The sequence below is a fragment of the Phaeobacter sp. genome, assembly GCF_022825805.1.
Classification (GTDB): Bacteria; Pseudomonadota; Alphaproteobacteria; order Rhodobacterales; family Rhodobacteraceae; genus Phaeobacter.
Genome location: NZ_JAJDWC010000122.1, coordinates 1 through 57,027, shown reverse-complemented (window position 1 = coordinate 57,027; position 57,027 = coordinate 1). Strand labels below are relative to the sequence as shown.

48 protein-coding genes and 1 pseudogene (1 of these 49 only partly in view) are annotated in these 57,027 nt (G+C 61.5%); 27 read left to right on the top strand and 22 right to left on the bottom strand.

Annotation, left to right across the window (positions count from 1 at the left end; translation table 11 throughout):
- The 4 genes from Q0C28_RS14300 to Q0C28_RS14285 all read left to right on the top strand — a co-directional run.
- A protein-coding gene (locus Q0C28_RS14300; RefSeq protein ID WP_293576810.1) for a TraR/DksA C4-type zinc finger protein crosses the window boundary here: on the top strand, positions 1-26 show its final stretch. 424 nt of this gene lie to the left of the window's left edge; the window shows 26 of its 450 coding nt (coding positions 425-450); the start codon falls outside the window, past its left edge; the stop codon is at positions 24-26.
- Positions 27-533: 507 nt separating this feature from the next.
- On the top strand, positions 534-1,187 hold the full coding sequence (locus Q0C28_RS14295; RefSeq protein WP_293576809.1) for a protein-L-isoaspartate O-methyltransferase: 654 nt from the start codon (positions 534-536) through the stop codon (positions 1,185-1,187).
- A 130-nt stretch (positions 1,188-1,317) separates the two neighbouring features.
- Positions 1,318-2,751, top strand: coding sequence for a TolC family outer membrane protein (locus Q0C28_RS14290; RefSeq protein ID WP_293576808.1), 1,434 nt, complete (start codon positions 1,318-1,320; stop codon positions 2,749-2,751).
- Positions 2,752-3,026: 275 nt separating this feature from the next.
- Complete coding sequence (locus Q0C28_RS14285; RefSeq protein ID WP_293576807.1) at positions 3,027-4,445, top strand: hypothetical protein; 1,419 nt, start codon at positions 3,027-3,029, stop codon at positions 4,443-4,445.
- A gap of 185 nt (positions 4,446-4,630) precedes the next feature.
- Here the strand turns inward: Q0C28_RS14285 and Q0C28_RS14280 are convergent, their stop codons facing one another.
- Complete coding sequence (locus tag Q0C28_RS14280; RefSeq protein ID WP_293576806.1) at positions 4,631-6,091, bottom strand: cobyric acid synthase; 1,461 nt, start codon at positions 6,089-6,091, stop codon at positions 4,631-4,633.
- 195 nt (positions 6,092-6,286) lie between these two features.
- Positions 6,287-6,604 (bottom strand): DUF6280 family protein, encoded by a 318-nt coding sequence (locus tag Q0C28_RS14275; RefSeq protein WP_008562897.1) that lies wholly within the window; start codon positions 6,602-6,604, stop codon positions 6,287-6,289.
- Positions 6,605-6,820: 216 nt separating this feature from the next.
- Here Q0C28_RS14275 and efp point away from each other — a divergent pair, with 216 nt between their 5' ends.
- The gene (efp, locus tag Q0C28_RS14270) at positions 6,821-7,384 is read left to right on the top strand and encodes an elongation factor P (RefSeq protein WP_293576805.1); all 564 of its coding nucleotides are present in this window, start codon (positions 6,821-6,823) and stop codon (positions 7,382-7,384) included.
- A 154-nt stretch (positions 7,385-7,538) separates the two neighbouring features.
- Here the strand turns inward: efp and Q0C28_RS14265 are convergent, their stop codons facing one another.
- The 4 genes from Q0C28_RS14265 to Q0C28_RS14250 all read right to left on the bottom strand — a co-directional run bounded on the left by Q0C28_RS14265 (position 7,539) and on the right by Q0C28_RS14250 (position 12,021).
- A complete protein-coding gene (locus Q0C28_RS14265) occupies positions 7,539-8,129 on the bottom strand; it encodes a hypothetical protein (protein ID WP_293576804.1) in 591 nt (196 codons plus the stop codon).
- A 169-nt stretch (positions 8,130-8,298) separates the two neighbouring features.
- Positions 8,299-9,039: a folate-binding protein gene (locus tag Q0C28_RS14260; RefSeq protein ID WP_293576803.1), complete on the bottom strand. Its 741-nt coding sequence runs from the start codon at positions 9,037-9,039 to the stop codon at positions 8,299-8,301.
- Positions 9,040-9,106: 67 nt separating this feature from the next.
- Positions 9,107-10,984 carry an ABC transporter ATP-binding protein gene (locus tag Q0C28_RS14255; RefSeq protein WP_293576802.1) on the bottom strand — a complete coding sequence of 626 codons (1,878 nt, stop codon included), beginning with the start codon at positions 10,982-10,984 and terminating at the stop codon, positions 9,107-9,109.
- A gap of 800 nt (positions 10,985-11,784) precedes the next feature.
- A complete protein-coding gene (locus Q0C28_RS14250) occupies positions 11,785-12,021 on the bottom strand; it encodes a DUF465 domain-containing protein (protein ID WP_293576801.1) in 237 nt (78 codons plus the stop codon).
- 225 nt (positions 12,022-12,246) lie between these two features.
- Between Q0C28_RS14250 and Q0C28_RS14245 the strand changes: the two genes are divergently transcribed.
- Entirely contained in the window at positions 12,247-13,170 is a 924-nt protein-coding gene (locus Q0C28_RS14245) for a hydrogen peroxide-inducible genes activator (RefSeq protein ID WP_293576800.1), read from the top strand.
- Between the two features lie 146 nt (positions 13,171-13,316).
- On the top strand, positions 13,317-14,627 hold the full coding sequence (locus Q0C28_RS14240) for an aminotransferase class V-fold PLP-dependent enzyme (RefSeq protein WP_293576799.1): 1,311 nt from the start codon (positions 13,317-13,319) through the stop codon (positions 14,625-14,627).
- A 65-nt stretch (positions 14,628-14,692) separates the two neighbouring features.
- On the opposite strand, the gene Q0C28_RS14235 is transcribed toward Q0C28_RS14240, so the two are convergent.
- A complete protein-coding gene (locus Q0C28_RS14235) occupies positions 14,693-15,805 on the bottom strand; it encodes a pyridoxal phosphate-dependent aminotransferase (RefSeq protein ID WP_293576798.1) in 1,113 nt (370 codons plus the stop codon).
- A 360-nt stretch (positions 15,806-16,165) separates the two neighbouring features.
- Between Q0C28_RS14235 and Q0C28_RS14230 the strand changes: the two genes are divergently transcribed.
- On the top strand, positions 16,166-16,948 hold the full coding sequence (locus Q0C28_RS14230) for a crotonase/enoyl-CoA hydratase family protein (RefSeq protein WP_293576797.1): 783 nt from the start codon (positions 16,166-16,168) through the stop codon (positions 16,946-16,948).
- A 101-nt stretch (positions 16,949-17,049) separates the two neighbouring features.
- On the opposite strand, the gene Q0C28_RS14225 is transcribed toward Q0C28_RS14230, so the two are convergent.
- From Q0C28_RS14225 to Q0C28_RS14215, 3 genes are all read right to left on the bottom strand, one after another.
- Positions 17,050-17,952, bottom strand: coding sequence for a fructose bisphosphate aldolase (locus Q0C28_RS14225; RefSeq protein ID WP_293576796.1), 903 nt, complete (start codon positions 17,950-17,952; stop codon positions 17,050-17,052).
- A gap of 294 nt (positions 17,953-18,246) precedes the next feature.
- The gene (locus Q0C28_RS14220) at positions 18,247-19,248 is read right to left on the bottom strand and encodes a sterol desaturase family protein (protein ID WP_293576795.1); all 1,002 of its coding nucleotides are present in this window, start codon (positions 19,246-19,248) and stop codon (positions 18,247-18,249) included.
- A complete protein-coding gene (locus Q0C28_RS14215; RefSeq protein ID WP_293576794.1) occupies positions 19,245-19,904 on the bottom strand; it encodes a peptidase in 660 nt (219 codons plus the stop codon). The genes Q0C28_RS14220 and Q0C28_RS14215 overlap by 4 nt, the downstream gene beginning before the upstream one ends.
- Before the next feature lie 102 nt (positions 19,905-20,006).
- Here Q0C28_RS14215 and Q0C28_RS14210 point away from each other — a divergent pair, with 102 nt between their 5' ends.
- On the top strand, positions 20,007-20,906 hold the full coding sequence (locus tag Q0C28_RS14210; protein ID WP_293576793.1) for a LysR family transcriptional regulator: 900 nt from the start codon (positions 20,007-20,009) through the stop codon (positions 20,904-20,906).
- 72 nt (positions 20,907-20,978) lie between these two features.
- On the opposite strand, the gene Q0C28_RS14205 is transcribed toward Q0C28_RS14210, so the two are convergent.
- Complete coding sequence (locus Q0C28_RS14205) at positions 20,979-22,622, bottom strand: CTP synthase (protein WP_293576833.1); 1,644 nt, start codon at positions 22,620-22,622, stop codon at positions 20,979-20,981.
- A 271-nt stretch (positions 22,623-22,893) separates the two neighbouring features.
- Entirely contained in the window at positions 22,894-23,256 is a 363-nt protein-coding gene (secG, locus tag Q0C28_RS14200; RefSeq protein WP_293576792.1) for a preprotein translocase subunit SecG, read from the bottom strand.
- Positions 23,257-23,690: 434 nt separating this feature from the next.
- Here secG and nthA point away from each other — a divergent pair, with 434 nt between their 5' ends.
- The 5 genes from nthA (at position 23,691) to Q0C28_RS14175 (ending at position 28,169) form a co-directional block, all read left to right on the top strand.
- Complete coding sequence (gene nthA / locus Q0C28_RS14195) at positions 23,691-24,317, top strand: nitrile hydratase subunit alpha (RefSeq protein ID WP_293576791.1); 627 nt, start codon at positions 23,691-23,693, stop codon at positions 24,315-24,317.
- Complete coding sequence (gene nthB / locus Q0C28_RS14190) at positions 24,314-25,057, top strand: nitrile hydratase subunit beta (RefSeq protein ID WP_293576789.1); 744 nt, start codon at positions 24,314-24,316, stop codon at positions 25,055-25,057. Before nthA ends, nthB begins: the two co-directional genes overlap by 4 nt.
- A gap of 93 nt (positions 25,058-25,150) precedes the next feature.
- Positions 25,151-25,522, top strand: a complete 372-nt coding sequence (locus Q0C28_RS14185; protein ID WP_293576832.1) for a nitrile hydratase accessory protein — start codon at positions 25,151-25,153, stop codon at positions 25,520-25,522.
- Between the two features lie 1,088 nt (positions 25,523-26,610).
- Positions 26,611-27,924 (top strand): adenylosuccinate synthase, encoded by a 1,314-nt coding sequence (locus Q0C28_RS14180; protein ID WP_293576788.1) that lies wholly within the window; start codon positions 26,611-26,613, stop codon positions 27,922-27,924.
- Positions 27,924-28,169, top strand: coding sequence for a DUF2842 domain-containing protein (locus Q0C28_RS14175; RefSeq protein ID WP_293576787.1), 246 nt, complete (start codon positions 27,924-27,926; stop codon positions 28,167-28,169). The genes Q0C28_RS14180 and Q0C28_RS14175 overlap by 1 nt, the downstream gene beginning before the upstream one ends.
- A gap of 466 nt (positions 28,170-28,635) precedes the next feature.
- Here the strand turns inward: Q0C28_RS14175 and Q0C28_RS14170 are convergent, their stop codons facing one another.
- On the bottom strand, positions 28,636-31,158 hold the full coding sequence (locus Q0C28_RS14170) for a chemotaxis protein CheA (protein ID WP_293576786.1): 2,523 nt from the start codon (positions 31,156-31,158) through the stop codon (positions 28,636-28,638).
- Positions 31,159-31,205: 47 nt separating this feature from the next.
- Here Q0C28_RS14170 and Q0C28_RS14165 point away from each other — a divergent pair, with 47 nt between their 5' ends.
- Complete coding sequence (locus Q0C28_RS14165; RefSeq protein WP_293576785.1) at positions 31,206-31,868, top strand: thiamine diphosphokinase; 663 nt, start codon at positions 31,206-31,208, stop codon at positions 31,866-31,868.
- A gap of 109 nt (positions 31,869-31,977) precedes the next feature.
- On the opposite strand, the gene Q0C28_RS14160 is transcribed toward Q0C28_RS14165, so the two are convergent.
- The 3 genes from Q0C28_RS14160 to Q0C28_RS14150 form a co-directional block, all read right to left on the bottom strand.
- Positions 31,978-32,967, bottom strand: coding sequence for a DMT family transporter (locus Q0C28_RS14160; RefSeq protein ID WP_293576784.1), 990 nt, complete (start codon positions 32,965-32,967; stop codon positions 31,978-31,980).
- Between the two features lie 134 nt (positions 32,968-33,101).
- The gene (locus Q0C28_RS14155; protein ID WP_293576783.1) at positions 33,102-34,475 is read right to left on the bottom strand and encodes an L-serine ammonia-lyase; all 1,374 of its coding nucleotides are present in this window, start codon (positions 34,473-34,475) and stop codon (positions 33,102-33,104) included.
- The gene (locus Q0C28_RS14150) at positions 34,475-35,296 is read right to left on the bottom strand and encodes a glutathione S-transferase N-terminal domain-containing protein (protein ID WP_293576781.1); all 822 of its coding nucleotides are present in this window, start codon (positions 35,294-35,296) and stop codon (positions 34,475-34,477) included. The genes Q0C28_RS14155 and Q0C28_RS14150 overlap by 1 nt, the downstream gene beginning before the upstream one ends.
- 273 nt (positions 35,297-35,569) lie before the next feature.
- Between Q0C28_RS14150 and rpiA the strand changes: the two genes are divergently transcribed.
- The gene (gene rpiA, locus Q0C28_RS14145) at positions 35,570-36,358 is read left to right on the top strand and encodes a ribose-5-phosphate isomerase RpiA (RefSeq protein WP_293576780.1); all 789 of its coding nucleotides are present in this window, start codon (positions 35,570-35,572) and stop codon (positions 36,356-36,358) included.
- A gap of 192 nt (positions 36,359-36,550) precedes the next feature.
- Here rpiA and Q0C28_RS14140 read toward each other — a convergent pair.
- Positions 36,551-36,976 (bottom strand): annotated as a pseudogene (locus Q0C28_RS14140) (PACE efflux transporter).
- A 354-nt stretch (positions 36,977-37,330) separates the two neighbouring features.
- Between Q0C28_RS14140 and gor the strand changes: the two are divergent.
- From gor to Q0C28_RS14120, 4 genes are all read left to right on the top strand, one after another.
- Positions 37,331-38,686, top strand: coding sequence for a glutathione-disulfide reductase (gene gor / locus Q0C28_RS14135; RefSeq protein WP_293576779.1), 1,356 nt, complete (start codon positions 37,331-37,333; stop codon positions 38,684-38,686).
- Between the two features lie 69 nt (positions 38,687-38,755).
- Positions 38,756-39,925 carry an FtsH protease activity modulator HflK gene (gene hflK, locus Q0C28_RS14130; RefSeq protein ID WP_293576778.1) on the top strand — a complete coding sequence of 390 codons (1,170 nt, stop codon included), beginning with the start codon at positions 38,756-38,758 and terminating at the stop codon, positions 39,923-39,925.
- The gene (locus tag Q0C28_RS14125) at positions 39,922-40,815 is read left to right on the top strand and encodes a protease modulator HflC (RefSeq protein WP_293576777.1); all 894 of its coding nucleotides are present in this window, start codon (positions 39,922-39,924) and stop codon (positions 40,813-40,815) included. Before hflK ends, Q0C28_RS14125 begins: the two co-directional genes overlap by 4 nt.
- Before the next feature lie 596 nt (positions 40,816-41,411).
- Positions 41,412-42,815 (top strand): Do family serine endopeptidase, encoded by a 1,404-nt coding sequence (locus tag Q0C28_RS14120; protein WP_293576831.1) that lies wholly within the window; start codon positions 41,412-41,414, stop codon positions 42,813-42,815.
- Between the two features lie 436 nt (positions 42,816-43,251).
- Here Q0C28_RS14120 and Q0C28_RS14115 read toward each other — a convergent pair whose 3' ends face one another.
- A complete protein-coding gene (locus Q0C28_RS14115; RefSeq protein WP_293576829.1) occupies positions 43,252-43,908 on the bottom strand; it encodes a Crp/Fnr family transcriptional regulator in 657 nt (218 codons plus the stop codon).
- A gap of 109 nt (positions 43,909-44,017) precedes the next feature.
- On the bottom strand, positions 44,018-44,614 hold the full coding sequence (locus Q0C28_RS14110) for a peptidoglycan-binding domain-containing protein (RefSeq protein WP_293576776.1): 597 nt from the start codon (positions 44,612-44,614) through the stop codon (positions 44,018-44,020).
- Positions 44,615-45,145: 531 nt separating this feature from the next.
- Between Q0C28_RS14110 and Q0C28_RS14105 the strand changes: the two genes are divergently transcribed.
- From Q0C28_RS14105 to Q0C28_RS14095, 3 genes are all read left to right on the top strand, one after another.
- Complete coding sequence (locus tag Q0C28_RS14105) at positions 45,146-45,469, top strand: 2Fe-2S iron-sulfur cluster-binding protein (RefSeq protein WP_293576775.1); 324 nt, start codon at positions 45,146-45,148, stop codon at positions 45,467-45,469.
- Between the two features lie 2 nt (positions 45,470-45,471).
- Positions 45,472-46,329, top strand: a complete 858-nt coding sequence (locus Q0C28_RS14100) for a VCBS repeat-containing protein (protein WP_293576774.1) — start codon at positions 45,472-45,474, stop codon at positions 46,327-46,329.
- Between the two features lie 212 nt (positions 46,330-46,541).
- Entirely contained in the window at positions 46,542-48,314 is a 1,773-nt protein-coding gene (locus Q0C28_RS14095) for a DUF1217 domain-containing protein (RefSeq protein WP_293576773.1), read from the top strand.
- A gap of 174 nt (positions 48,315-48,488) precedes the next feature.
- On the opposite strand, the gene Q0C28_RS14090 is transcribed toward Q0C28_RS14095, so the two are convergent.
- Positions 48,489-49,370 (bottom strand): bestrophin family protein, encoded by an 882-nt coding sequence (locus Q0C28_RS14090; protein ID WP_293576771.1) that lies wholly within the window; start codon positions 49,368-49,370, stop codon positions 48,489-48,491.
- Positions 49,371-49,757: 387 nt separating this feature from the next.
- The gene (purD, locus tag Q0C28_RS14085) at positions 49,758-51,023 is read right to left on the bottom strand and encodes a phosphoribosylamine--glycine ligase (RefSeq protein ID WP_293576770.1); all 1,266 of its coding nucleotides are present in this window, start codon (positions 51,021-51,023) and stop codon (positions 49,758-49,760) included.
- A 196-nt stretch (positions 51,024-51,219) separates the two neighbouring features.
- Here purD and xseA point away from each other — a divergent pair, with 196 nt between their 5' ends.
- Positions 51,220-52,866: an exodeoxyribonuclease VII large subunit gene (xseA, locus tag Q0C28_RS14080; RefSeq protein ID WP_293576769.1), complete on the top strand. Its 1,647-nt coding sequence runs from the start codon at positions 51,220-51,222 to the stop codon at positions 52,864-52,866.
- Between the two features lie 165 nt (positions 52,867-53,031).
- On the opposite strand, the gene Q0C28_RS14075 is transcribed toward xseA, so the two are convergent.
- Positions 53,032-53,469: a hypothetical protein gene (locus tag Q0C28_RS14075; protein WP_293576768.1), complete on the bottom strand. Its 438-nt coding sequence runs from the start codon at positions 53,467-53,469 to the stop codon at positions 53,032-53,034.
- 201 nt (positions 53,470-53,670) lie between these two features.
- On the opposite strand from Q0C28_RS14075, the gene ftsY reads away from it, so the two are divergent.
- From ftsY to Q0C28_RS14060, 3 genes are all read left to right on the top strand, one after another.
- Entirely contained in the window at positions 53,671-54,894 is a 1,224-nt protein-coding gene (gene ftsY, locus Q0C28_RS14070) for a signal recognition particle-docking protein FtsY (RefSeq protein ID WP_293576767.1), read from the top strand.
- Between the two features lie 118 nt (positions 54,895-55,012).
- A complete protein-coding gene (locus Q0C28_RS14065; RefSeq protein WP_293576766.1) occupies positions 55,013-55,915 on the top strand; it encodes a DMT family transporter in 903 nt (300 codons plus the stop codon).
- A 246-nt stretch (positions 55,916-56,161) separates the two neighbouring features.
- Positions 56,162-56,773 carry an inner membrane-spanning protein YciB gene (locus Q0C28_RS14060; protein ID WP_293576765.1) on the top strand — a complete coding sequence of 204 codons (612 nt, stop codon included), beginning with the start codon at positions 56,162-56,164 and terminating at the stop codon, positions 56,771-56,773.
- The last annotated feature ends 254 nt before the right edge of the window (positions 56,774-57,027 follow it).

Here is a 57,027-nt window from a genome sequence, read left to right as displayed (position 1 = left end):
TTTGCCGGTCCTGCGCGACGGGCTGATCGAAGGCACAGGAACGTCAGATCCCGGCTGTAACGTCAGAACAACCAGGGGCGTCAGAACCAGCAAACGATACCAATTGGCCCGTCTTTGCGGTGCCAAAACCGGGGCAGAGCGCGATGCCTGCGGGGCCGCTCCGTGGTACGGTCGACGCCACTGGACCTCGCCGCGCATCCATCGCAGATCATGACAGCAAGCCTGGCGTTCCCCACCGCCGCGCCGTGATCTGCAGGCTCTGCCCCGGACACAGATTTTGGTTAAGTCGGCCAAGTGTTGGCGAAATAGATCAGCTGTCAGCGGAATAGATCTGCCCCCGACTGAGCAAGCCGCAACGCAAGACACGGCAGCAGCGGCCCCGGCGACGCGCCCTCGCAGCGACAGGGGTGGCGCAACTGCCTCAGTCTGTGATCGAAGTCACAGTAACGCAGCCAGAAATGCGACCCGCACCGTTGCCGCCTTGCGGGTGATGTGGCACAAAGCTCTCAACCAAATGAACAGACGAGTTTCGCATGACTGACTTCTCCGAGCGCCGCCGAATGATGGTGGACACGCAGATCCGCCCGTCGGATGTCACGAAATTTCCCATCATTGAAGCGATGCTTGCTGTCCCGCGCGAGGCGTTCGTCGCGGACGCCCAGCGTGAAGCTGCGTATGCCGATGGCAATATCGATGTGGCAGAGGGGCGTGTGCTGCTGGAGCCGCGGACCCTGGCTAAGATGCTCGACGCGTTGGATGTGCGCCCCGATGAGCTGGTGCTCGATATCGGGTGTGGCATGGGCTATTCCAGCGCCATTGTGGCGCGGCTGGCGCAGCTGGTCATCGGCGTTGAAGAAAACGAAGATCTCGCCAGCGAAGCGCAGGATCAGCTCTCTGCCGTGTCTGCCGACAATGCGATTGTCCATGGTGGCGCGCTGGTGGATGGCGCAGCAGAACACGGCCCCTACGATGTCCTGATCGTGCAGGGCGGCGTCGAGGTGTTGCCGGACACGCTGCTGGACCAGTTGAAGGATGGTGGCCGCGCCATCGCGATCTTCATGACCGGTGCTCTGGGCGAGGTCCGCATCGGCTACAAGAGCCAGGGACAGATGTCCTGGCGTCTGGCATTCAATGCGGGCGCGCCTGTGTTGCCCGGATTTGCCAAGGGCAAGGAATTCGCGCTTTAAGCGCTGTCGCGTCTCCGGCCCGGTCGGGCCGAAGGAAAGTTGATCAGGTCGCCCACAGACCGGCCTGGAGTTTAGGCACCCCAAGGATGCCGGTGGTCTGCGGACCACAGCAGAGCAGAAGAGGCATAAGATGCGTAAAAAACGGACCGCACAGGTGCTGAAGGCCATTGTCTTTGCAGGCGGGGTCTTGGCGGGCGGGGTTGGCCTGACCACAACGACGTCCAAACCGGCCATGGCGGACAATTTGTCCGACGCGATGATTGGGGCGTACAAAAACAGCGGCCTTTTGGAACAGAACCGCGCCTTGCTGCGGGCCACCGACGAAAACGTGGCCGCCGCTGTGGCGCGCCTGCGCCCCGTGGTGGATTGGGTCGCGCGGGCAGAGCGCAACTACCTGCGCAACGGGTTCGCCAATGGCGCAGCCTCCAAACATGACACCACGATTTCGACAGGCCTGGATCTGTCCTGGCTGCTGTTTGACAACGGCGCGTCCAAGTTCAGCAAACTGGCGGCGCAGGAAACCGTGCTGTCCACCCGTCAGGCGCTGGTCGATCTGGAACAGCAGGTCCTGTTCGCCGCGGTGCAGGCCTATGTGAATGTGCTGTTGCAGCAGGACAATGTCTCCCTGCGTCGCAACAACCTGCGCCTGTTGCAGGAAGAACTGCGCGCCGCCAACGACCGGTTTGAAGTGGGCGAAGTGACCCGCACCGATGTCGCCCTGGCCGAAAGCCGGGTTGCCGCGGCGCAGGCCAGCCTCACCGAAAGCCGGGGCGCGCTGCAGGACGCACAAGCGGTTTATGTGGAAGCGGTCGGTCAGCAGCCGGGCACCATTGCGGGCCAGCCACCTTTGCCGCAGCGCGTGGCCTCTCTCGCAGCTGCCGAAGCGGTGGCGATGCGCAATCACCCCAGCCTCTTGGCGCAGCAGCACGCGGTCAAGGCCGCTGATCTCGCAGCGCAAAGCACCGCACGGACCCTGGGCCCAACCGTCACGCTGCGGGCCAATATCGCCCATGCGGAAAATGCCCGTGGCGCAGGCACCCGTGATTCGTCCGGGGCCAGCCTGACATTGGCGCAGCGGCTCTATGCTGGCGGTTCTGTCGCCTCGGCGCGTCGGGCCGGGATCGCACGTCTGCAGGCCGAACGGGGCGCGTTGATCACCACCCAGCGCGGTGTCGCTCAGGATGTGGCCGCTGCCTATGTGGCGCTGGACACCGCAGGTGCGAGCTTGCGGTCTTCCGAGGAACGCGTGCGTGCGGCGCAGGTCGCTTTTGATGGCATCCGCGAAGAAGCAACCTTGGGCGCCCGGACCACGCTGGACGTGCTGCAGGCCGAACAGGAATTGCTGGACGCCAAAACCGCCCGCGTTCAGGCCCGCGCCAACCAGGCGCTTGCCGCTTATGCTTTGTTGCAATCACAGGGCCTGTTGACCGCGGAACGCTTGGGCCTGGCGGTCGAGCTGTATGATCCGACGCTCTACTACAACCTTGTCGAGGATGCGCCAGCCTATGTCAGCAAGCGCAGCAAAGACCTGGATCGCGTGATGCGCGCATTGGGCAAAAACTGATCTGGTTCACCTTTGAATTTGAACCGAAACGGCCTGCGCACCGCGCGGGCCGTTTGTGTTTTCAGCGCCCAGATAGATGCCATGTTGGCCCTGCGATCATCATGACACAGACCAAAGGTCGCGGGTCGACTGTCATGCTCTAACTCTATGGGCGCGTTAACCATTTCGCCGGATATTTCGTCTGTCATGATGATTAATATTGTGTTGATCCAAACGGTTGTCTGGACCGATGCCACCCGCTACACTCCAACGCAGAGGCGAGAGTGATAGGCAAAATGTCCGACCCGGTGACCCAGAACGAAATCGAAGACGTACTGTCCTCTATTCGCCGTTTGGTGAGCGAAGACACCCGTGGCGCACTGGCCACCTCCGGCAAGGCGCAACGCCATGCTGCGCAGGATGCACCACTGCATCTGGGAAATCCGCTTGCGCAGCCCATCAGACCTGCGCAGCCCGTAAAACCTGTGCAGCCCATACAGTCCGTGAAACCCGTGCCATCCGCACCTGCCGGGACCTGCACAAACATGCCTGGTGGTACGGTCGCCAAAGACACAACAGACACAACAGAGCGGCAGAAGGGCAAAGCGCCCGTCACCCGTCTTGTGCTGACACCCGCGCTGCGCGTGCCCGAAGATCGGCTGACACCGGCTGATACGCCGAATACCCAAGTTGAGGCGGTAGAGGCAGATCCAACCGCGCCATGGGATCTCTCCGCGCTGCATGACCGGGATGCCGAGAATCAGGATCTCGTGTTTTTCAACCAGCTGACCGCCGCCGCCGCTCGGGATGAGGCAGAAGAAACGCTCGCCGAAGCTGCCCCGGCAGATGACTTTCCCGCGACTGGCGCCATTGAGGCGCAGACAGAGGTTGCTGAAACAGAACCCGTAGAAACAGACCCTTTGCAGGCCGAACCTGCGGCCGTATACACAGATACAAACACAGGCACTGTCGCTGAGGAGCAGCCCGCCGAAATCCTTGACCCGGACGCGCCCTGGACCAGCCCAGGCGCAACTCTGTTTCAGGCCGCAGGCGTCTCCACCGGTGCGACCACCAGCCCCACGACCCCGCCGCAGCAGGCGACAGCGCTCAATCCCAAAGTGGGCGCTGTGGTCCAAAAACTGGCCGAGATGGAGGCCGCCAATGTGACCCGCCCGGTGCTCTGGGAGCCCGACGGCAGCCGCGACACGCCTTATGCCGGCACGGATCTGGAGGCGATGGACTGGCCCGATGGCGACAGTGATATGGACGGCGATCGCGACGGTGACGGCTCTGCACCGGCAGCAGGCGCCGATCACCAAAACGGCCCGGATGCTGTCGCTGAACCAACCACTGATCAGATGGCTACTGATACAAACGCTGAGCGGTCCCCTGAACCTGCTTCAGCACTTGCTTCAGCACCGGCCGCAGCGCCAACGCCGCAGGCTGATCAGGATGAAACAGTAGCTGCAGAGCCTGCCGCCACCGGTTTGGCAGAGGCGCTGAGCGAACAGGTGACGGATCATATCGCCTCGCAGGTGGTGGACGCGGCAGAGGCGGGTGAAACCGTCCTTGACGAGGACGGCCTGCGCGCCTTGGTGGTCGATATCGTGCGCGCCGAACTGCAGGGTGCCCTGGGCGAGCGGATCACCCGCAACGTTCGCAAACTGGTGCGCCGCGAAATCAAACGCGCGCTCGCCGCACAAGACCTCCTGTAAACACCACCTTGGCACAGACCGCAGCATAGCTGGCCCACGCATGACTGGACCAAGCGTGACCGGTCCATCTGGGGCTCTTGGCGCAGATGGCGCAAATCATGGGGCTGCAGCGGTCCGCCGCTGAGACTGGCCAGCCAGTTGGGGTGTGACTTGTAGGGTGACCTGCCTCCCAATGTCAGGCGTGCTCAGCGCCGGGTGACGGGGTCGGCCAGCGCCAGCACCTGATCCAGATCCATATAGGCCTCCAGATGATCGGCCAGCGCATCCAGCGTGGCCTCAACCCCATCGTCATAGCCTGCCACGCTGTCGGTGCCGAGATCGGCCAGGAATTGCGCCCGGAACGCATCAGCTGAAAACAAACCGTGCAGATAGGATCCGCGCACGCGACCATCGGCAGAGGCTGCGCCTTCGGGTCGGCCTGCGATATCCAGCCAGGCGCGCGCGCAATCGCCACCATCCGTTCGGCCCATGTGGATTTCATAGCCTTGCACCGGCAGACCGCCATTGCGCGTGGTGGCATCGGTCAGCGTGACCCGTTTCTCTCCGGCCATGACTGTTTGCACATCCAGCAGGCCCAGCCCATCAACCCGGCCCGGACGGCCATCGACCCCGTCAGGGTCGTCAATCGATGTGCCCAGCATCTGATAGCCGCCGCACAGCCCCATGACATGGCCGCCACGCCGGTAATGCGCCAGGATGTCGACATCCCAACCCTGCGCCCGCAGGTAGGCCAGATCGCCGATGGTGGATTTGCTGCCGGGGATCAAAACCAGATCCGCATCGCCGGGCAGGGCGCGACCGGGGGGGATGATGTCGACAGTCACATTGGGTTCCGCCGCCAGCGGGTCCAGATCGTCGAAATTGGCCATCCGCTCCAGTTGCGGGACCACGATCTTGCAGGCGCCTCCGGGTCGCGAGGCGATGTCCATCATATCCTCGGCCGGCAGTTTCCAGGCATCCCAGAACCACGGCACCACCCCGATCGAGGGCCAGCCGGTGCGCGCCGCAATATCATCGCGTCCGCCATCAAACAGGCTGCGGTCACCACGAAACCGGTTCACGGCAAAGCCTTTGATCCGCTCCAGATCCTGATCGTCCAGAACCGCATGGGTGCCCACGATCTGGGCGATCACCCCGCCGCGGTGGATATCACCCACCAGGATCACCGACACCTGCGCCGCACAGGCAAAGCCCATATTGGCAATGTCGTTCTTGCGCAGGTTGGTTTCTGCAGGTGAGCCTGCGCCTTCGATCAGCACCAGATCCACATCCTCGGCCAACCGGTTGAAACTCTCGAGCGCGGCCTCCAGCAGGCCGGATTTGTCGCGCATGAAGGATCCGGCTGCCTGGGTGCCGCGCCGCTTGCCCTGCACAATCACCTGTGCGCCCGTATCCGTTTCGGGCTTCAGCAACACAGGGTTCATGTCGGTGTGCGGCGGGCGCATGCATGCACGCGCCTGCAACGCCTGCGCGCGGCCAATTTCGCCGCCCTCAGGGGTGACCGCAGCATTGTTGGACATGTTCTGCGGCTTGAACGGAGCCACCCGCAGACCGCGGCGCACAAAGGCACGGGCCATACCAGCCACAAGCATGGATTTGCCGACATTGCTGCCGGTGCCCTGGATCATGATGGCGCGTGCGGTCATGGGATCAGTCCTGCGGTTGTCATTGCCCTAGAGCTGGCAGCCATGGCGGATTTTTCAAGCGCTGAAAACCCCGCCAAGCGGCGTATCCCGTTGAAAACCGTCATCCCAAAAAGAAAGAACGCGCCCCAGGGCACGTTCTTTTCGACAGATTGGCAGCAGTCAGACTGGCAGCAGTCAGATTGGCAGGTCTGTGGCTCAGGCCGCTTCGGCCTGCGCTGCGTTGCGGCGTTCGCTTTCTTCGCGCGACAAGGCAACAGAGGTGCGCACACCACGGCCGACAAATTCCATCAGGCCACTGACAACGCGCTCATTGGGGTCGATACCCGCACAGCTCAGCACTTCGCGGCCATCGCGCGACCGCGCCCAGCGGGCGATCTGCTCTGGACCGTTTCCATATTTTTTATCATCGGCGATCGCATCATCCAGCGCAGCCAGTACAACTGCCGCGAAGAGTTTGCGTGCCCGATTGCCTTGCTCATTGTTGTATGCGGTGCCGTCAACGAAATCTCGCATCTCGCTTCCTTTTTGTTCTTGCTATTGCAATTTCGGCGTGACGCTCCTTATGGCGGAAATGTGACGATTCGGGTAGCCCGCATATGCATATCTTTTATGCACAATTTGCATAGCTCTATCCCCTCGCACACGACATATCGTTGTCTTGCCAGCCGAGTCCCTGCCAGATATAGGGGCGGTTAACAGTTCATCAACCACCCGAGAGGGATTTTTGACATGCCCAAAATCAATGGTAACGAGATCCGCCCCGGCAATGTTCTGGAGCACAACGGCGGGCTCTGGGCCGCCGTCAAAGTCGACCACGTCAAACCCGGCAAAGGCGGTGCGTTCGCCCAGGTCGAACTGCGCAATCTGCGCAACGGCTCCAAGCTGAACGAGCGGTTCCGCTCCGCTGACAAGGTCGAGCGCGTGCGCCTGGAACAGAAAGACCAGCAGTTCCTTTATGAAAGCGACGGCATGTTGGTGTTCATGGATGCTGAAACCTACGAGCAGATCGAACTGCCCGCAGATCTGCTGGGCGACCGCCGCCCGTTTCTGCAGGACGGCATGACCATCGTGGTTGAATTCTACGAAGCCGAAGCGCTGAACGCGACCGTGCCACAGAAAGTCACCTGCAAGATCGTTGAGACCGAGCCAGTGGTCAAAGGTCAGACCGCGGCAAACTCCTTCAAGCCTGCGATCCTCGACAATGGCGTCAAGGTCATGGTGCCGCCGTTTGTGGGCCAGGACGAAATGATCGTCGTCAACACCGAGACCATGGAGTATTCCGAACGCGCCTAAGCCGTCGGGAAACATCCAATAAGATCAGCCCCCTGCGTATTTGCGCCGGGGGTTTTTTCATGCGTACTGTGTGGTCGGAGCAGGCTGGGACCGAGGGTGGGATTTAGGGTGCAACCGCCCTTGCAAGGCCCATCAGGCCACCATCAAACACCGATCAGTTGTAGTCGATTTCCAACTCGCGCAGCTCCAGCGAAAACCCACAAGCGTCCATCATCTTGCCATAGGCGGCGGTGAACCCGGCCAAAGACGCCCGCAATGCGGTTTCACCACCGTCATAGGGACGCACGATATGGACATCCAGCGTCGTTCCCGCCTGCATCCAGCGGATCAGGTTCAGCGCGTCGTTCCAGCGTGCCAGCGCCGACACTTCGGCCAGCCCTTCGTCATTTATGTCGCCATCCGCTATGGCGTAGAACACCGCCTGATTATCGATGATGAACCCGATGGCCTGCCCATGCACCACATGGGTGGGATAGCCGCGCGGGGCAATCTCGCGGTAGTGCAGCTGCGGGTAGCTCTCTGGCGGGCCGATGTCGTCTTGGGTCACTTCGAGCCGAACAATTGGGTCTCCGTCGCCGCCGGTCCAGGCGCTGCAATCGCGCCAATCGTGTTCCTCGGTGATGCGGTCTTCCACCGCGACGGACCAATCCTGATACTCCCAATAGTCACTCGCAAGGGCAGGAGCAGCCCCACATGCAAGCCCTCCTGTCAGTGCGGCACCGAAGAGTTTTGATAGCACGGTCATGGGCAGATCCTCACGTTACGCTTGCGCCAGTGTGCGCAGAGTAGGGCAGAGGTCTTGCAATGACGTTACGTCATAACACCGCCAGTGGAGGCGAACGGGGACAGGGCGGCAGCGGGTGAGTGCTGCGCCGCGCAGTGATACCACAAATTCAACGTTGGCGTTTGGCGCCTCAGCCGTCTTTCGACCAGCGCACCGTTGCACTGTCTGCCTGCATATCCTCGCCCGCGCGGTCATAGCGTAGGTAGGCGATTCCCTTGCCGCCCGCCTGGGTGAACAGGGTGCCGACAGGTTTCTCCGCGCGCCGGATCTCGGTGCCAGTTGGGGCCGCGCCTTCAACAGCGACGGTCACCAACCCCTTGCGCAGCTCGGTCTTGTGTTTCATCCGCGCGGTCACTTCCTGACCCACATAGCAGCCTTTGCGGAAATCAACGCCGTTCAACCGCTCAAACCCAGCTTCCAGGATATAGCTGTCGGATCCCAGCTCGATGCCGGTTTCCGGGATGCCATGGGCCACGCGGATCGCATCCCAATCACTGCCATCCTCGCCGCCTTCAGCGCCGTAAAGCCGCCAGCCCAGATCGCCATGACGCGGATCCGCCAGCGCGCCCTCAGGCGCAGGGCCGGTGCCGCGGCGCACCAGAAGATCGCAGGCCTCGATACGCACATCCGCCCGCAGGCGATACATGTTCAACCGTTTCTGCAAACCATCGGCCAGATTTTCGTCCACATCGATCAGCAGATCATCGCCATCGGCCAGCACAAAGAAATCGGCGAGATATTTGCCCTGCGGTGTCAGCAGCGCAGCATAAACCAGCCCCTCGCGCACCTTTTGAACATCATTGGTGATCAGCCCCTGCAGAAAGGCATGGGCGTCGGTTCCGGTCACGCGCAGGATACGGCGGTTGGACATGTCATCTGCTCCTTCTTGACTGTGGCTCATTGCAGATATGGCGCGCAGGTTGCGGGGCGCAATGGCATCACCCAAAGATCCGTCGCGCCAGACGGCGGAACCAGGGCGATTGGACCTTCTCACCGCCCATCGCCTTATCATCGGTCAATTGCGCGGCCATGCCTTCGGTGTCGACCAGGGTTTTGCCATCTTGGAATTGCAAACGATAGAGATCCGCATAGATCCCGCCGCGCTCCAGCAGCTCTTCGTGGCTGCCCTGATCCATCACCTGGCCGCGTTCCATCACCACGATCTTATCGGCATTGCGGATGGTGGACAGGCGGTGCGCAATTACCAGCGTGGTGCGACCGCCGGACAGTTTCTCCAACGCCTGTTGCACCACTTTTTCCGATTGGGCATCCAACGCGGAGGTGGCCTCGTCCAGCAGCAGGATCGGCGTGTCCCGCAACAACGCGCGCGCAATCACCACCCGCTGGCGTTGCCCGCCGGACAGGGCAGAGCCGCGCGGCCCCACCAATGTGTCCAACCCATCAGCGAGTTTGGGCAGGAAATCCGAAACATGGGAGGCGTCCAGCACCTCCTGCAGCTGCTGTGGGCTCACATCCGTGCGGCCCAGCAGGATGTTCTCGCGCAGGGTTTCATCAAACAGCAGCGCTTCTTGGGTTACGACCGAAAACAGCCCGCGCAGATCGCCGATGTCCATCTCGTTGACGCCGATACCACCAACCTGAACGCGGCCCTCTTGCGGATCGACCAGTCGGGTCAGCAGGTTGAAAATGGTGGATTTCCCGGCTCCAGATGCTCCAACCAGAGCCGTGGTTTTGCCCGCTTCGGCGACCAGTGACAGGTTGCGCAGCACATCGGCGTCGCCGTAACGCAGGGTGACGTCCCGCAATGCAACCTCCGGCAGGCCTTTGGGGGCAGGTTTGGGCTCTGGCGGAGAGGTCAGCTGGATGGGCGTATCCATCAGCTCCTTGATCCGCTCCATCGCCGCGGCCGCCGCCTGCCATGTGCCGCTGATCGAGGCAAGCCGACGCATCGGATCAAAGGCCAGGCCAATCGCGGTGAAAAAGCTCATGAACTCCCCCACCGTTTTTTCGCCCTCGATGATTTCGGCCCCGCCATAAAGCACGACGCCCATCACGCCGAGGCCCGCCATGATGTCGATCATCCCGGTGCTGGAGGCCACACCAAAGGACGCGCGCACCTCAGAGCGGACAAATTGATCCATATGGCCGCCAAACCGCTCGCTCTGATAGTCTTCGAGATTGTTCAGCTTGATCGGGACAATACCGTGAAAGATCTCGTCCAGGCGGGTCGACAGCGACGCGCCCAGATCGCGCGCCTGCGATGCTTTGCGCCGCACATACCGCTGCACCGCCGCCAGGGGCAGCAGCAGCATCGGCAGGCCGATCAGCATAATCACGGTCCAGCGCCAATCCACGCTGATCGCAACCCCCAACACGGCCACCAACTGGGTCACATCGCGGCCCGCGCCGGTGATGATCGCCTGCCAGACCGAATTGATCGCCATGACATCGCTTTGCACCCGCTGGATCAGAAATCCGGGCGGGTTGACCTGGTGAAAGGCCGGATCCTGCTGGATCAGTCGCGCCAGCATATCCTTGCGCATATGGGCGGCGGAGGTCTGGGAAATCTTGCTCAGGATCACCTTCTGGCAGACGCTGGCGATGCCGCGGACCGAAAAGATGATCAGAAAGGCCAGGCTGACCCAGAACAATGCCGTGGTGTTGCCCTCGACAAAGACCAGATCAAACATCGGCTGCATCATGTAGCTCAGGCCGCCAACGGTGCCGCCTTCGATCAGCATGAAGACCACGGCCAGCCCCAACAGCCCCATGTAGTGCCGCAGGTATCCCCGCCACAACCAGGCCAGCAATTCCCGCGAGGACATATGCGCCGCAGGCTCTTTCGGCGCCGTCATCTTGGCGCTGGTGGTGGCCGTGCTGTCTGCTGGCGCTGGTTCATTCGATGGATCTTCGCCCGATGTCTTTACTTCCGCAGGATTTGCACCGGCGAATTTGCCCTCAGCTGAGCTGGAGCCAGAAGAATTGGAATCGGTAGAATTGGAGCCAGAAGAATTCGGTCCGGCGGAGTTTGAGTCAGTCTGGGACAAGGCTTGCAACCGTTATTGTCATTCCGATGCTGACGCAGACGCCAGAGTAGCGCCATTTAAGCAGCTGGAGACAAAGGTGCAAGCGCGGCCACCGTTTGCGGCGCTCTCGTGCGGATCGCTGGTGCGCATCTGCTGGGGGGCGTTTAGCAGTATGAGGAAGAGTTGGCTGTGGTGCGGCGGGCGCGACACGCCAGGCTGGACGGGTAGAGCATTGGGGCTGGGTAACCTGGGGCCCGGTAACTTGGATATGGCAACTTAGAGCAGCGTAATTTGGGGCAGGGCATTGGGGCGCAGCACCTGCGCAGGGCCCTTTGGCTGCCTCCTCACTTCGGGAAAGGAGGAGGCAGCCGCATCCGCTCCGCCAGCGTGGGCCTACGCCGGGAGCAGACGTCTGACCTCTGACAGGCGCAGTCTCAGAGGTCGCGACGACCGACGGGCGCATATGGCCGCATCTGCACCAGGGCAGGGCAGCCTCCATCGGGGCCGTCATCATCTTCAAATTCAAAATCGCCAGGATCCGGGAGCGGATATGTCCAGGACTGACTTACGGGCGTCGAACGCGTCACAGCGGGGCTGTTTGGGGGGCAAAACATCTGGCTGGACCTCGATCAGTTGGGGCGCTGCGCCGCTGCAGGCTGCGCAATCTGGCGCAGACCTGACAGGCATTCGACCATCTCATGCCGGATGCCGAGGCGCTGTTGTTTCAGCCCGTGCAACTGGCTGTCGCAGGGGGCACCGCGGTTCAGCTCGGTCGCAATCTTGGCCTTGATCTTGCGGTGTTTCAGCCGCAGCTTGGCCAGACGTATCTGCAGGGTGAAGGCCTTTACCTTCGGGTTGGGTTTCATGCGGGTCTCCATTCTGTGTCACCAAATTACGATCAGGGTACATCGTATGGTTGAACAAATGGGTACCTGCGGACGAAAAAGAAGCCAATGTAACGGTGAAATAGGATAGGTTTTTCCTATCTTATAAAGAAGCAGCCGCGATCAAGAGCCAGGCTATTCATTGGACAGGATGGGCCGCGACACACAGCGGGTCATCACAACGTGTCACCAGCAAAGGGGCAGCGGATGGCAGATATCACCTTGCGGCAATTGCGCTACTTCGCAGTGCTGAGCCGCGCCCTGCAATATCGCACTGCGGCCCGGCAGCTGGGGATCAGCCAGCCCTCGCTCAGCCTGCAGATTGCAGCGCTGGAAACCCATCTTGGTGCGCCACTGGTGGAACGGCGCCGCAGCGGGCTCATCCTGACGGCGGTTGGCCGCGAAACCGCGCAACGCGCCGAGGAGATCCTGCGCAGCGTTGACGCGCTGGGCCAGCTGGCCGGATCGGCGCAGGAGCAGCTGGTCGGCACCCTGCGGCTTGGCTCGTCCCCCACCATTGGCCCCTATCTGTTGCCACGGGTGCTGCGCGGGCTGCCTGCGGCCTTTCCCGATGTCAAACTGATCATCCGCGACGGGCCGCCGCGTATGCTGACAGAGGATCTGATGGCGGGGCAGCATGATTTGATCCTGACGCAGCTGCCCGTGCCGCGCGATGACATCCGCCATGAGTTTCTGTTTCGCGAACCTCTGCTGCTTGCGGTGTCCCAGCGCCATCCGCTTGCCGGTCAGGCCAAAATCTCCAGAACCGCCCTTGAGGGCGAAAGCATGCTGGGGCTGAATGCGTCCTATTCCTTGGGGCGTCAAACCAGCGATCTGGCTGCGGCCAGTGGTGCCATGCTGCGGCAGGATCTCGAAGGCACCAGTCTGGACGCGCTGCGCCAGATGGTTTCGCTGGATATGGGCGTGACGGTGCTGCCCGCGCTCTATGTCGAAAGCGAAGTGCGCGGCGGCGGCGGTGATGTGGACGTTCTGGCGCTGCGCCCCGAACCCTATCGCCACGTGGGTCTCGCCTGGCGCAGCAGCAGCGGCAATCCGGCCAGCTATCAGCGGCTGGCAAGCTACATCCGCGAGGTGCTGGCGCGGGAGTTTGCGGGCACAATCCGGCTGTAGCGCAGCAGTGTGGCTTGTCCTGCGCAGCGCCATATCTGCGGTCAGTCCCAAGCGATAGGAGCCCTGCCATGCGTCCCCAAAATTGGGGGCTTGCAGACGCCGCCGCACCGCGCCACAGTCGGCCGCATCCAAACAGGGAGCGTAGAATGACAGCGGATGTCTCACTTGCCGCAGGGCGTGGCTATCTGGCAATTCCCGGGCCGTCGGTGATCCCTGATACGGTTCTGCAGGCGATGCATCGGCCATCGCCCAACATCTATGCCGGTGAGCTGATCGACCTGACCGCAACGCTGATCCCCGATCTCAAGCGGGTGGCCCGCACCCAGCATGATGCGGCGATCTACATCTCCAACGGCCATGGTGCCTGGGAAGCTGCGCTGATGAACACATTGGCGTCGGGCGACAAGGTGCTGGTGCCTGCCTCGGGTCAGTTTGCGATCGGCTGGGCCGAAATGGCGGAGGCGCTGGGGATTGAGGTCGAACTCCTTGATTTCGGCACCCATGCTGCATGGGATATGAACCGGATTGCCGAGGCGCTGGCCGCGGACAAAACTCACCGCATCAAGGCGGTGCTGGCTGTGCATGTGGATACCTCCAGCTCGATCCGAAACGATGTGGCCGCACTGCGCAGCTGTCTGGATGCGGCGCAGCATCCGGCGCTGTTGATGGCGGATTGCATCGCATCGCTGGGCTGTGACCGGTTCGAGATGGACGACTGGGGCGTCGATGTGATGGTTGCAGGCTGCCAAAAGGGGCTGATGGTGCCCGCTGGCGTATCCTTCGTGTTCTTTGGACCCAAGGCGGCAGAGGCACGCGGCTGTCTGCCACGGGTCAGCCGCTATTGGGATTGGGTGCCGCGCGCCAATCCGGGCGCGTATTACCAGTATTTTGGCGGCACCGCCCCGACCCATCATCTCTACGGGCTGCGCGCCGCGCTTGATCTCATTCATGGCGAAGGGATGGAACAGGTTTGGGCGCGCCATCATCTGCTGGCCCAGGCGATCTGGGCCGCTTGCGCGCGGTGGGGGGCGGATGGCCCGTTGCAGATGAATGTGTCTGATGTGGCGTTGCGCTCCAACGCGGTGACATCGCTGCACATCGGCCCCGAACACGGCACCCGGCTGCGCATGTGGCTGGAGCAAACGCTGGGTCTGACCCTGGGCATCGGTCTGGGGATGGCAGCGCCGGACAGCACCGCATGGCACGGCTATCTGCGCTTTGGCCATATGGGCCATGTGAATGGTCAGATGATCATGGGGCTGCTGGGCGGCGTTGATACAGGGCTGAAGGCGCTGGATATTCCCCATGGCTCCGGCGCGGTTGAGGCCGCCGCCACAGTGCTCGCCCAGGCCACAGGGGCAAAACAGGCCACAGGTGCCAAGCAGGCGACAGCTGCAAAACAGGCGTCAGCTGCAACAGGCGATACCGCCGCCGCGTCAGAGAGCTGCTGCGGCTGACCCCCGATCTTGATCAGTGTCGCGATCAGGGTGTGGATCAACTTCTGGATCAGCGCAGGCGGGCGTCAGGCCTTGGCCTGCGCCTCCTTCAGTGCTTCGGGTAGCGCCGCGGCGAAGGCCTGCAGCTGATCCTCAGGCCCACAGCTGACCCGGATGCAGCGGTTTTGTGGCGCCGCAAAAGGCATGCGCACAAAGATCCCCCGCGCAACCAGCGCCTTTAGGACCTCAGCCGCAAAGGCCCCGTCACGGCCGCAATCAATGGCGACGAAATTGGTGGCAGAGGGCAGGGGGCTCAACCCGTTGTCGCAGGCGATCTGGGCAATCCGCGCGCGTGCGGTGTCGATCTGCGCCACCACCTGCGCCAGCCAATCCTGATCCTCCAGCGCGGCACAGGCTCCGATCTGCGCGCTGCGGTTCATACCAAAATGGTTGCGCACCTTGTTGAAGGCGGAAATCAGATCCGCCGCTCCCAGCACATACCCCACCCGCGCCCCGGCCAGCCCATAGGCTTTGGAAAAGGTGCGGGTGCGGATCACGCGCGGGTCGTTGATGTCGATGGGCAGGGCGGTGCCTGCAGGCGCGCAGTCGATATAGGCCTCATCCAGCACCAACAGACAGCCTGCGGGCAGATGATCCAAAGCCGCCAGCAGATCCGCGCCGCTGTGCCAGCTGCCCATCGGATTGTCCGGATTGGCCAGATAGACCAGCTTGGCATCAACCTCGCGGGCCTTTGCAAACAGGGCGGCAGGGTCTTCGTGATCGTCGCGGTAGGGCACGGTGTGCAGCACGCCGCCAAACCCCGTCACGTGATAGTTGAAGGTCGGATAGGCCCCAAGCGAGGTCACCACCGCATCCCCAGGTCCCACCAGCAGCCGCACGAGATAGCCCAGCAATCCGTCGATGCCTTCGCCCACCAGAACATTGTCCATCGAAATCTGGTGATGGGCCGCCAGCGCCTGACGCAGATCGTGGCTTTCGGGATCACCATAGCGCCAGATATCCCCCAGCGAGGCCTGCATCGCGGCGATGGCCTTGGGCGAGGGGCCAAAGATGCTCTCATTCGCGCCAAGGCGGGCCTCAAACGGGGCGCGGCGCTGGCGTTCCTGCGTTTCGGGCCCGACGAAGGGCACAGAGGCGGGCAGCGTTTCGGCGAGCGGGGTATAGCGTGGCTGTGTCATGGCCGCAGATAACGTGATGGTGCCGCCCCAGGCAAGGCCCTCACCGGGTTTCTGAACGCTCGCTGACCTGACAGGCACTTGGCGGGCACTTGGCTGGCACCTGCCTGATTGCCCTCTGTGAACCTTCTCCGAGTAGCCCAGGAATGGTCTGCGCCTCACCACGGATGCACCCCCGCCCCCCCCTGATCGCCACGTGTGCTGAGGCTGTTCTGCCGATCTTCCCTTGCGTCAGGCTGGCATGGTGTGCCGATCGCGGGCAGTCTCTTGGTATTTGGAGGGCAGCGAAAGAACCGCCCCCGGCCCATGCAGGCGGCCCCAACGCCATCAGTCATGGGCGCACCTCAAGGGAAGGACCATCAAATGGCACGTGTTTCAGTAACCATCGAAAACCATATCGCCCATGTGACGTTGACCCGCGGCGACAAGATGAACGCGCTGGATCCGGAGATGGTCGACGAGATCATCGCCGCCGGTCACAGCCTGCTGGACAGCCCGGCCCGCGCCGTGGTGCTGTCGGGCGAGGGTAAATCCTTTTGCGCCGGGCTTGATGTGGCCAGCTTTGCCCAGATGGGTCTGCAGGACCCCACCGACTGGCTGATGACGCGCAGCCATCAGGACGCCAATGAAATGCAGGAAATGGCGCTGGTCTGGCGTCGCTTGCCGATGCCTGTGATCGCGGCCCTTCACGGTGTGGCCTTTGGCGGCGGGCTGCAGCTGGCTCTGGCGGCGGATATGCGGATCTGCGCGCCGGATGCGCGGCTGTCGATCATGGAGATGAAATGGGGCCTGCTGCCGGATATGGGCGGCATGGTGCTGCTGCCGCGCTTGCTGCGGTCGGATGTTCTGCGACGGCTCACCTATACCGCCGAAGAGATCTCTGCGCTGCAGGCCCTGGACTGGGGGCTGGTGACGGAACTGGATGACGACCCGCTGGAGCGGGCGCAGGCGCTGGCCACCAAAATTGCCGGACAAAGCCCGCGCGCCATCCGCGCCGCCAAAGCGCTGATTGAGCGGGCCGAAACCGCAGGACGAGAAGAGGTGCTGATCGAAGAATCCCGTCTGCAGGCCAGTTTGCTGGGCAAGCCCGAGCAGATGGAGGTGGTCGCCGCACAGATGCAAAAACGCGCCCCAAAGTTCGACTGAGGCCGGCGTCAGCCACCCCTGCAATGAAAAAAGCCGCGCCGGGACCTGACCGACGCGGCTCTTTTTCATGTCTCTCACCCAGCTTTGCGGGCAGGCGGGCCTCAGATAGAGGCGCGATAGATCTTGTCGATGTTGGCGCCCAGAGCGGCGTTATATTCATCGTTGCTCATGGAGACCGACAGACCTTCGGTCAGCGCGCGGCTGAAAGAGGCGATCATGGTGGTGTTCTCGGTCAGCTTGGCGCAAGCATCATCGGTGGTGTAGCCGCCAGACAGCGCCACAACCCGCACGACGTTGTCATGAGCGGCCAGCGCATCATAAAGACCAGCCTCAGTCGGGATGGTCAGTTTCAGCGCCACTTTGGTGTCCGCAGGCAGCGCATCAAGCTGCGCCAGGATCTCGGCCTTCAGCAGAGCTTCGGCCTCAGCCTTGCTGGCGGAGTGGATGTCGACCTCTGGTTCGATGATCGGCAACAGGCCCGCTGCAGCGATCTGGCGACCCACGGCAAACTGCTGATCCACCACCGCTTTGATCCCGGCTGCATTGGCGGCCTTCACGACAGAGCGCATTTTGGTGCCAAAGATCCCGGCAGTCGCAGCGCGTGACAGCAGCGCGTCCAGATCTGGCATCGGCTTCATCATCTGGGCGTCATCGGCTTCATCTGCCAGCCCTTTGTCCACCTTCAGGAACGGCACAACCCCACATTTGTCCCACAGATACGCAGGCACAGGCGTACCCTCGATGGCCGCATCCATGGTTTTCTCAAACAGGATCGCGCCGAGGATCTTGTCGCTGCTGAAATCCGGTGCGGTGATGATGCGGGCGCGCATCTTCTGGATTTCGCCAAACATCTCGTCATCATTGCTGTAGGCGTCCTCGGTCACGCCATAAAGCGCCAGCGCCTTCGGGGTCGAACCGCCGGATTGATCCAGCGCAGCGATGAAGCCTTTGCCATTTGCGATACGGTCGAACTGTGCGGTCTGTGTCGAGGTGTTTTGCGCCATGAGGTCGGGTCTCCGCTGGATGGGAATAACGTTCTGACCCCGTCTATACTGTCCGCTCGCAAGGACACAACTCTCCACACCCATGGTTGCGCTAACGTCTCTCGGAAAACCAGAAATTTATGCGCGGCGGATTTCAGCAGCCCAATGCAAGGTGTTTGTGTAGGGCCTTCCTTCGCGTCTCTGGTGTAAGTCGCTGGGGGCTAGGGGCCTGGTGTAACGTGCCGGGGTGTGCAAAGGGCGGTGTTGGTCGCCCTTTGCTGGGCAGCGTTGTGCTGCGCCTTTTGTCAGGCGGGCTTACTTGCTCTGCCAGATCTTGCGGCGGCGTTCTTTGACGAGGTCGTTGCCTGCGGCGGTGCCGTCGTGGAAGGTGCCAAACCACGTGTCCCAGGGCGTCTCGAACGTGCCGTAGTTGCAATCGAAAAACCGGTGATGCAGTTGGTGGAAGAAATCGCCCACCTCGACACCGCCCAATTTGCCCACCTTCACCTGTTCAAACCCGGCATGGGATGTCGGCGCGCCGATGCCGTGATGGAACAGCAGGAAAATCACATGGATCGGATGGGCAGGCACCAGCAGAAACAGCAGCGTGTCGGTCATCAGGATGAAGCTCTCGACCGGATGCATCGCAAGGCCCGACCAGGGGCCGGTGTTGATATTGCGGTGGTGCCAGGAATGGACGTGTTTGTAGAGAAACCCCATGTGCAGCAGGCGGTGATGGGTGTAGAAATAGAACCCCGCCCAGATCGGGATCAACACGATCAAGGTGACAAACCAGATGGGGTTGCTGTCAAAGGTGATCATGGTGGCATAGCCGTTGGCATAGGCATACCACATGGCGCATTCCCAGAAGGTCCAGAACTGCATCGCCACAAAGGACCACAGCATATTGTCCCAGACCTGCACGTTGAAGGTAAAGGCCCGCGCGCCCGTCATCATGGGTCGCATGTCATAGCGGGTGTCATCGCCCTGCACCTTCAGGCGCCACAACAGCAGATGCAGCCCGCCCGCGACAGTGAACAGGATGATGAAATTGCGCAGCCAGACCTCTGCGATCCAATCCAGTGCCAGGGTTTCGGCGCGGCTGATGTCGGGGGTGAAAAACGCCCAGGTGATGGCCGCGGCCAGCAGAAACAGACAGCGCATGCCAACCGGGTTCCAACTGCGCAGCAGGTAGAGCAGGGAGGCCAGCGGTTTCAGCGGCCAATCCCAATAGGGTGCGACCTGAAGCGGCAGGCTGGGGGTGAAATTCCACACCTTGCGGGGTGGGCGCGGGGGCAGCAGGGGTTGATCGCTCATCGAGGGGCCTCTGTATCGCTCTGGGATTGAGCCTGCGCTTTGGCGCGCGCGGCGGCCACATCGGCGTTCTGCAGCGGTTGGTCCGCCGCCTGCGTCACCGCCGGATCATAGGGCGTGCGGGCAAAGACCTCTGCCACCATCGGCGCAAAGAACGACAGGGGCAGGGTGTCGTAATTCGGGTCAAAGCTGGCCTGATCCCACCGCTCGCAGAAGGTGGCGCAATCGTCGAAATACCGGTGCCCGCGGTGGCGGTCACGCTTGTTCTGGTCAAACCCTTCCAGGTGGTGGCCGTAATACAGCATCTGGAAATCGCCATGGATTTCCACGCACCAGCGGCATTGTTCGCGCACAAAGGGTTTCAGGATGGTGGCGGCATATTCATCGTGATTGTAGGGCGCAAAGATATCGCCGATGTCATGCAGCAGGGCCGCAACGACCCAGTCGATGTCGGCCCCGTCGCGCCAGGCGCGTGTGGCGGATTGCACCGAATGGCCCATGCGGGTGATCTGGTAGCCCGACAGCCCCTCGTCCAGATGCTCCAGCGCATGCAGCAGCCGGTCGGCAGTGCCTTTGGTGTATTCGATTTCATGGGCGGTCAGGAATTCATACTCTTCCTTGGTGCCGTCTTTCATCTGGGTAAATTTAACCTGGTCCATGATGGCCTCCTCTGTTGGTCGAAACTCTGCCTGTCCCGGGGCTTTACCGCGACGGCAAATAGTGGAATGCTTTCATAACTTTTCTGTATGAAAGGCGCTGTCATGGCCCGCCGCAAACTGCCGCCGATGAATGCATTGATCGCGTTTGAAGCGGCCGCCAGATATGGCAGTTTCACCCGCGCTGCCGAGACCTTGTCGGTGGCTCAGCCTGCGGTCACCCGCCATATCGCCCGGCTGGAGGATTGGGTGGGGGCCCGGCTGTTTCTGCGCCGGGGCAATCAGATCCAATTGACCGCCGAGGGTGAGACACTGGCCACATTGGCGACCACCGTGCTCGACCGGTTGGAGGTTGGGCTGCAGGATGTTGTGGCCAGCAAGGATGATGAGCTGCGCATTGGCGCCTCGTTTGGCATCACCCATCTGTGGTTGATGCCCCGGATCGGGGCGATGCGGGCGGCCGCGAATGCCACCATCAATTTTGTCACCGCCGATGACTACCGCAGCTTTGATGATCGAAGCATCGATCTTTCCATTCGATTTGGGAATGGAGACTTCCCAGGCTACAGCCAGGATCTGCTGTTCACGGAGACCTGCCAGATGGTGGCAAGCCCCGCGTTTCTGGCGCGCCACCCGGAGTTCGATCCGGAGGCACCGCTGGCGACGCTAGATCCGTCTTGCCTGTTTGATCATGGCGATCCGTATCACGCGGGCTGGATCACCTGGGCGCGGTTTTTTGACCGCGAAGGGCGCAGTCTTGCGCCCGGTCAGCGGCTGAAGACGGTGACCAGCTATCCCGCGATGTTGGACATGATCTGCGCGGGCGAAGGCATCGGGCTCGGCTACTGGGGGCTTGAGGATCAGATGGTGCTGGAGGGCCGGCTGCAGCGCGTGGGCCCGGCTCTGTCGCGACCGGACTACGGCTATTATCTTGTCTACCGGCCCGAGATGGCGAAAAACCCCGCATTGCAACGCTTGCGCAGCTATCTGATCGGCGCGGCCTGAGACCCGCGCCCAAACCGCAAAAAAGGCAGACCCGATGGCCTGCCTTTTGAAATGACTAAATCGATCCGCAGATCACACCAGACGCGAGGCGTCCTTGGCGGCGCGGACGAAATCCTTGAACAGCGGATGCGGATCAAAGGGTTTGGATTTCAGTTCGGGGTGGAACTGCACACCGATGAACCACGGGTGGTCTTTCCACTCGACGATTTCAGGCAAACGCCCATCTGGCGACATGCCGGAGAACTGGAGGCCGCATTTCTCCAGCTGATCGCGGTATTTGGTGTCCACCTCATAGCGGTGGCGATGACGCTCTTCGATCTGGGTGGTGCCATAGATCCGCGCCACGGCGGAGCCTTCGGTCAGGGTGGCGTTATACGCGCCCAGACGCATGGTGCCGCCTTTGTCGTCACCAACGGTGCGCGCCACGGTGTGGTTGCCCTGCACCCATTCCTTCAGGTGGTAGACCACCGGCTCGAAGCGTTTTTTGCCCGCTTCATGGTCGAATTCTTCCGAGCCCGCTTCGGTGATGCCCGCAACATTGCGCGCCGCTTCGATCACGGCCATCTGCATGCCCAGGCAAATCCCGAGATAGGGCAGACCCTGTTCGCGGGCGTATTGCGCTGCCTTGATCTTGCCTTCGGTGCCGCGTTCGCCAAAGCCGCCGGGCACCAGAATGGCGTTGTAGCCCTGCAGGTAGGGGGCGGCGTCCTCTTTGTCGAACAGCTCCGCATCGACCCATTCGATCCGCACCTTCACCCGGTTGGCCATGCCCCCATGGGTCAGCGCCTCGGCGATGGATTTATAGGCATCTTCCAGCTGGGTGTATTTGCCGACAATGGCAACTTTGACTTCGCCTTCGGGGTTGTAGATCCCATCGGCCACATCTTCCCAGCGCTTCAGCTTGGGTTTGGGCGCAGGGGTGATGCCAAAGGCATCAAGCACGGCCTGGTCCAGACCTTCACGGTGATACGCCAGAGGGGCCTCATAGATGGATTTCAGATCCTGCGCCGCAATCACGCTGTCTGCACGCACGTTGCAGAACAGGGCCAGTTTTTCGCGCTCTTTCGCGGGGATCGGACCTTCGGAGCGGCACACAAGGATGTCGGGCGCCAGACCGATGGAGCGCAGTTCCTTCACGGAGTGCTGGGTCGGCTTGGTCTTCAACTCGCCCGAGGCCTTGATGTAGGGCAGCAGCGTCAGATGCATGAACAGGCAATCGCCACGCGGCTTGTCGTTGGCGAACTGGCGGATCGCTTCAAAGAAGGGCAGACCCTCGATGTCGCCGACGGTGCCGCCGATCTCGCAGAGCATGAAATCCACCTCATCTTCGCCGATGGAGATGAAGTCTTTGATTTCATTGGTCACATGCGGGATCACCTGGATTGTCTTGCCGAGGTAGTCGCCGCGACGTTCCTTTTCCAGCACGTTGGAATAGATCCGACCAGAGGACACAGAATCGGTTTTGCGGGCCGCCACGCCGGTGAAGCGCTCGTAGTGGCCCAGGTCCAGGTCGGTCTCGGCCCCGTCATCGGTGACAAAGACTTCGCCGTGTTCAAACGGGCTCATCGTGCCCGGATCGACGTTGAGATAAGGGTCCAGTTTGCGCAGGCGGACCGAATAGCCGCGCGCCTGCAAAAGTGCCCCGAGAGCGGCAGACGCCAGCCCTTTGCCCAGAGATGAAACCACACCGCCAGTAATGAAGATGAAACGCGCCATATGTGTCGGCTGCCCCCGTGAGAAGTCAGAATTCAGCTGCCCGGCGGTCGCAGAAAACCGCTGCATCACGGGACTTAAGGTATAAGAGATTCGCACAAAATGCGCAAGCAAGCCGCAAGATGCTGTTACGGCTGGCTTTGTTATTTCTAAGTCTGGTGGATCCTTGCGAATCCGTCACTCAGGCAGTCTGCGCCTGAGCGGCGTTTGGATATCGGTTCGCGCCACGATCCGGGCCATCTGTGCGGCCCGGTATCCTGCGCTGGTGCGCGCCTTAGTCCAGGCTGGGCACCAAAGGTGCGTTGTCGCCCTGCGCCGGTGGCAGCAGATCGCTGCCCAGCGGGGAGGTCGGCGTGGCCCCATCCGATCCGCTGGACGGAACGCCAAGCTGATCAACCACCGACGCGCCAGAGGATTTCTGAGCGGCCAGAATGGTCAAAGTGATCGAAGTCGCGATAAAGGCGATCGCCAGCAGCCAGGTCAGTTTGGTGATGGCTGTCGCGGCAGAACGGCCCGACATGGCACCACCGCCGCCGCCGCCCATGCCCAGACCGCCCCCTTCGGAGCGCTGCAGAAGAACAACTGCGATCAGCCCCAGGGCCAGAAGAAGATGGATGATGAGAACAACGTTTTCCATTAGGACCCTGCGGCGAGTGGCTAAGTATCGGGCGGTAAATAGGCAAGATTGAGCCGGGGGGCAAGGGCTCAGTTTCGCTTGGGCAGGCCAATCTCCGCCGCTGCGTGTCCCAGATACCATGATCGCTTGGCAATCCCGGCGATTTGCTGCTCTGACCTGCTGGAAGGCGTGAAATTTACGCAATTTTGCAACTGTTTCACGCAGATCGACGCCAGTGTTTTATACCAGTGTTTTATGCCAGTATTTTGCGCCAGCATTTTACGCCTGCGTATTCAGCCTGTGTTTCAGCCCGCCGCGCAAGTCCGTAGCGCGCGCCGACCTCCTGCGGTCCTTTCTCCTGCAACGCCCTCGCTACCGGGTTGCGAGAGACATCTGCCTGGCGGGCTCGCGGAGTTATCACTGGACAGCGCCATCACGGGCGGCCAGCATGAGGCATGCCACATGATCACCTCGACCACCCGCATAGTCTTTTGCCGCCCGTGCCTGCGCTGCGTGTCAAAGCCCTCGAAACGATTCTCACCAACAAAGGCCTGATTGATCCAGCTGCATTGGATGAGATCATCGACACCTATCAAAACCGGGTGGGTCCGGCCAATGGTGCGCGGGTGGTGGCCCGCGCCTGGTCTGATCCTGCGTTCAAGGCGCAGCTGCTCGCGGATGCGGGTCCGCTGTTGGATGATCTGGGGTTTTCCGGCCGGCAGGGGGAACATGTGGTGGTGGTCGAAAACACACCCGAGCTGCACAATATGGTCGTTTGCACCCTGTGCAGTTGTTATCCCTGGCCGCTGCTGGGCTTGCCGCCTGCGTGGTACAAATCGGATGCCTACCGGGCCCGCGCGGTGCGCGAGCCGCGCAAGGTGCTGGCTGATTTCGGCGTTTCGCTGCCGCAGGACACGGCGGTGCGGGTGTGGGATTCCACCGCAGAGCTGCGCTATCTCGTGCTGCCGATGCGACCTGAGGGCACGGAGGGCCTGTCCGAAGATCAGCTTGCCGCTTTGGTCAGTCGCGACAGCATGATCGGAACCGCTGTCCTGTCACCCCCGGCGGAGGTCGCGCCATGAGCCGGGTGCATGACATGGGGGGGCGATTCGGCGATGGCCCGGTGCAGCCCGCTGCCGAAGATGCGCCGGTGTTTTCCCAGGATTGGCAGGGGCGCGCGCTGGCGGTGACCCTTGCGGCAGGGGCATTGGGGCAGTGGAATATCGACACCTCGCGCCATGCCCGCGAACGTCTGTCACCAGAGGATTACACGCGGTTTTCCTACTACGAGAAATGGATGGCCGGTCTGGCGATGCTGTTGGTGGAGACCGGTGTTCTGACGCCGGAAGATCTGGCAACTGAAGATCTGGCAACGGGGGATGCTGCGGCGCATGATGGCGCAGGCACGGGCGCAGGTGATCCGGCTCCGCATCCGCTGGCTGCCCGTGCGCTGAAGGCATCGGATGTGGCCGCAACCCTGGCCAAAGGCGGACCAGCGGCGCGCGACAGTGGTGTGCCCGTGGCCTTTGCCCCTGGCGATGTGGTGCGGTGCCAGCGCCCGGCGGGCAACAGGTTTGTGGATGGCGGTCACACCCGGCTGCCAGCTTATGCCGTTGGCGCAACTGGCCGGATCCTGCGGGTGCACGGCACCTATGTTTTGCCTGACAGCGCGGCCCATGGGCTGGGGGAGGCGCCAGAGCCGCTCTATGCGGTGGCGTTCGCCGCATCAGAGCTGTGGGCGGCACCGGAACATCCGGGTGATGAGGTCGTGTTGGATCTGTGGCAGGGCTATCTGGAGCCTGTTCGAATAGATGCGGGTTGATTGAATGGGGACGGGATGATGACGGCCGCGGAGACCACATCGCTGGCAGAGCAGGCGGTGGATCAAACACAGACCGACCAGAGCGGCGCGGATCTGGCAGCCCGGCCAGAACCCGTGTTCGAGCAGCCCTGGCATGCGCAGCTGTTTGCCCTGACCGTGCATCTGAACGAAAGCGGTGCCGTTTCCTGGTCCGACTGGGTGGCACGGTTTTCGGCGCAACTGCGCCATCATGGTCTGGCAAAAGAGTTGAACGGGGGAGAGGATTATTTTCTCGCCTGGTTGGAAACGCTGGAAACGCTTTTGGCGGATCAGGGCCGTGTTGCTGCGCAGGATGCCAAGGACATGACCGCCCATTGGGCGGCCGCCTATCTGGCAACGCCCCATGGCGCGCAAGTGCATCTGCCCGCTGATCTGGTCGCGGCCTCTGCCGCCACATCCGTCGGTGCATCGCACGAAGCGGAGTGATCCGGTCGGCACCGCCGCGCGGGTGCAATTGCGCGCGTTAGGGCGCACCCAACGGATGGAGCTGGGGTAAGGACGCCTGTCCGGATTTCTTTTTGGTGCCCGACGATCTGCGATCATCGGTGGGTTGTGATTGCCCGCTCTGGATTGGGTGCCCAGTCTGAGACGGACTAGTTTGAAACGGGCCAGCGCGAGGCGGATAAGTCACCGGCAAAAGCCAGCGGCGCCGCTGTTAGCAAAGAGGTACAGATCCGCGCGGGATCTGCGCCATCAGGATATCCCGATATGCCCCACCCATTTTTGTGACCTCTTTTAATGACCTCGTTGGTCCAGCTGTGGACCTCTTTCTGGGTCAATCGGTGACCTTATTCTATCACTTGTTCTGTCACCTGGGTCGTTCAGTGACCTGGGATCATAGCGATCCGGTCGGGTGGGCCTATCGTCGTGCCGTAGTCTTTTGATGAGCCTGTCCGGGTTAAGTGGCCCGGACCTGCGGTCGTGAGATCGATCTTTGGACAGAATGACAGAATTTTCTAAGCGCGCGGTGAAGGATGCGCACGGTTGCGTGCAACGGGGCAAAGTGTTTGTTTTCTATGGGTTTCGTAAGTGCCAGTGCAGTTGCATGACCAACATCGCCTGCGTCATCTGATCCCCGTTTGTCCCTGTGTTTATCCCTGTGTTCGTCTCTGTGTTTGTTCCTGTATCTGTCCCTGTATCACCCTGTGTCTGGCCCCAATATGCAATCTGAGTCGTCAGAGCCCTCTGCGCGGTTGTCGTGGGTGTCCAGGGTGTCAGCATTGGCGGCAGTGGTGTTTTGCGTGGCGTAGAAACAGTGGTACCCGACTTGGGACGCCAGCCACTCGGTGACCAACCTAGGCTTTTGACGGGCCTTTGACGAGCCTTTGACGGGCTTTTGAGGAGGCTGTGCGCCTCTTGCAGGGATTTGCGCGTGTTGCGGAGCTATATGCGCGAGAAAACAGGCCCCCTGCACAGGGTGCGGCGAAAAATCGGTTCCACTGTCGCCAGAGCCTCGTTATACGGGGCTCTGGTTTTATCCAAACACATTCAAACCAGCATGCAAAGGACCTGAGATGGCCAATGTCGTGGTAGTCGGCGCCCAATGGGGTGACGAAGGTAAAGGGAAAATCGTGGACTGGCTCAGCGAGCGTGCTGATGTCATCGCCCGATTCCAGGGCGGCCATAATGCCGGCCATACATTGGTGATCGACAGCAAGGTCTACAAGCTGCATGCGTTGCCCTCTGGCGTGGTGCGCGGTGGCAAACTGTCCGTGATCGGCAATGGCGTGGTGCTGGATCCCTGGCATCTGGTGAAAGAAATCGAAACCGTGCGCGCGCAAGGCGTGGAGATTTCCCCGCAGACTCTGATGATTGCAGAAAACACGCCGCTGATCCTGCCGCTGCACGGCGAGCTGGACCGCGCCCGCGAGGAAGCCGCATCCAAAGGCACCAAGATCGGCACCACCGGCCGTGGCATTGGCCCAGCCTATGAGGACAAAGTCGGCCGTCGCGCGATCCGCGTGGCAGACCTGGCGGATGAGGCGACCCTGGTGGCGCGTGTCGATCGTGCGCTGCAGCACCATGATCCGCTGCGCAAGGGTCTGGGCATCGAAGCAGTTGATCGCGACGCGCTGATCGCGCAGCTGCAGGACATTGCCAAAGAGATCCTGCCTTTTGCCGCGCCGGTTTGGAAAGTACTCAACGAAAAGCGCAAAGCGGGCAAACGGATCCTGTTCGAAGGCGCGCAGGGCGCTCTGCTGGATATCGATTTCGGCACCTATCCCTTTGTCACCTCGTCCAATGTGATCGCCGGTCAGGCGGCGACGGGTGTTGGCATTGGTCCGGGCTCCATCGACTATGTGCTGGGCATCGTCAAAGCCTATACCACCCGTGTGGGTGAGGGCCCGTTCCCGACCGAGTTGTTGAACGCAGACGGCACGCCGGATGCGGATGGCGAACGTCTGGGCACCCGCGGCCATGAGTTTGGCACCACCACTGGCCGTCAGCGTCGCTGTGGCTGGTTTGACGCCTGCCTGGTGCGCCAGACCTGTGCGACCTCCGGCATCACCGGCATTTCGTTGACCAAGCTGGACGTTCTGGACGGGTTTGAAACCCTGAAGATCTGCGTCGGCTATGATCTGGATGGCGAGCGGCTGGATTACCTGCCGACGGCTGCCGACGCGCAGGCGCGCTGCACCCCGATCTACGAAGAGATGCCGGGTTGGAGCGAAAGCACCGAGGGCGCGCGCAGCTGGAACGACCTGCCGGCCAATGCCATTAAATATGTCAAACGCGTCGAAGAGCTGATCGAATGCCAGGTCGCGCTGTTGTCGACAAGCCCGGAGCGGGACGACACCATTCTGGTGACCGACCCGTTTGCTGACTGATGGCTGAGCGTCCACAGATGAGCTACAAGGCCCGGCGGCGCTGGGCTCTTGTGATCCTGCTGATCGGCATGCCCGCCTATGTCGTGTTGGCGGTGAATGTGATCAGCTGGCTGGATCGCCCCTCCCTGTTGGTGGAGCTGGTTGTCTACGTGCTGCTTGGCGTGTTGTGGATCGTGCCGTTCAAATTTGTCTTCCGCGGTGTGGGCAAGGCAGATCCCGATGATCCGGACGCAGGGCAGGGCTGATTTGTTCTGCCGTCAAGGCCTTACGAGTGATTTGGCCTTGGGGTTGATCTGCGGGATTAAGCTGGGGTCTGATGATCTGTCATGTTGATCAGACGTGGTGGGAGGGGCGCTGCCCCTCTTGACCCAAGGGTCAATTCACCCCGGAGTATTTTGGGAAAGATGACAGGCCCGTCAGGCTGAACCATGGGTTTTGTGTGTCCATGGGTTTTGCGGGTCCAGACTACAAAGCAGCGCGATCCAGACTGATGTGATCCAGAGCGACATGATGATGCGATAGAGGGCACCGGGGTAGGTGCCCTTTTTCGTTTTTGTGCTTACGCTATTTTTGGGTAAGCGAAACAAGAGCTTGTGCGCCGAAGCTCTGACATGACAAATGCCCCACTCGTTCGCACGAGGGGTGTCAGGCTTGCCAAGCGCGTTGCAGTGCCGGGTGGGCGGCGATGCGCCCGCTGATATGCGTGGTGCGTCAGCCTGCTGCGCGATCTCCGGGTTGGAAACCGATCTGGCCGGAGGCGGTAAAGCGGCCATTGTCGGCGCGCTCGATCTTGCCGTCGCGCAGCAATTGGCCAAAGCTGCGCAGACCGTCCTCGCGGTTGAAATCCGTGCCATCCACGCCGCGCACCTTGTTCATCAGCTGTGGCCGCGAGAAGTGATCGCGCCCTTCCACAAAGCTCATATAGGCGGCCGCGGCCTCCAGCAGTTCGGCCAGTTCCACTGCACCACTGTCGGCGGCATAGGCGGCAAAGCCACCATCATTGCCACCGGCCTGTGGTGCCGCATCCTCCAGCAGCGCGGCAGACACCCGGCGGGGGCGAACCGGTGCCGAGGCTGCAGCGGCCGAATCCGCAGGCGCGTCATCATTGATCCGCTGTTCCTGCACCAGTTTCAATGGCGCGGGGCGGGAGATACGGGGGGCGTCCGCTGCGCGGGCTGTGGGCTCTGGGCGGCGGCTGGTTTCTTTGGCGCCGCTCGGGCGGCGGGGCCGCACAACACTGGCGAGATCATCGCGATACACCTGGGAGGCGTCTTCCTGTTCCATCGAGCCACCGGCGGATTTTTCCGCAGAGGCGGCCGCCATCACGGCGCGCAGCTGGCTGTAGGTTTCCCGCTGGCTGCTGGTTTCGGGGTCTTCCAGTTTGGCGTCGGTGGCGGCCATCAAACGGGCGATATCACTGTCGGCGGTGTCGCTGACCTGAGCCTGTTTCTTCTGGGCCTGTGATTTGCGCGCGCTGCGGTCTGTGGTCTGCTGCGATGGTGCATCTGCGTCCGCTGCGGGGTCGGCGTCCACGCGGGTTGCCACGGCGCCGAGGTCCAGCGGAGCGGCGGGCCGCTCTGGTGTTTTGTCGGTCAGATCGGTGTTCAGAATGGCGTCGATATCGGTGGTGAGATCATCCTGCGCATCGCTGTCGCCCAGATCCATCGCGCCCAGATCCATCTCGTCCAGATCAATGTCGTGCTGGTCCGCATCTCCGGCAGTGATGTCATCAAGGCCGTCGGTCTCGCCATCTGTGCCCAGCAACTCGGCCTCGACCGCGGCCAGTTCTGCGAGCAGGTCGGCTTCGTCCTCCTCGGAGAGGCTGCTGTTGTTGTCGGGCTCCAGCCCTGCGTGTTTGGCCTCTGCGCGTTTGGCGGCAGCGGGACGCGCGCGATCAGACTGCGGTGCTTCGGCGACCTCGGCTGCGGTGGCTTCGGTGTCGTCACTGGCGTCTGTTACGATTGCATCGGCCGCGATGGGGTCTGGTGTTTCGACCTCTTCCAGGGTGCCGCTGGCCAGCGCCGCTTCGAGATCGCGGCGTTTGACCCGGGCGATGCGCGCAGTGCGGCGGGGGGCTGGGGCGGCTTCGGTGCCGCCGATAGAGTCATCGGCGACGTCATCGCTGTCGCCTGCATCGATCTCACTGTCCACACTATCGCTGTGTGCAAAGAACGCCTCGGCCTCTGCTGGGGTGTTCATGCTCGCTGTGATTGCTGCGGGGTCCTGTGCTGCCGGTTCGCCCTGGTCAACCTGCTCAACCTGGTCAACCTGGGCGTCGATGCGGTCCAGAGCATCCGCGATGGCGTCATCGGTTTCATCCAGGATGTCGCCGGTCAGATCATCATGTTCCAGTGCTTCTCCCGCCAGATCCGGGGCATCGGCGGCAACCGCGTCATCTGCGGCGAGCGCGGATTGAATATCAGCGATGGCGCTGTCCACTGTCAGGTTGTCAACTGTGGTGCCGTCCACAGGTGCCGCTTCTACAGGGGCTGTGTCTGTTGTTGCAGCATTGGCGGTTTGGCGCAGCGCGTCGGCGTGCTGATCTTCGGTGAATTCCTCTGCCGGGGTCTGCGCCACGACTGCGCGAATGCGGCGCAGTTTGGCGGCGATGCTGTCGGCGCTGACGGCAGGTTTTGTGTTCTGAACCACTGCGTCTTGCGCCGCGGTATCCTGGGTGGTGACATCCTCGGCCTGCGTGATGTCGGCCTTGATGGGCTCGGCCTTGATGATTTCAGGCTGCGGCGCTGATGGCGTGGCGGCGGGAGCAGGATCTGCTTCGAGCACGGGGTCTGCGGCAGGTACGGGCTCTGCTGCGGGCGTCTGAACAGCTGCGGGCGCGTCGGCGGTCGTATCCATCGCAGCGGCAGCGGGTTGCGGCGCGGGCAGGGTGGTGGCAGCGCGCAGATGTATGCCTTCATCACTGGTGCGGGCCTCAACCTGGCGGGCGATTTCCTTTTGCGCGATGCGCGCCAACATATCGGCGTCCGGCTGTGGCGGTTCCGCGCCAAAATAGCGATCATCCGAGGCGAGATCGCGAAAATACTCCGCAATGGCCTTCATCGTGCCGAACGAATCGTCGAACCCTTCCAACGTGCAGGAGAAAGTCCCGTAGGAAACTGTCAAAACCTTGTTGTTCTGTACCATCGGATAGGTGTCCTTGCCAAAGTCGGTCCCGCCACCCTCGGGCGGTAGAGGGTCAAATTCTGCCCGAATCCGTGCAATAGATCGTATCATTTTGTGTCCAGATTGTGGTCTGTTTCCTTTTCTGCGAGTAATTCGCCATGACAAACGTGATTGTTGAACGGGATTCCCCTGTGACGCTGGTGGGGGCGGGTGCGCTCTCTGCCGGGGATTTTGCGGCGGCCCGGGCGGTTGCCCCGTCTCTTGTGGCGGCGGATGGCGGTGCGGCGCATGCGCTGGCGGCGGGTCATATGCCGGATGCGGTGATTGGCGATCTGGATTCGCTGGAGGCCTCGGTGCGGGCGCAGTTGCCTGCGGAGCAGCTGCATCATCTGCGCGAACAGACCACCACCGATTTCGACAAGGCGCTGCGGATGATCCGGGCACCGGTGGTGGTGGGCATCGGGTTTCTGGGCGCGCGGTTGGACCATCAGCTTGCGGCGCTGTCGATTCTGATGCAGCGCCATCCCAGCCCCTGCGTGTTGTTGGGGGCAAACGAGGTGGTGTTTCATGTGCCGGAAACGCTCAGCCTGCCGCTGACGGCGGGTGAGATTGTTTCGCTGTTTCCGATGCAGCGGGTGCGCGGGCGATCTGTCGGGTTGGAATGGCCCATTGATGGGCTGGAGCTGGATCCTTTGGGTCGTATCGGCACATCGAACCGGGCGCTTGGCCCGCTGCGGTTGGAGATGGAGGGACCGGGGCTTTTGGCGATGGTGCCGCGGGCGCGTCTGGAGCAGGTGGTCGCGGCGCTCTGGTCGCAGTAAGTTTGATACGGTGAACTTGATACAGTAGATCTGATGCGGCGAAGCTGACTGACGATTTCCTCGCGGCAATCTGCACCCGCGGTCGTGTGCTGTGGCTCGGGTAAGGGCCTCAGAGGGCTTGGCGCTCCGCCTCGGTCGGGGCTGGGCGCGCGAGATCTGGATCAGCGAGGGGCGTGCTGACGGGCGCAGGCATCGCCTTTTGCTGGCGGTGTTCGCGCAGGATCACAAACAGCCCTGCCGCCACGGTGATCACGATCCCCAGTGCGGCCAGCGCGTTGGGCAGATCGCCAAAGATCCACCAGCCGATGATCGCCGCAATCGGAATCTCCAGATATTGCATGGAGGCCAGAGTTGCGGCTGGCGCAAAACGCAGGCTCCAGGTCATCAGCAGATGAGCGGCGGTGCCCAGCAGGCCGATGGCTGCCAGCAGCATCCATTGCGTGGCCGTTGGGGTGACCAGATCAAAGATCGGGCTGTGCAACCCGTCTCCCGGCTGCCAATTCCCCAACAGGATCAGCGGCAATAGGACCGCGCAGGCCATGGTGCCGGACACGGCCTGAAGGGAGACGGGATCGGTTTCCTTGGCGATCTGCCGGGTGACCAGCATGAACAGGGCAAAGACAACCGCCACCACCAGCGGCCACAGCGCGGGCCAGCCGACGGCCACAAAACTGGGTTGGATCACCAGCAGGGTGCCCGCAAAGCCCACCACACAGGCCATGAGCCGCCGCAGGCCGACCTCTTCTGCGAGCACATATTTGCCCATCAACAGCATGATGAAGGGCATCACAAAGGCGATGGCCACCGCATCGGCCAGGGGCAGGTATTTCAGCCCGGTGAACATGGCCGCAATGCCGATCACATGCAGCAGCGTGCGCACCATGGTGAGGCGCAGGACCCGGCCCCTCATGCGCCAGATGCGGCCGGTAGCGAAAATGAGCGGGGCCAACAGCAGGACCTGCGCCGCAAAACGCACTAACAGCAGTTGTCCAAGCGGGATATGCGCCCCCAGGAGCTTTGCCACCGCATCCCCCATGGGCGCGGTGATGCAGAAGCCCAGCATCAGGAGAATGCCGAGAGAGGGGCGGTCATGTGTCATCCCGCCACGCTAGAGTCGCGGCGGCGGTGATGCAAGCGGGCGTTGCGGTGGCCGCGGCGTTAGAACCGCGGCTGCCACGAGAGGGCTGCCGCACCGTTCTGCGGCACGGCCCGAGAGAGACGCGAGAGCTGCGTTCAGCAGTTCGGGACGTTGACCGCGAGGCCGCCCAGCGAGGTCTCTTTGTATTTGTCGTGCATGTCCGCACCGGTCTGGCGCATGGTTTCAATGCAGGCATCCAGCGGCACGAAATGCTGGCCATCGCCGCGCAGCGCCAGGGAGGCGGCAGACACGGCTTTGATGGCGGCAAGGCCGTTGCGTTCGATGCAGGGCACCTGCACCAGCCCTTTGACGGGATCGCAGGTCATGCCGAGATGATGCTCCAGTGCGATTTCTGCGGCGTTTTCCACCTGTTCCGGCGTGCCGCCCATCACTGCGCACAGACCAGCGGCGGACATGGCCGCGGCAGAGCCGACCTCTGCCTGGCAGCCTGCTTCGGCACCAGAGATGGATGCGTTGTATTTCACCAAACCGGCAATGGCCGCGGCGGTCAGCAGGAAGTCTTCGACATGGCTTTCGGAGGCGCCCGGCACATGGTCGAGATAATAGCGGATCACCGCAGGCAGGGTGCCTGCTGCGCCATTGGTCGGGGCTGTCACCACCTGGCCGCCCGCGGCGTTTTCCTCGTTCACGGCCATGGCGTAGACGCTCATCCAGTCGTTGATGGTGTGGGGCGCGGTGAGGTTCATGCCGCGTTCGGCCATCAATTCGTCATAGATCCCTTTGGCGCGGCGACGGACATTCAGACCGCCAGGCAGGATGCCATCGCGGGTCAGGCCACGGTTGATGCAGTCGTTCATCACCTGCCAGATGCGCGCGGTGCCTTTGGCCAGGCTTTCGGGGCAGCCGCGGGCGATTTCATTGGCGCGCTTCATCTCGGCGACGGATTTGCCGCTGGCGCGTGACATCTCCAGCATTTCGGTGGCCGATTTGAAGGGGAAAGGCACCGGATCGCCTTCGTCAGTGGCCTTGCCCGCAGCCAGTTCTTCCTCGGTGACGACAAAGCCGCCGCCGATGGAATAAAACACCTGCCGCAAGATCACATCGCCTTGGGCATCGGTGGCCATCAGGATCATGCCATTGGCGTGTCCGGTCAGCGCATGATCATAGTCAAAAATCATATCGGTTTTTGGGTCGAACTGCAGCTCTCCCAGACCCTCGGGCTGCATCCGGTGGGTTTTGTTCAGCTCTGCCAGAAACGCCTCTGCCTTGTCGTCATCATAGTCGTCCGGCACAAACCCACCGAGCCCCAGAATGGTCGCGCGATCGGTGGCGTGGCCAACACCTGTGAAGGCCAGCGAGCCATGCAGCGAGGCGCGCAGGCCGTGGAATTCAAATGGCGAGGCCCGCATCATATCGAGAAAACGCGCCGCGGCCACCATCGGGCCCATGGTGTGAGAAGACGATGGGCCAATGCCCACTTTGAACATGTCAAAAACGGAGAGGAACATTACGTGGCTGATCCTTCTGAGGGATTTGCGTAGCAGGGCTGTGTGAAAGGTGCGGGGCCGAGACCTTCGGCATCGGCGGCAGATATGGCGCTGTCGCGGCGTTCCAGACGGGACAGGGCGGTGGCCAGGCAGGGCGTGGCACCGAGATCGAGCCAGCTGCGATCCCGGTCAGTTGGGTAGAGCGCCATCCAGCGCATCATGCAGGCCACATAAAGCGTCAGCAGTGTGGGCTGGCCTGCGCTGCCATCGGCCGTATTGGTTTTGGTATCAGGGTTTGGATCTGGGTTTGCATCTGAATTGCCGTGCCATAGCAGGCTTGGCTCGGCGGCTGCTGCTTGATCGAACCTCTCCAGATGCTGCATCAGGCGTGTCTTGATCCCGTCCTGCAACGCGGCGCAGGCCGTGATTGCGGCCTCCTCCGGTGCGTTTGGGATGTGCGCGGCTGGGACCGCTTCGGTGGGGATGTATTTGTCTGGATAAAACAGAATACGCAGATCCGCATGCACGGTGTTTGACAGATGAAACAGCCATTTCAGAGCGGTCGCGCGCTGCGGGCTGTCGGGTGTTGGAAACAGCCCCGCGGCAGGGTGCCGGTCCGCCAGCCACAGCAGAATTGCAGCGGTTTCGAAAATCGGCCCGTCCGGCGTTTCCAGAACCGGGATCAACCCTGCCGGGTTCAACGCGCGGTAGGCAGCACTGTGCTGAGCGCCTGCACGGCGGTCTACCAGAGCGGTCCGGTAGGGCAGGCCCATCTCGTTCAACGCCAGCCGGATCACCAGCGATGCGTTGTCGGGAGCGTAGTGCAAGCAATAGTCTGTCATCGTGCGCCCAGTTTAGAGGGTTATGCAGTGGCAGGTAACGTTCGTTTCCGACGTTTCCAATAGGAAACACGCATTCTTTTTGCAGGTTTTCCGGGGCGGGGTTTGCAGGCACAGTTTGTTTGGGGGTAGGGTTGTCTGGGGCATGGTTCTCTGCAGCTGGGTTTTCTGCAGCCGGGCGAATTGCTGTCTGTGCTCTCGCCTCAGCCCATCAACTGGCCTATAAGACCGCATCAGGCCATGGGCCGCTCCACCTTCAGACCATAGGGATCTGCCATGACCTCGGAATTGTCCCCGATTGACCAGGCCAAGTTCATTGCTGCCAAACGTGCGGCAGATATGGTCGAAGACGGCATGCGGGTCGGGCTTGGCACTGGCTCCACCGCGGCGTGGTTTGTGCGCTGCCTGGGTGAGCTGGTGCGCAGTGGCGATCTGGAAATTCACGGCGTGCCGACATCGCAGCGCACCGCTGCGCTGGCGCGGGATGTGGGTATCCCGTTGATGTCACTGGATGAAGCGCGGTGGCTGGATCTGACCGTGGATGGCGCGGATGAATTTGATCGCGATCTCAACCTGATCAAGGGTGGGGGCGGCGCGTTGCTGCAGGAGAAGATTGTCGCCACGGCCTCTGACCGGGTGGTGATCATCGCCGACAAGGCCAAGGAAGTCGAAACGCTGGGGGCCTTCCCGCTGCCGCTGGAGGTGATCCCATTTGGGTGGCAAACCACACAGGCGTTGGTGGAAGAAACGTTGGTGGCGATGAATGTGATGGGACGCAAGGCGACGTTGCGGATGAACGGTGATGCCGCCTGGGTGACCGATGAGGGCAATCACATTCTGGATCTGCATCTGCACCGGATTGGCAATGCCCGGCAACTGGCGCTGGTTTTGAACCAGATCCCCGGCGTGGTGGAGAACGGGCTGTTCATCGACATCTGCGACACGGTGATCGTGGGCTTTGGCGATGGTAAGGTGGAGGTGCGCGATATTGATCAGGGCACCATCGAGACTGGCCATATCGAGTTTGAAGAGAGCGAAAACCTGTTTCGCGATCTCGGCGAGTAACCTCTGAGCCCGGTGTTCACTGGGCGGCCTTGCAGCCGATTTGGTGCTGCCCAGGATAAGGGCCGCGTTGAATTTGATCTGGCATCGAATTTAGCTTGGCAACTGGCGCAGGAAATCTGCGGTCTGATCCAGAACGCTTCAATCGGGTCTTGCGTCGCGCGGGGCTCTTTCGTCGCCCAAATCTGTTGCTGATCAGGCGTCTTGCCATTCCGGCAGAGGAAACAGCCGGTCGTACAGCCAATTGAACACCAGCGCATAGACCAAATAAAACAGCGCAAATGACAGGTCGAGCACGAAGGCTTCCCACAGCGTGATCGCCAGATACCAGGCGAAGAACGGCATCAGCACCATCAGCAGCCCTGCCTCGAACAAAACGGCATGGGCCACGCGCATCGGCGGGGATTTCAACGTGGTGCCGGTGGTCCGGTTCAGCACCTTGTCGAACACATAGTTATAGCCATAGTTCCAACCAGTCGCGATGGTTGCTGCAACCACTGTGGCAACGCCAATGGCTTTCACGGGCATATGAAACACCTAGGCGCCGAGCGGGATGATGATCAACAGGGCAATGATTTCAAAGCTGAGCGCGTGACGAATACGGTCGAGGGGGGATCGCATGGCGACCTTTCCTGCGTCTGTTCGGGTCGTCCCGATGTGGTCCGATCAAGCCAGAGGTCGTCCTTTGGCCGGGCGTGCCAGCATGGTCGCCGAGCCTGAAGATGGCGCGGTGAGGCGCGGCTTTCAAGCCCGGAAATCGCGCCCTGGGTACTGGATGGGCACGGGTGGGGCTCGGATTAGGTGTGGGGTTGGGGCTGGTGATTGTCCGGGTTTTGTTTTCACGTCCTCTTCACGGTTTCGAGAGTAAACCACCCCAAAGCAATTGAAACTCCGTCAGAACACCCCACCTGCGAGACTGGCAATTCGCATCGCGCTGTGGGATACCTCGCGCAAGACATCAAAAGGGCAACTGAAATGAGCTTTGACTACGATCTCTTCGTCATTGGTGGCGGCTCCGGCGGCGTTCGGGCCGCGCGTGTGGCTGCAGCTGGCGGCGCCAAGGTCGCGCTGGCGGAAGAAGACCGCTATGGCGGCACCTGCGTGATCCGGGGCTGTGTGCCCAAGAAACTGATGGTGTTTGCATCCGAATATTCCGGCATGGTCGAAGACGCGCAGGCCTATGGCTGGTCGATTTCATCCGGTGCCTTCGATTGGGACCTGTTCAAGGGCAAGCTGCATGGCGAGTTGGACCGGCTGGAAGGGATCTACCGCAACCTGCTGAAAAACTCGGGCGTTGAGAGCTTTGATCAGCGCGCCAAACTGGCCGATCCTCATACCGTTGAACTGGCGGATGGCACCACCAAAACCGCCAAGCATATTCTGGTGGCCACCGGCGGCTGGCCGGTGAAACCGGATATTCCCGGTGCGGAGCTGGCGATCACTTCGAACGAGATTTTCCACCTCGATACGCTGCCCGAAAGCATGCTGATCGTCGGCGGTGGCTATATCGCTTGCGAATTTGCGGGCATCATGAACGGCCTTGGCGTGAAAACCTCGCAATACTATCGCGGTGCGCAGATCCTGCGCGGCTTTGACGATGAGGCGCGGGGGCTGGTGTCCGAGGAAATGTGCCAGGCGGGTGTGGATCTGCACCTGGGCACCAACATCCTTGAGATGCGCAAAGAAGGCGACAAGATCTGGGTCAAGGCCACCAATGGCGATGAAAACCTGTTTGATCAGGTGATGTTTGCCACCGGCCGTGCGCCCAATGCAGATAACCTCGGCCTTGAGGCGCTGGGCATCGAACGGGACCGCGCAGGTGCCATTGTGGTCGATCAATACAGCCAGACCGCTGTGCCGTCTGTGTTTGCCATCGGGGATGTGACCAACCGGGTCAATCTGACACCTGTGGCGATCCGTGAGGCGATGGCCTTTGTTGAAACCGTGTTCAACGGCAACCCGACCAGCCCGGATCACGATCTGATCCCGACGGCGATTTTCACCCAGCCCGAAATGGGCACCGTCGGCCTGAGCGAGGAAGAGGCCGCCCAGCAGGAACCAATCGAGGTTTACGCCACATCCTTCAAGCCGATGCAGCAGGCCTTTGCCGGGCGTGCGCAGCGGGTGCTGATGAAGCTGATCGTGTCGAAAGCCACCCGCACGGTTCTGGGATGTCATATTGTCGCCCCCGGTGCGGGCGAAATGATCCAGCTGGCGGGCATCGCGGTCAAAATGGGCGCAACCAAAGAAGATTTCGACCGGACCGTGGCGGTGCACCCGACCATGTCCGAAGAATTGGTGACGATGAAGTCCCCTGTGCGGACGGCTTGATTTTTCGGCAAGAAACCACAGGTAGAAACCACATGCCGCGAAGGGCGGCAGCAAAGGGATTGGAGACATATGGCGGGCAATAATGGTGGCCCCTGGGGGGGCGGCGGCTCTTCTGGCGGGTCTGATAACCGAGGCAACAGCAATGGTGGTCGCGACGACAACCGCGGTGGCGGTGGTCGACGTCCAGACGATCAGCAAATTCCCGAGATCGACGAGCTGGTCAAAAAAGGCCAGGAGCAGCTGCGCGTCCTGATGGGCGGTCGCGGTGGCGGAGGTGGCAGCACCGGCGGTGGTCGTGGCGGCTCTGGCGGCGGTGGCCCCATGCTGACAAAGGGCACTTTGGCCATCGGTGGTCTGGTGGCGGTTGGTCTCTGGCTGGCCTCCAGCTTTTACACCGTGAAACCGGAGGAGCAGTCTGTTGAGCTGCTGTTGGGCGAATACTACGACACCGGCAATCCGGGTCTGAACTTTGCCCCCTGGCCGATTGTGACCCGCGAGGTCCTGCAGGTGACCCGCGAACAGACCGAAGACATCGGAACCGGCGCCCGTGGTGGCGATGCAGGTTTGATGCTGACGGGTGATGAAAACATCGTCGACATCGATTTCCAGGTTGTCTGGAACATCAACGACCCCAAGGATTTCCTGTTCAACCTGCGTGATGCGCGCGCCACGATCCGGGCGGTGTCTGAATCGGCGATGCGCGAGATCATCGCGCAGTCCGAACTCGCACCGATCCTGAACCGGGACCGTGGTGCGATTTCGCAGCGTTTGGAAGAGCTGATCCAGCAGACGCTGAACAGCTACCAGTCCGGCGTGAACATCGTGCGTGTGAACTTCGACAAAGCGGACCCGCCGCTGCCAGTGTTGGACGCCTTCCGTGACGTTCAGGCAGCTGAGCAGGAACGCGACCGTCTGCAGAACGTGGCGGATGCCTATGCCAACCGTGTGCTCGCCGAAGCCCGTGGTCAGGCCGCACAGCTGATGGAAGAAGCCGAAGCCTATCGCGCCCAGGTGGTCAACCAGGCGGAGGGTGAGGCGTCCCGCTTTACCGCCGTTTTGGGCGAATACCAAAAAGCCCCGGAAGTGACCCGCAAGCGTCTCTATCTGGAAACCATGGAAGAGGTCCTGGGCCGCGTCGACAAGATCATTCTTGATGACAATGCCGGTGGCCAGGGTGGTCAGGGCGTCGTGCCTTATCTGCCTCTGAACGAATTGCGTCGCTCGGGAGATTCCCAATGACAAAAAGCAATATTCTGCTGATTGCCCTTGCGGCTGTTATGGGCGTTGTTCTGTCTTCGATTTACATTGTGGACGAACGGCAAAAAGCCCTGGTTCTGCGGTTTGGTCGCGTCGTGGACGTGAAGGAACAACCGGGCCTGGGGTTCAAATGGCCGGTGCTTGATACGGTTGTGAGCTATGATGACCGGATCCTCAGCCTGGATGTGGACCCGCTCGAAGTCACCCCATTGGACGATCGTCGTTTGGTGGTGGATGCCTTTGCCCGCTACCGGATTTCCAACGTGGAACAGTTCCGCGAAGCGACCGGTGCTGGCGGCGAGCAGGCGATTGCGGTGGCAAGCCGACGGCTTGATTCGATCCTGCGGGCGCAGACACGAGAGGTCTTGGGTTCTGTCAGCTCGAACGACATCCTCAGCTCTGACCGTGCCGCGCTGATGCTGCGGATCCGAAATGGCGCCATCCAAAACGCCCAGGCTGTTGGCCTGGAGGTGATCGACGTGCGCTTGAAGCGGACGGACCTGCCGACCGAAAACCTGGACGCCACCTTTGACCGGATGCGCGCTGAGCGGGAGCGGGAAGCGACCGACGAACGCGCCCGCGGTAACGAGGCGGCCCAGCGGGTGCGCGCGCAAGCGGACCGGACCGTGGTGGAACTGGTGTCTGAAGCAGAGCGCGAAGCCGAAGTTATCCGCGGTGAGGCCGACGCTGAGCGCAACGGTATCTTTGCCCAGGCCTATGGTGCAGATCCCGAGTTCTTCGACTTCTATCGCAGCCTGAACGCTTATGCGCGATCGCTGCAGGGTGGGAATTCCTCGCTGGTGCTGTCACCGGACAATGAATTCTTCAACTACCTGAAGTCGTCCGAGGGCGTGCCACGTTCTGGCCAGTAAAGGCTGAGTGCAGGTCTGTGCGAGCCGCGCCACAGACGCACCGTGCAGGGCAGCACCAAACAAGCCAAATAAATCAAAGGGGTCGGATCCGTCCGGCCCCTTTTTTGTGCGCGCGTTGCGCAGGTTTTGCGCCAGATTGCGGGTAGTCGCGTTCTCTTGCCGACAGCTCAATACCGCCATTGCCCGTGAGCTGACCGGCGTTTGATGCACTGTTCGGGCAGATCTTCTGGCACGGGGTCTGGTGCTCCATCGGCGGGCATTTGCCGGGTCTGGGGGCTTGGTGCGAAAAAACTCATGGTGGCAGGGCTTCACCGGGTTTCACTTCAATTTGATAACGTGCAACATTCGTTGTGAGGACACCGAGAAAGACTACATAAACGGTCACCGCCGCCGTTATTCCCACCGGTTCAAGGGTGCAGAAGAACTTGGCTCACTTGGGTTGGCATTGCCGCGGCGTGGTCTTTTGGCGACAACTAAGGAGTAGTTTCGTGCAGCCACATACTATCATCAAGACTAAGAGCAGAGCCGCTGTGATGCGCCGCCCGGACGGGCAGAGCGCTGCGCTGCGCTGGCTGCTTCTGACCGTGTTCAGCACCATGATGGTGCTGGCGCAGGTGGCGATGGCACAGGCCCGGCCCGAAAGTCTGGCACCTTTGGCCGATCAGGTCAGCCCGGCTGTGGTCAATATCACCACGACCACCGTGGTCGAAGGGCGGACCGGCCCGCAGGGCATCGTGCCCGAAGGGTCCCCGTTCGAAGATTTTTTCCGCGAATTTCAGGATCGTAACGGCCAGCAGGGCAACCGTCCCCGCCGGTCCTCGGCACTCGGGTCCGGGTTCGTGATTTCCGAAGATGGCTATATCGTCACCAACAACCACGTGATCGAAGAAGCCGATGAAATCGAGATTGAGTTCTTCCCCGGCGAAGGCCAGCCAGCGGAATTGCTGCCGGCCAAAGTTGTCGGCACCGACCCCAACACCGATATCGCCCTGCTGAAGGTCGAAGCGCCAATGCCGCTGAGCTTTGTGAAGTTTGGTGACAGCGATCTGGCCCGCGTTGGCGATTGGGTTGTCGCGATGGGCAATCCGCTGGGGCAGGGGTTTTCGGTCTCCGCAGGGATCGTATCCGCCCGCAATCGCGAGCTGTCGGGATCTTATGATGACTACATCCAGACCGATGCGGCGATCAATCGCGGCAACTCTGGCGGTCCGCTGTTCAACATGGATGGCGAAGTGATCGGTGTGAACACGGCAATCCTGTCCCCGAACGGTGGCTCCATCGGGATCGGTTTTTCGATGGCCTCCAATGTGGTGACCAAAGTGGTCGACCAACTGCGTGAGTTCGGTGAAACACGCCGCGGCTGGCTGGGCGTTCGCATTCAGAATGTGACCGATGATGTGGCCGAAGCCATGGGTCTGGAAACCGCTGCCGGGGCTCTGGTCACCGACGTGCCGGATGGTCCGGCCAAAGATGCAGGTCTCTTGGCGGGCGATGTGATCTTGTCTTTTGATGGTGCTGAGGTCGAAGACACCCGTGGGCTGGTTCGTCAGGTTGGCAACACCGAGGTCGGCAAAGCGGTGCGTGTTGTCGTCTACCGCGAAGGCAAGACAGAAACGCTGCGGGTGACCCTGGGACGCCGCGAAGATGCGCAGCGCGAAGCGGGTGACACAGGCGGTGAAGAGGCCACGCCAGAGGTTCAGGAACAGGAGCTGCTGGGTCTGACTGTCAGCCGGTTGAGCGATGAGCAGCGCGAAGAGCTGAACGTGCCAAACGGCACCGATGGCCTAGTGATCACCAACGTCGACGAAGCCAGCGAAGCCTTTGAAAAAGGTCTGCGTGCAGGGGACATCATCACCGAGGCAGGCCAGCAGAAGCTGACATCGATCCGCGAGCTGGAAACCCGCATCGATGAGGCCCGCGAGGCCGGGCGCAAATCGCTTTTGCTGCTGGTGCGTCGTGCGGGTGAGCCACGGTTCGTGGCGTTGAACCTGGCGGAGTGATCTGCGGTGTGTACCTGAACGCTTGTCCCGCTTTTGCCTCATGACATAGGCCAATGCGGGTCGCGCAGATCAGTTTGAACAAGATCAGAGGTCGTGCCTTGGCACGGCCTCTTTGCGTTTGTGCGAGTCTATGCCGTGTGTATCCGCGGCAAATGATCGATCTGCGCAGCTGTACCAGGCAGGCTGTGTGGGGGATGATGCGGGCAAAGAAAAAAGCCATGTGCAACCACTGTGGATCTGAGTTGGGGATCCGGGTTGGCACATGGCTCAAGAAGGGACAGGCAAGTCTAGGGATGGAACGATCAACGCTTGCCTGGGGGCGACAGTGGCGCAGAACGCAGCGTTGCTCTGTGACCGAGTTCACAAAGCTCGCAAAAAACCGCAGGCGCACCACGGGTTAGCTGAGCAGGTTAGCGAAGCGAGTTGGTTGAGCAGGTCAGCTGATATCCGGGTCCGCCAGCAGCAGCAGCGCCTGACGGTCGCGAATGGTCAGACTGCCGCGCCCGATGTCCAGCACATCGCTGCGCTTCCACTGGGACAGCGTCTTTGACACCGCTTCGCGGGTGGCCCCCACAAATTCGGCCAATTCGCTTTGCGACAGGTTGAGATGGCCATTCCCGCTATCAGGGGCCAGATGCAGCAGTTTGCGCGCCAATCGCACCGGCATCGGCAGGAACACCTGCTCGGACAGCTGGGTGTTCATCCAGCGCATCCGCTGCCCGGCCAGACGCAGCAGATCGCCCGCCAGATCGGGGTGGTCCTGCAGCTGATCGAGCACATCGCGATTGCGCAGCCGTCGCAGGCGGCTGGGCTCCAGAGCCATTGCCGTTGCCGTGCGTGGTCCGGGATCAAACAGCGCGATTTCGCCAAACACAGCGCCTGCGCGCATGATGTCGAGCGACAGTTTCCGACCGGTGGATGAGAGGGTGGAGAATTCAATCGCCCCGCCCAGAATGGCATAAAGCGCATCTCCATCATCGCCCTGTGCAAACAGAACCTCACCGTTTTGTAGCAGGATCTCGCTGGCTTTCTGATCGAGGATCTGCAGCAGCCGGTCTGACGCGGCCGACAGGAAACCACGGTTGGGCAACATCCATTTGCGGCGCAGCGCAGCACCGGCCGCCGTGGCCGTGGTCGTGGCCGTGTTTATGGCCGTGGCGTCCACCGGGCTTGCCAGGTTCGATCCAGGTGCAGAGGGTCGTTTAGTAGTCAATCGCGATTAGTCCCAATTTGCGTGCGCTGACCAGCGACAGCTCATCATTGAAGAAACCATCCTGCTGCTGGTAGCGGCGAATGGCGGTCCGGGTGGGCGGGTCCATCACGCCGGAAATTGGTCCGTCATACAGGCCGCGCACGGCCAGGGCCCGTTGCACTGATCCGATGAAGTCCGGGGTCAGCAGCGCCGGGCAGGGGATTTCAAACCAGCTGTCGCGGCGCTGTTCCACGATGCTTTGGCGGCTTTCCCGGCGGAACCGGGCCGGGCGTTCGACGGTGCCATCCGGGGCCAGTCGGGCCGGGTGGGTCATCACCTGAACGGTGACGGTTTCGATCACCGCGGGGCTGGTGTAGGTCGACCAGCAGCTGCCCGGTGGCGCACCGGCTGGCCCATTTGTGCCGGCTCTGCTTGTGCCGGATCCGATTGGGGCAGAGCCGATTTCGGCGGCAGGGTTTGTTTCCGCGGTGCGGCTGACTTCGGTTGCATCCCGGCCCAGCGTTCCGGTCGTGCCACTGCACGCAGACAGCACAGCCATCCCGGCCAGGAGCCGGAAGGATCGCAGGAGGTGCTGTGAAAAAGCCATCGTCTTGTCGTTTTGCCCTGTGTGGCCGCGGTCTGGCCTTATGCGTTTTGGCCCTGTGGTCTTGGCCTGTGGTTTCGGCCCGTGGTTTTGGCCTATGCGTTTTAGCCTTGCGCGTTCTGGCCTGATACGTCCTGTGTGTCTGGCTCGCCCGGTGTCGCAGGGGTGGCGCAATGTGACCGGAGGTGTGCTGCTCTCCTTTGTCCGGTCTGCACATCTCCCTTTGTGGTGGGTGTTGCTGGCGCAAACTTAGCCTATATCAACCCTTGGGCAAAGACCTGTTGCCTGCCGCGTCAGGCGCCATGTTTTGATCGCCGTTGGACCCAGTGTTCCAACCAATATTCCAACCCGTATTTGAGCCGCTATTTGAACCTGTATTTGAGTATGTCGCCGATCACCCCATATCAGGGCTTGCTGTGGCGGCGTTTTGACGACAGGGTCGCCCGTAGGATGCAAATCTGGCGTTGTCATGGGTGTGGGTGGCAACGCAAAGACACAACACTCCACGCGTATCGAGAAAGGAAACAGCGGACGATGCCAAAAATCACTTATGTCGAATATGGCGGCACTGAACATGTGGTGGATGTAGCGACCGGGCTGACTGTCATGGAAGGCGCACGGGACAACAATATTCCCGGAATCGAAGCCGATTGCGGCGGGGCCTGCGCGTGTTCCACCTGCCATGTCTATGTGGACAAGGACTGGGTCGAGAAAATCCCGGCCAAGGATGACATGGAAGAAGATATGCTGGATTTCGCCTATGAGCCCGATCCCGCCCGGTCGCGTTTGACCTGCCAGATCAAGGTGACCGACGCGCTGGAGGGGCTGGTGGTGCATATGCCCGAGAAACAGATCTGATTATGGCTGGGCGCGCCATGATCTGGGGTATTGCAGGGCGGATGGGCGGCGTCGCCGCTATTCGGCCTGCTCGGACGCGGCGCGCCCACAGTCTGCTGCCTGCGTATTGCGGGCGCTTTGCTTGCGCAGTGGCGCTCAGCCTTGCCGGTCTTGGCCTATCGGCGCAGTCCAGCGGGGCTGCAACAAATACGTCTCCCGTGCTGGTCGCCGCGCAGTATGACGACCCGACAGATCACTACCCGCATGGTGTGCTAGGTGATGACATCGAATACGCCGCTTTGGTCGCGCAGGATGATCGCGGCCAAACCTATCGCGTGCAATTGCCCGAGGCTGGTCCGGTTTTTGAGGATCTGGCGCCGCGGCTGTGGGATGTGACCGGCGATGGCGCGCCAGAGGTCGTCGCCATTGAGAGTGATCCGCGCCTTGGCGCACGGTTGGTGATCTTCGCCCTGGAGGGGGAAACTCTGCAGGAAATCGCCGCCACGCCGCCGATTGGCACCCGGTTTCGCTGGCTGGCGCCGATCGCAGCGGCAGATCTGGACGGGGATGGACATATCGAAATCGCCTATGTGGATCGTCCACATCTGGCGCGCCAGTTGCGGGTGTGGCGTTACCGGGCGGGCGCGTTGCGGCAGGTGGCCTCTGCCTCTGGTCTGACAAACCACCGGATTGGTGAGGATTTTATCACCTCGGGCCTGCGCAGTTGCGCGGGTGCTGAGGAGCTTGTGCTCCAGAACGCGGGATGGACGCGTGTGATTGGCGTGCGTCTGCAAAACGGTGCCCTGCAGCGGCGTGACTTGGGTCCTTTTGATCCTGATGAGGGGCTCGCGGCAACATTGGCCTGCCGCCCCTCCGAGTGAGTGCTGGTTGGCTAAGTTGCCGCTGCTGTTCGCCTGCTATGGTGCAGCCAGAGCGGACACGCCTGCAGCCTGACTGCCGTTTTGGGCGAATAAACCTGAGTGTGTTTTAGCATTTGTTCACCGCTTTGCGCGTAAGATGCGGCTGGGAACATGATCCCGATTGCCATTGCCCCCTGCGATGGCGGGACCGTTTGCAAGCAGGAGACAGGCGCGTGACCTTTACACCCTATGTGCTGGGAAGCGGCATTGCCGGATGGAACTTTCTGGATCGGACCCGGGATCAACAACAGCGGATTTATGAACAGTCGCCGATCTTGGATCGTTCGCTGCAGGAATTCAGCGCGAAGATCGAAAACATCCAGACTGCGGATCAGTTGCTGAACGACTACAATGTGTTGCAGGTGGCGCTCGGCGCGTTTGGTCTGGAAGAAGACATCAACAACCGTGCCTTCATCAAACAGGTGCTGGAATCGGATCTGTCCGAGCCGACGTCACTGGCCAACCGTTTGAACGACAGCCGCTATTTGGGTCTGGCGCAGACCTTTGGTTTTGGTGGTGATGGCCCGCAGTTGCCCAGCAATGCGGCCGAAGCGGCCTATGTCAATGTCGCCAGCCCCGAAGATCTGCTGTCCAACCAGACCCTGCTCAATGAGGCGCTGGATGATTTTGGGATGCAGAAATACGCAGGCAACGAGTTCTTTTTGATGCGCGTGCTGGAATCCGATCTGTCGGATCCCGATTCCTTCGCAAACCGGTTGAGCGATCCAAAACTGGCGGAGTTTGCGGCTGCGTTTAAGTTCAACCAACCGGCTGAATACGACAGCGAGATCGAGACGCTTGTGGGCGAATTTGTCGCCATGAACGATGGCAGCGGGCCAGCCAATGCGGATGAACTGCTGGCCAATGACGATCTGCTGCAAGCGGTTATCGATACCTATGATCTGGAATACATCAACCCGATTTTCCTGAAACGGATGCTGGAATCAGACCCCTATGATCCGGAGTCGCCGGTCAATCAGCAGGAGGATACCCGTTATCTGGCAATGTCACGGGCCTTCGGCTTTGGCGCGCCGGATATCAACAGTTTCACCAGCCCAGATGAGCTGTTTGCCCGGCCCGAACTGCTAGAGGAATCACTGGATCAGTTTTTCCTGACAAATCCGGGAGAGGATGTTTTGCGGCAGGTTCTGGAATCCGACCTGTCTGATCCGGCGTCTTTCGTCAACCAGCCGGGAAATTTGATTTATCGCGATTTTGCCGAAGCCTATCAGACCGAATGGCCTGCAAGTCCGAGCAGGATGCAGACGTTTGCAGATGAGGTGGATGGCAAGCTGGGCAACTATGTTGCGCCGCAGAGCTTTGTGTTTGATTTTGACGCTTTTGAGGCCGGGCTGGAGATCTTCAACATCGGCAATCGCTCGCTGGATTTCGGTGTCATGATCAAAGCGTTCGAATCGGATCTCTCGTCTGACGTGTCCTATGCGAATTTGCACCGGGACCCCGGTGTGAAATCGATGGCCAACGCCTTCAACTTCAACCCAGGCGACACCGGGCGGACCTATCCCCCCGGTTTTGCAGAGGAAGTTTCGCAGCTCTACACCGACCGGAATTTTGAAATCGCCATTGGTGAAAGCGATCCAAATATGCGGCTGGCCTTGGCGCTGGAGCGAGAGTTGCAGGCGATTGTGGACATCGGGGGCAGTGAGGATGCGCATTGGTACGGCATCATCGGGTCGCCGCCGCTGAAAACGGTGTTCGAATCCGCGCTCAACCTGCCGTCCAGCTTTGGACAATTGGATGTGGACCGGCAGGTGCAAGAGATGAAAGACCGCATGGACATCAGGTTTGGGACCACCCATCCGAAGGATCTGATCGAAGATCCAAGCAAGATGGAAGATTTCCGCAACCGCTTCCTACTGCTCAGTGAACTGAACTCACCACAGGCGTCGGCCGGGTTCTCTGATCCGATCTTTGCGCTGTTCTAGGGGTCTGGGCGGATCGATTGGGCTGCTGTTGCGATGGTTCCGATTGAGGGTGCAGCGGTTCAGCCTGCCATGCTTCGGGTTTTTAAGATCCAGATAGGACCAGCACACCCAAGACGGAGAGAGGTGGGATCAGGACCTACGGGAGCGTGACCCGCAGGGTTGCAACGCGCATGATCAAGACAGGTAGTAGTCCTTTGGCTCCAGCGGCGCAGGGGCCTCTTGCTGCAGCCGCGGGGCGAGCGCGCGTTCGATCGTGCGGCAAATGGCGTTCAGCGGCAGCCCGTTGACGGTGGTGCCAAAAGGATTTGACAACTCCTCCGTGACCTCGGCCAGGCCAAAGAACACATAGGCCACGATCCCCACGAACACAGGTGTCAGCCAGCCGGCACCGTCGATCAGGGCGAAGGGCAGCAGCAGGCAATAGAGGTAGGTGGTGCGAAACACCAACAAGGAATAGACATAGGGCAGGGGCGTGGTGGCGATCCGTTCGCAGCCAGCCTGTGCGCTGGCGATTGAGGCTAGCCGTTCGGCCAGCGTCTTGCGGCCAAAACCATCATCGGCATGGGCCGCAACCTCCTGCGCTACGGCGTCCAATGCGGCGCAGGGCGGATGGGGCGTGGCGGTGAAATCACGACCGGCCCAGGCCAGGGCCGCTGTCCCATCGGTTTCGCGCCGAAGGTTCATCCGGTGCAGATGCAAGAAACCAAGCGCATAGCCAAGGATGCGGGCGCGCGCGGCCTCATCCTGGACAAAGATCTCGCTTTCCCGGCCCAGGGCGCGCATATCCGCGACCAACTGCCCCCAGAGCTTGCGCCCCTCCCACCAACGGTCATAGGCCGCGTTGTTGCGAAAGCCGAGAAACAGCGACAGGGCGATGCCGAAGACCGCAAAGGGCGCGGCATTTGTGTGGGGGAGGGTGAACAGCGCGCTGTCGATCCACATGATCACTGCAGACAGCGCCGAAAGGCCCAACAGACGGGGTAGGATGCGCGGCAGCACCGATCCGCGCAGGGTGAACATCAGCTGCATCAGGCCGGGTGGGTCTCTCAGAATCATGGGACGGGCTCCGTCAGGGGCCCGGATTGGTGAGACACCGGGCACATAAATGGGCGGGCTGAGGGTCGGCACGACCGGTCTGGCAGTTGCCGCCACCATAGGTGCAGCCCGCAGCCACCGGCAGGTCAAAAACGGCGTTTGACTTGCGATGATGGTCATGTTGAACGCCGGGTCCCATTCCGATGCACGGCATCTGACGGGAATAGCCTCTGGTGTGCAGCGTGTTTGGATCGCATTGGCTGGTGATGCGGGCCACGGGTTTGCCGGTGGCGCGCTGCTTCGCCGGTGGTTCATGAGTTTGCGGCTGACGGAGGGACTGGGGCCTCGGTTAGCCGCAAACTGAATTACCTGAACTATCTGCCAACCGAATGGCAGGCGCGAGACCGGTTAGTCGAGCGCGCGCCAGCCGATATCGCGGCGGTAAAACCCATCTTCCCAGTCGATGCTGTCTGCCATCGCATAGGCGCGGTCGCGGGCGGTTTGCAGGCTTTCGCCCCGTGCAGTCACGTTCAACACACGGCCCCCGGCGGCACAGATCTGGCCGTTCTCCAGCTTGGTGCCTGCGTGAAAGACCATATGCATGCTGTCTTCGGCGAGGGCGGAAAGCCCCTTTATCTCGGACCCTTTTTGATAGGCTCCGGGATATCCGTTGGCGGCCAGAACCACGGTCATGGCGTGGTCATCGGCCCAGTTGACACGGGCCTGTGCAAGCGAGCCCTCTGCGGCTGCCTGCATCAGATCCAGCGCCTGGGCGCCGAGGCGCATCATCAAGACCTGGCATTCGGGATCACCGAAGCGGACATTGTATTCCACCAAACGGGGTTGGCCATCCTTGATCATCAATCCTGCGTAAAGCACGCCCTGATAGGGCATCCCACGCTCTGCCATCAGCCGCATTGTTGGCTTGACGATCTCTTCCATGGCTTTGGCTTCGATGTCGGCGGTCAACACAGGAGCAGGGGAATAGGCGCCCATGCCGCCGGTGTTGGGCCCGGTGTCGCCTTCGCCGACGCGTTTGTGGTCCTGCGCGGATCCGATCGCCAGGACGTCCTCGCCATCGACCAGCACAAACAGCGAGGCCTCTTCACCGTCCATGAATTCTTCGATCACCACTTCGGCGCCGGCCCCGCCGAACGCTCCGCCGAACATGTCATCAATCGCAGCAACCGCTTCGTCTTCGCTCATGGCGATGATCACGCCTTTGCCAGCGGCCAGACCATCGGCCTTGACCACGATGGGTGCACCATGTTCGCGCACATGTGCCTTGGCGGCGCTGGCGTCGGTGAAATGGCCATAGGCCGCGGTTGGGGCCTGGGCTGCAGCACAGATTTCTTTGGTGAAGCGTTTCGACGCCTCCAGTTTGGCGGCCGCTTCGGAGGGGCCAAAGACCAACAGGCCTGCTTCGCGCAGACGGTCTGCAACCCCTGCAGCCAGCGGTGCTTCGGGGCCGATGATGATGAAATCAATGGCGTTTTCTTCGGCGAACTGCACGACGGCGCTGCCATTTTCAATGTCGAACGCGGCGCATTCCGCAATTTGCGCAATCCCGGCATTGCCCGGCGCAACAATCAGCCTGTCGCATTTCGGATTTTGCTTCACCGCCCAGGCCAGAGCATGTTCGCGACCACCGCTGCCAAGGATGAGGATGTTCATATGCGTCGTCTCCGATTTTGGTCAGGGCGGCCATCGGTGTGGGTGCCCTTGGGCTGGGTTTGGTGGCAAGGGATCCGGGATTGGGCGTCCGGGGCTTGTGTTGCCTGCGCCGGGTTCTATGCTGCGCGGACTTTCAAAACAAGAACCCAGTACGCAGTCTGCGACCGCAGCCGTACCGCAGGAGAGCCGCCCCGCGATGTCAGACCTGTTTGACGACCCGACCCCAGCCAATCAGCCCGGTCAAAACGCCCCTGAATTCACCGTTTCGGAAATTTCAGGCGAGGTGAAACGCACGCTGGAGGGCACATTCGGTCGCATCCGTGTGCGCGGCGAAGTGGGCCGTGTGTTCAAGGCACGCTCTGGGCATCTGTACTATGACATCAAGGATGATCGCTCGGTGCTGGCTTGCACCACCTGGAAGGGCCAGATTTCCAGCCTCTCCGTGGTGCCCGAAGAGGGGCTGGATGTGATCGTGACGGGCCGCCTGACCGCGTTTGGCGGACAGTCGAAATACAACATGAATGTTGATGAGGTCGCAGTGGCGGGGCAGGGCGCACTGATGGCCCTGCTGGAGAAGCGCAAAAAGCAGCTGGAGGCAGAAGGTCTGTTTGCGGCGGAACGCAAACGCCCGCTGCCGTATTTGCCGGGCATCATTGGTGTGATCACATCGCCCTCGGGGGCGGTGATCCGCGATATTCTGCATCGGTTGCGGGATCGCTTCCCGCGCAAGGTTCTGGTGTGGCCGGTGGCGGTGCAAGGGGCGAATTGTGCCGCAGAGGTCACCCGCGCCATCGAAGGTTTCAACCAGCTGACACCAGGGGGTGCCCTGCCGAGGCCAGACCTGATCATCGTGGCGCGCGGCGGTGGCTCGATCGAGGATCTATGGGGGTTCAACGAAGAAAACGTGGCGCGCGCCGCCGCCGCCAGTGCCATCCCGCTGATTTCTGCGGTGGGCCATGAAACGGACACGACGCTGATTGATTTTGTGTCGGACCGGCGGGCGCCAACGCCGACGGCTGCAGCTGAACTGGCGGTGCCGGTGCGGCTGGATCTGCTCGGCTGGGCGGAGCAGCAGGGCGCGCGGTTGACCCGTGGGGCAGCGCAGGCGGTGCAGTTGCGGCGGCAGCGTCTGAACGATCTGGCCCGGGCGCTGCCCAAACCCGACACGCTGCTGGAAACCCCGCGTCAGCGATTGGACCGGGTGTCAGACCGGTTGCCAACGGCGCTGATCCAGGGGGTTCAACGCCATCGTTTGCGGCTCAGCGAAACCTCGGCCTCGCTGCGGCCTGCGACATTGCGGGGCTTGGTGCGCACCCGCGAGGACCAGCTGAAACACCTGTCGTCGCGGCTGAATCTGCGTCCGATCGAACAGGAGCTGACGCGCCAGAGCGCGCATCTGGCCCAATTGGTTCAGCGTCTGGTGACAGCGCAGGGACAACGCACCCAACAGGCGCGCCGGGCACTGGATGCCAGCGGTCGCCAGTTGGAGATTCTCAGCTACAAGGCCACTTTGGATCGGGGGTATGCGGTGGTGCGGCGCGGCTCTGATGTGCTCACCCGCGCGGCGCAGGTTGGTGCAGGGGATCAGTTGACCGTTGAGTTTGCGGATGCCGCGATTGCGGTTTCGGCCCAAGCGGACGGTCCATCCGTTGGTCAATCCGTTGGCCAGGCTGCCGGTCCGTCTAGTGGCACGCCTTCTGATCTCAGCTCGCAGGCCCAATCGGCGGAGCCAGGCACACCATCTCCCGCGGCGGCCCCGAAGGCGAAGACGTCCAAACCAGCACAGCGCAAAGCATCCCGCGCCAAACCATCTAATGATGGCGGTCAGGGCTCGCTGTTTTAGGGCGGTGTTTGTGACTGGCAGCAGACCCCGCCACCATCGCTGGATGACTTAGGCTAGGTTTGCGACGTTATTTGCAAGACTGCGCGGAGGCTGGCGGAGACCCGCCTCGCGCGCCATATCTGCGGTTCGGATCTGTCTTTCAAACCCCGACCTCGGGCCCAGATCTCAGGCCCCGACCTCGGGGCCCAGACACAGCATCTCTTCGCCATAGTCCTCGGCCTCATACAGCTCTGTGGCCGCTGCCCTGCTTTGATACTGGGCGATCAGGCCCCGGTCGGTCAGCGAAAACCGCCAGCATTGCACCGGTTCGATATTGTCATAGACAAAGCAGATTTCCTCACCTTTGGGAAACCACTCACCCTCTTGGCAACGCCCATCGAGAAACGACCACAGGACCTGTCGGTTTGGCAGATAGCGTTCCACGCCATAGGCGCGCCCGTCGGAGCCGTAGAACAGGGTCTTGCCGCGCGTGTAGCTGTCAAATTCCTCCGCGCTCAGCGCCGCGCCCGGATCCGAGGCCACGCCTGACGCTGCGTCCGAAGCCGCAAGTGGCGCCGCAGAGACCAGCGCAATCAGACCGGGAATCATCCATAAAAACTGCATGTGCCCACCATGCCAGATCCAAGCCGCGGGGACCAAGCATCAACTGGCACAGCGGCGGCACTGCGCCATGGGCCGGGAGCGGCGGGCGACGACCCAGTGGGTGTCACCGTTGTTGTTCTGCACTTGCTCCTTTGCACTTACCCGCAAACCACAGTAGGTGTCCGCAGGAGAGACACAAACAAGACCACTGCGGAGGCTGAGATGGCGTTTTTCTCTAAACTGAAGGACCGTCTGTTCAAATCATCGGCCAAATTGGAACAGGGGCTGGACGCCATCGTGGATGAAGGGGCCACGCCTGCGCCGCCTTCGGACACGTCTGACACATCACAGACACCCTCAGCGCCAGCACCAGCAGAGGCACCGGACAGCGCAGTGACGTCACCCGCGCCAGAGACCAGCGCCAATGACGCCAGCGACACACATGGAAAGGCCGCATCGGCCCAGCCGGCGGCGGCACCGCCAGCGCCCGCACCTGCCGACCCCACGCCTGCGGCGCAGCCTCCTGTCGCGTCTGAGCCGCAGGCCCCTGCCGCCAAATCGGGTGGGCTGCTTGGCCGCTTGATGGGCCGCGGCCAGGCTGACGATCCCCGGCGCGTGTTGGACGACGACATGCTGGAGCAGTTGGAGGATCTGCTGGTCGGTGCCGATATGGGTGTGGACACGGCGCTGCGCGTCACTGCCAACCTGGCGGAGGGCCGCTATGGCAAACGGGTGTCCAGCCGCGAAATCAAAGAACTCCTGGCCGCAGAGGTCGCCCGCATCATGGAGCCTGTGGCGCGCCCGATGCCGATCTATGAGAACCGCCCCCAGGTGGTGCTGGTGGTTGGTGTGAACGGCTCTGGCAAGACCACCACAATCGGCAAACTGGCCAGCCAGTTCAAAGCCGCAGGCAAAAGCGTGGTGATCGCCGCAGGCGATACCTTCCGCGCTGCAGCGGTTGAGCAACTGCAAGTCTGGGGGGATCGCGCCGGGGTTCCGGTTCTGACAGCACCCGAAGGCTCTGATCCTGCTTCGCTGGCCTATGATGCGATGACAAAAGCGCAGGAAGATGGCGCAGATCTGTTGATGATCGACACCGCGGGACGGCTGCAAAACCGCGCCGATCTGATGGAAGAGCTGGCCAAGATCGTGCGCGTGATCCGCAAAAAAGACGACAGCGCGCCGCATAACACGCTCTTGGTGCTGGATGCCACCACCGGCCAGAATGCGGTGAACCAGGTGGAGACCTTCCAGAAACTGGCCGATGTCTCGGGTCTGGTGATGACCAAATTGGACGGCACGGCCAAAGGTGGCGTTTTGGTGGCGCTGGCTGATAAATTCGGCCTGCCGATCCATGCCATCGGTGTGGGCGAGCAGATCGACGATCTCGCCGCGTTTGATCCCGAAGATTTTGCAGCGGCGCTGACGGGGTTGGATAAACCCTGACGCAGACGGTCATTTTCCTCTTGCCTGAAATATCCTCCGGGGGTCCGGGGGTGGAAAACCCCCGGCGACTGACGCGCAGCAGGGTCTGGTCACATATGGTCAAGAAAGGATCCTGCGGGTGAGCGCATGGTTGATTTCTCTGGAAGGCACCGAGGCAGGCCACCACATGGCGCTGGCTCTGGCGATCATGGCCGCGTTCCTCCATGCGCTGTTTGGTGCCTTGCAGAAGGGGCGATATGACCCCTGGCTGTCGCGCGGTGCGATTGATTTTTCCTATGCGATGATGGCGATGCCGCTGGCGCTGTTTGTGGTGCCCTGGCCAGAGCCGCATATGTGGGCGATCTTCGCAGGGGTCTGGTTGATCCATATCCTCTACAAGATCCTGCAGGGGTTGGCTTATACCCGTGGCAGCTACACGGTGGTCTACCCGGTTGTGCGGGGCACCGGGCCTTTGTTCACCGTGTTGGGCGCAACCATCCTGTTTGATGAGCGGTTCACCGGTTGGCAGTGGTTGGGTGTTGCGGTGTTGCTTGCGGGTATTTTTGGCCTCGCGGTTTATAATTTGCGCACGCTCACAGACAGTCGCGCCACCCTCGGCAGCGCTCTGGCGCTGGCGGTGGCGACCGGGATGTTTGTGGCGCTCTACACCACATATGATGCGTATGGGATCCGGGCGACGGCGGATCCTTTCACCTTTCTGGCGTGGTTTTTCTTCATCGATGGGTTGGCGATGCCGCCTTATGCCTATTTGCGGTGGCGGGCGATGACGCCGCGGCCTGCGCCGGGTCCGCTGCTGGCCAAGGGGCTGTTGGGCGGGGTGATCGCCTTTGGCTCATTTGGTGCGGTGATGCTGGCAACGCGCCTCGACAAAGTGGGAGAGGCTGCGGTGCTGCGGGAAACCTCGACTGTATTTGCAGCTCTGATCGGCTGGCTGGTGTTGAAAGAAACCGTGGGGCCGCGGCGCATTGCGTTGATGGCGTTGATCGCACTGGGCGCCGCGATCGTGGAGCTGGGGGGCTGAGCTGGTGTTGCCTGGGTCTTTTGTCAGGTCCTGCTGCATGCGCCTGCTGCTCAGGCGCACGGCTGAACCAAGAAAGACTGCGGTTTTGGCTTCACAAAGGGTGTGACAATGCCGATATGTAAAGGCCAAGCGCGCGGGTGACAAAGCTGCGGGCGCATGGCTTGGCTGAAGGTGTTTGTGCCGCAGAGGTCAGGATGGTGGCCAAGACACGGCACAGACACGGCACAGACTACGGCAGGAGACACAATGGCAGGCAAGGCAATCAATTCGAAGCTGAAGATGGCGCTGGAATACGGCCCGCTGCTGTTGTTCTTTGCAGGCTACCTGCTGCTGAAAGACGAGATCTTCCTGATCGGTGGACGTGAATATGACGGCTTCATCGTGGTGACAGCGGGCTTTATCCCGATCATGGTGGCAACGTCGTTGGCGTTGTGGCGCCTGACGGGCCATATCTCACGGATGCAGGTGGGGACCCTGGTGATTGTCGTGATCTTTGGCGGGCTCTCCGTCTGGTTCAACGATGAGCGGTTTTTCAAAATCAAACCAACCATCCTGTATGTCCTGCTGGGCGGCGCGCTGGCGATCGGCTTGATGCGGGGGCAAAGCTATCTCAAGGTGGTGATGGAAGAGCTGATGCCGCTGCAGGACGACGGCTGGATGATCCTGACCAGGCGCCTGTGTTATTTCTTTTTCCTCCTCGCGCTCACAAATGAGCTGATCTGGCGCACGCAAAGCACCGAGACCTGGGTTTATTTCAAGACCTTTGGACTGTCATTGGCGATGTTTGGGTTCTTCATGACCCAGGGCAGCGTGTTTCAGACCTATGGGCTGTCCGATAGCGAAGAAGACCAAAGCTGATCGAGCGGCACGTCTGTGGCGTTTGCAGGGGAGGGTGGTTTCCATACTGCCCAAGGCACTGACGGGGACGTGATCGACAACCCGGGCAGGCGGCGGTTGTGCGGCGCCACAGGGCCTGTCGAGAACATTCTGAATTGTCCGGTGTAGGTAACATGCCAATTGTCCGCTTCAGTTAGTACCGCAGCAGCCCAAATCGGAACGAGCCGTAGGCGACTGGAGATTTGGGCTGCTGCGTTCGCACGCGTCGAAGCGGG

What these genes read in the sequence shown, in the direction of transcription:
- Q0C28_RS14295 (WP_293576809.1), top strand. Translation starts at nt 534, where the DNA reads ATGACTGACTTCTCCGAGCGCCGCCGAATGATGGTGGACACGCAGATC.
- Q0C28_RS14290 (WP_293576808.1), top strand. Translation starts at nt 1,318, where the DNA reads ATGCGTAAAAAACGGACCGCACAGGTGCTGAAGGCCATTGTCTTTGCA.
- Q0C28_RS14285 (WP_293576807.1), top strand. Translation starts at nt 3,027, where the DNA reads ATGTCCGACCCGGTGACCCAGAACGAAATCGAAGACGTACTGTCCTCT.
- Q0C28_RS14280 (WP_293576806.1), bottom strand. Translation starts at nt 6,091, where the DNA reads ATGACCGCACGCGCCATCATGATCCAGGGCACCGGCAGCAATGTCGGC.
- Q0C28_RS14275 (WP_008562897.1), bottom strand. Translation starts at nt 6,604, where the DNA reads ATGCGAGATTTCGTTGACGGCACCGCATACAACAATGAGCAAGGCAAT.
- efp (WP_293576805.1), top strand. Translation starts at nt 6,821, where the DNA reads ATGCCCAAAATCAATGGTAACGAGATCCGCCCCGGCAATGTTCTGGAG.
- Q0C28_RS14265 (WP_293576804.1), bottom strand. Translation starts at nt 8,129, where the DNA reads ATGACCGTGCTATCAAAACTCTTCGGTGCCGCACTGACAGGAGGGCTT.
- Q0C28_RS14260 (WP_293576803.1), bottom strand. Translation starts at nt 9,039, where the DNA reads ATGTCCAACCGCCGTATCCTGCGCGTGACCGGAACCGACGCCCATGCC.
- Q0C28_RS14255 (WP_293576802.1), bottom strand. Translation starts at nt 10,984, where the DNA reads ATGACGGCGCCGAAAGAGCCTGCGGCGCATATGTCCTCGCGGGAATTG.
- Q0C28_RS14250 (WP_293576801.1), bottom strand. Translation starts at nt 12,021, where the DNA reads ATGAAACCCAACCCGAAGGTAAAGGCCTTCACCCTGCAGATACGTCTG.
- Q0C28_RS14245 (WP_293576800.1), top strand. Translation starts at nt 12,247, where the DNA reads ATGGCAGATATCACCTTGCGGCAATTGCGCTACTTCGCAGTGCTGAGC.
- Q0C28_RS14240 (WP_293576799.1), top strand. Translation starts at nt 13,317, where the DNA reads ATGACAGCGGATGTCTCACTTGCCGCAGGGCGTGGCTATCTGGCAATT.
- Q0C28_RS14235 (WP_293576798.1), bottom strand. Translation starts at nt 15,805, where the DNA reads ATGACACAGCCACGCTATACCCCGCTCGCCGAAACGCTGCCCGCCTCT.
- Q0C28_RS14230 (WP_293576797.1), top strand. Translation starts at nt 16,166, where the DNA reads ATGGCACGTGTTTCAGTAACCATCGAAAACCATATCGCCCATGTGACG.
- Q0C28_RS14225 (WP_293576796.1), bottom strand. Translation starts at nt 17,952, where the DNA reads ATGGCGCAAAACACCTCGACACAGACCGCACAGTTCGACCGTATCGCA.
- Q0C28_RS14220 (WP_293576795.1), bottom strand. Translation starts at nt 19,248, where the DNA reads ATGAGCGATCAACCCCTGCTGCCCCCGCGCCCACCCCGCAAGGTGTGG.
- Q0C28_RS14215 (WP_293576794.1), bottom strand. Translation starts at nt 19,904, where the DNA reads ATGGACCAGGTTAAATTTACCCAGATGAAAGACGGCACCAAGGAAGAG.
- Q0C28_RS14210 (WP_293576793.1), top strand. Translation starts at nt 20,007, where the DNA reads ATGGCCCGCCGCAAACTGCCGCCGATGAATGCATTGATCGCGTTTGAA.
- Q0C28_RS14205 (WP_293576833.1), bottom strand. Translation starts at nt 22,622, where the DNA reads ATGGCGCGTTTCATCTTCATTACTGGCGGTGTGGTTTCATCTCTGGGC.
- secG (WP_293576792.1), bottom strand. Translation starts at nt 23,256, where the DNA reads ATGGAAAACGTTGTTCTCATCATCCATCTTCTTCTGGCCCTGGGGCTG.
- nthA (WP_293576791.1), top strand. Translation starts at nt 23,691, where the DNA reads ATGCCACATGATCACCTCGACCACCCGCATAGTCTTTTGCCGCCCGTG.
- nthB (WP_293576789.1), top strand. Translation starts at nt 24,314, where the DNA reads ATGAGCCGGGTGCATGACATGGGGGGGCGATTCGGCGATGGCCCGGTG.
- Q0C28_RS14180 (WP_293576788.1), top strand. Translation starts at nt 26,611, where the DNA reads ATGGCCAATGTCGTGGTAGTCGGCGCCCAATGGGGTGACGAAGGTAAA.
- Q0C28_RS14175 (WP_293576787.1), top strand. Translation starts at nt 27,924, where the DNA reads ATGGCTGAGCGTCCACAGATGAGCTACAAGGCCCGGCGGCGCTGGGCT.
- Q0C28_RS14170 (WP_293576786.1), bottom strand. Translation starts at nt 31,158, where the DNA reads ATGATACGATCTATTGCACGGATTCGGGCAGAATTTGACCCTCTACCG.
- Q0C28_RS14165 (WP_293576785.1), top strand. Translation starts at nt 31,206, where the DNA reads ATGACAAACGTGATTGTTGAACGGGATTCCCCTGTGACGCTGGTGGGG.
- Q0C28_RS14160 (WP_293576784.1), bottom strand. Translation starts at nt 32,967, where the DNA reads ATGACACATGACCGCCCCTCTCTCGGCATTCTCCTGATGCTGGGCTTC.
- Q0C28_RS14155 (WP_293576783.1), bottom strand. Translation starts at nt 34,475, where the DNA reads ATGTTCCTCTCCGTTTTTGACATGTTCAAAGTGGGCATTGGCCCATCG.
- Q0C28_RS14150 (WP_293576781.1), bottom strand. Translation starts at nt 35,296, where the DNA reads ATGACAGACTATTGCTTGCACTACGCTCCCGACAACGCATCGCTGGTG.
- rpiA (WP_293576780.1), top strand. Translation starts at nt 35,570, where the DNA reads ATGACCTCGGAATTGTCCCCGATTGACCAGGCCAAGTTCATTGCTGCC.
- gor (WP_293576779.1), top strand. Translation starts at nt 37,331, where the DNA reads ATGAGCTTTGACTACGATCTCTTCGTCATTGGTGGCGGCTCCGGCGGC.
- hflK (WP_293576778.1), top strand. Translation starts at nt 38,756, where the DNA reads ATGGCGGGCAATAATGGTGGCCCCTGGGGGGGCGGCGGCTCTTCTGGC.
- Q0C28_RS14125 (WP_293576777.1), top strand. Translation starts at nt 39,922, where the DNA reads ATGACAAAAAGCAATATTCTGCTGATTGCCCTTGCGGCTGTTATGGGC.
- Q0C28_RS14120 (WP_293576831.1), top strand. Translation starts at nt 41,412, where the DNA reads ATGATGGTGCTGGCGCAGGTGGCGATGGCACAGGCCCGGCCCGAAAGT.
- Q0C28_RS14115 (WP_293576829.1), bottom strand. Translation starts at nt 43,908, where the DNA reads ATGTTGCCCAACCGTGGTTTCCTGTCGGCCGCGTCAGACCGGCTGCTG.
- Q0C28_RS14110 (WP_293576776.1), bottom strand. Translation starts at nt 44,614, where the DNA reads ATGGCTTTTTCACAGCACCTCCTGCGATCCTTCCGGCTCCTGGCCGGG.
- Q0C28_RS14105 (WP_293576775.1), top strand. Translation starts at nt 45,146, where the DNA reads ATGCCAAAAATCACTTATGTCGAATATGGCGGCACTGAACATGTGGTG.
- Q0C28_RS14100 (WP_293576774.1), top strand. Translation starts at nt 45,472, where the DNA reads ATGGCTGGGCGCGCCATGATCTGGGGTATTGCAGGGCGGATGGGCGGC.
- Q0C28_RS14090 (WP_293576771.1), bottom strand. Translation starts at nt 49,370, where the DNA reads ATGATTCTGAGAGACCCACCCGGCCTGATGCAGCTGATGTTCACCCTG.
- purD (WP_293576770.1), bottom strand. Translation starts at nt 51,023, where the DNA reads ATGAACATCCTCATCCTTGGCAGCGGTGGTCGCGAACATGCTCTGGCC.
- xseA (WP_293576769.1), top strand. Translation starts at nt 51,220, where the DNA reads ATGTCAGACCTGTTTGACGACCCGACCCCAGCCAATCAGCCCGGTCAA.
- Q0C28_RS14075 (WP_293576768.1), bottom strand. Translation starts at nt 53,469, where the DNA reads ATGCAGTTTTTATGGATGATTCCCGGTCTGATTGCGCTGGTCTCTGCG.
- ftsY (WP_293576767.1), top strand. Translation starts at nt 53,671, where the DNA reads ATGGCGTTTTTCTCTAAACTGAAGGACCGTCTGTTCAAATCATCGGCC.
- Q0C28_RS14060 (WP_293576765.1), top strand. Translation starts at nt 56,162, where the DNA reads ATGGCAGGCAAGGCAATCAATTCGAAGCTGAAGATGGCGCTGGAATAC.